General features: G+C 37.7%; 49 protein-coding genes, 2 pseudogenes and 3 CRISPR repeat arrays (2 of these 54 cut by a window edge). Of the genes and pseudogenes, 25 read left to right on the top strand and 26 right to left on the bottom strand.

Going from position 1 to position 57,671, the window contains the following annotated elements; genetic code table 11:
- Both J3U37_RS09715 and J3U37_RS09710 read left to right on the top strand, forming a co-directional pair.
- Positions 1-627, top strand: partial view of a uroporphyrinogen-III C-methyltransferase gene (locus J3U37_RS09715; RefSeq protein ID WP_267374628.1) — the final stretch only. Its footprint begins 816 nt before the window's first position; the window shows 627 of its 1,443 coding nt (coding positions 817-1,443); the start codon falls outside the window, past its left edge; the stop codon is at positions 625-627.
- A gap of 10 nt (positions 628-637) precedes the next feature.
- Positions 638-1,537, top strand: coding sequence for a heme biosynthesis HemY N-terminal domain-containing protein (locus tag J3U37_RS09710; RefSeq protein WP_267374626.1), 900 nt, complete (start codon positions 638-640; stop codon positions 1,535-1,537).
- Positions 1,538-1,591: 54 nt separating this feature from the next.
- Here the strand turns inward: J3U37_RS09710 and J3U37_RS09705 are convergent, their stop codons facing one another.
- Positions 1,592-1,915, bottom strand: coding sequence for an AzlD domain-containing protein (locus tag J3U37_RS09705; protein WP_267336318.1), 324 nt, complete (start codon positions 1,913-1,915; stop codon positions 1,592-1,594).
- Positions 1,912-2,607 carry an AzlC family ABC transporter permease gene (locus J3U37_RS09700; protein ID WP_267374624.1) on the bottom strand — a complete coding sequence of 232 codons (696 nt, stop codon included), beginning with the start codon at positions 2,605-2,607 and terminating at the stop codon, positions 1,912-1,914. Before J3U37_RS09700 ends, J3U37_RS09705 begins: the two co-directional genes overlap by 4 nt.
- 304 nt (positions 2,608-2,911) lie before the next feature.
- Here J3U37_RS09700 and gmk point away from each other — a divergent pair, with 304 nt between their 5' ends.
- A complete protein-coding gene (gmk, locus tag J3U37_RS09695; RefSeq protein ID WP_267374622.1) occupies positions 2,912-3,541 on the top strand; it encodes a guanylate kinase in 630 nt (209 codons plus the stop codon).
- A 104-nt stretch (positions 3,542-3,645) separates the two neighbouring features.
- Here the strand turns inward: gmk and gloA are convergent, their stop codons facing one another.
- Positions 3,646-4,053: a lactoylglutathione lyase gene (gene gloA / locus J3U37_RS09690; protein WP_267374620.1), complete on the bottom strand. Its 408-nt coding sequence runs from the start codon at positions 4,051-4,053 to the stop codon at positions 3,646-3,648.
- Positions 4,054-4,249: 196 nt separating this feature from the next.
- A CRISPR array of direct repeats spans positions 4,250-4,519; the repeat unit is 29 nt; unit sequence TTTCTAAACGGCTTATGCAGCCGTGAAGT.
- 266 nt (positions 4,520-4,785) lie between these two features.
- On the opposite strand from gloA, the gene J3U37_RS09685 reads away from it, so the two are divergent.
- Positions 4,786-4,926: a hypothetical protein gene (locus J3U37_RS09685; protein ID WP_267346929.1), complete on the top strand. Its 141-nt coding sequence runs from the start codon at positions 4,786-4,788 to the stop codon at positions 4,924-4,926.
- A gap of 689 nt (positions 4,927-5,615) precedes the next feature.
- The gene (locus J3U37_RS09680; protein WP_267374618.1) at positions 5,616-5,756 is read left to right on the top strand and encodes a hypothetical protein; all 141 of its coding nucleotides are present in this window, start codon (positions 5,616-5,618) and stop codon (positions 5,754-5,756) included.
- A gap of 568 nt (positions 5,757-6,324) precedes the next feature.
- Here J3U37_RS09680 and J3U37_RS09675 read toward each other — a convergent pair.
- A complete protein-coding gene (locus tag J3U37_RS09675; protein ID WP_220217562.1) occupies positions 6,325-6,807 on the bottom strand; it encodes a glycine zipper 2TM domain-containing protein in 483 nt (160 codons plus the stop codon).
- Positions 6,808-6,974: 167 nt separating this feature from the next.
- On the opposite strand from J3U37_RS09675, the gene J3U37_RS09670 reads away from it, so the two are divergent.
- From J3U37_RS09670 to pgm, 3 genes are all read left to right on the top strand, one after another.
- A complete protein-coding gene (locus tag J3U37_RS09670; protein ID WP_220217563.1) occupies positions 6,975-7,160 on the top strand; it encodes a hypothetical protein in 186 nt (61 codons plus the stop codon).
- A gap of 21 nt (positions 7,161-7,181) precedes the next feature.
- Complete coding sequence (locus J3U37_RS09665) at positions 7,182-7,685, top strand: hypothetical protein (protein WP_220217564.1); 504 nt, start codon at positions 7,182-7,184, stop codon at positions 7,683-7,685.
- 91 nt (positions 7,686-7,776) lie between these two features.
- A complete protein-coding gene (gene pgm / locus J3U37_RS09660) occupies positions 7,777-9,414 on the top strand; it encodes a phosphoglucomutase (alpha-D-glucose-1,6-bisphosphate-dependent) (protein ID WP_267374616.1) in 1,638 nt (545 codons plus the stop codon).
- Positions 9,415-9,667: 253 nt separating this feature from the next.
- On the opposite strand, the gene J3U37_RS09655 is transcribed toward pgm, so the two are convergent.
- Together J3U37_RS09655 and guaB are read right to left on the bottom strand one after the other, a co-directional pair.
- Positions 9,668-9,808 carry a hypothetical protein gene (locus J3U37_RS09655; protein ID WP_267374613.1) on the bottom strand — a complete coding sequence of 47 codons (141 nt, stop codon included), beginning with the start codon at positions 9,806-9,808 and terminating at the stop codon, positions 9,668-9,670.
- A 426-nt stretch (positions 9,809-10,234) separates the two neighbouring features.
- Positions 10,235-11,701 carry an IMP dehydrogenase gene (gene guaB, locus J3U37_RS09650; RefSeq protein WP_267374611.1) on the bottom strand — a complete coding sequence of 489 codons (1,467 nt, stop codon included), beginning with the start codon at positions 11,699-11,701 and terminating at the stop codon, positions 10,235-10,237.
- A 709-nt stretch (positions 11,702-12,410) separates the two neighbouring features.
- Here guaB and J3U37_RS09645 point away from each other — a divergent pair.
- Both J3U37_RS09645 and J3U37_RS09640 read left to right on the top strand, forming a co-directional pair.
- Positions 12,411-12,551, top strand: coding sequence for a hypothetical protein (locus J3U37_RS09645; protein ID WP_267374608.1), 141 nt, complete (start codon positions 12,411-12,413; stop codon positions 12,549-12,551).
- Positions 12,552-12,774: 223 nt separating this feature from the next.
- Positions 12,775-13,522: a CRISPR direct-repeat array (repeat unit 28 nt; unit sequence TTTCTAAACAGCTTATGCAGCCGTGAAG).
- A gap of 266 nt (positions 13,523-13,788) precedes the next feature.
- Positions 13,789-13,929, top strand: a complete 141-nt coding sequence (locus J3U37_RS09640) for a hypothetical protein (RefSeq protein ID WP_267374605.1) — start codon at positions 13,789-13,791, stop codon at positions 13,927-13,929.
- Positions 13,930-14,027: 98 nt separating this feature from the next.
- On the opposite strand, the gene gntT is transcribed toward J3U37_RS09640, so the two are convergent.
- On the bottom strand, positions 14,028-15,350 hold the full coding sequence (gntT, locus tag J3U37_RS09635) for a gluconate transporter (RefSeq protein WP_267374603.1): 1,323 nt from the start codon (positions 15,348-15,350) through the stop codon (positions 14,028-14,030).
- A 247-nt stretch (positions 15,351-15,597) separates the two neighbouring features.
- The gene (gene ubiG, locus J3U37_RS09630; RefSeq protein ID WP_267374601.1) at positions 15,598-16,302 is read right to left on the bottom strand and encodes a bifunctional 2-polyprenyl-6-hydroxyphenol methylase/3-demethylubiquinol 3-O-methyltransferase UbiG; all 705 of its coding nucleotides are present in this window, start codon (positions 16,300-16,302) and stop codon (positions 15,598-15,600) included.
- Positions 16,303-16,980: 678 nt separating this feature from the next.
- Between ubiG and J3U37_RS09625 the strand changes: the two genes are divergently transcribed.
- The 11 genes from J3U37_RS09625 (at position 16,981) to J3U37_RS09575 (ending at position 30,387) form a co-directional block, all read left to right on the top strand.
- On the top strand, positions 16,981-18,345 hold the full coding sequence (locus J3U37_RS09625) for a sodium-dependent transporter (protein ID WP_267374599.1): 1,365 nt from the start codon (positions 16,981-16,983) through the stop codon (positions 18,343-18,345).
- A 278-nt stretch (positions 18,346-18,623) separates the two neighbouring features.
- The gene (gene htpG, locus J3U37_RS09620) at positions 18,624-20,498 is read left to right on the top strand and encodes a molecular chaperone HtpG (RefSeq protein ID WP_267374597.1); all 1,875 of its coding nucleotides are present in this window, start codon (positions 18,624-18,626) and stop codon (positions 20,496-20,498) included.
- 178 nt (positions 20,499-20,676) lie between these two features.
- Entirely contained in the window at positions 20,677-21,519 is an 843-nt protein-coding gene (gene licT / locus J3U37_RS09615; protein ID WP_220217571.1) for a BglG family transcription antiterminator LicT, read from the top strand.
- 192 nt (positions 21,520-21,711) lie between these two features.
- A complete protein-coding gene (locus J3U37_RS09610) occupies positions 21,712-23,637 on the top strand; it encodes a beta-glucoside-specific PTS transporter subunit IIABC (protein WP_267374594.1) in 1,926 nt (641 codons plus the stop codon).
- 3 nt (positions 23,638-23,640) lie between these two features.
- Complete coding sequence (locus tag J3U37_RS09605) at positions 23,641-25,032, top strand: glycoside hydrolase family 1 protein (RefSeq protein ID WP_267374591.1); 1,392 nt, start codon at positions 23,641-23,643, stop codon at positions 25,030-25,032.
- A gap of 98 nt (positions 25,033-25,130) precedes the next feature.
- A complete protein-coding gene (locus J3U37_RS09600) occupies positions 25,131-25,325 on the top strand; it encodes a hypothetical protein (RefSeq protein WP_267328997.1) in 195 nt (64 codons plus the stop codon).
- Between the two features lie 189 nt (positions 25,326-25,514).
- Complete coding sequence (locus J3U37_RS09595) at positions 25,515-26,852, top strand: OprD family outer membrane porin (protein ID WP_267374588.1); 1,338 nt, start codon at positions 25,515-25,517, stop codon at positions 26,850-26,852.
- 15 nt (positions 26,853-26,867) lie between these two features.
- Entirely contained in the window at positions 26,868-27,632 is a 765-nt protein-coding gene (locus tag J3U37_RS09590) for a histidine phosphatase family protein (protein WP_220217576.1), read from the top strand.
- A 312-nt stretch (positions 27,633-27,944) separates the two neighbouring features.
- Positions 27,945-28,484: a methylated-DNA--[protein]-cysteine S-methyltransferase gene (locus tag J3U37_RS09585; protein WP_267374586.1), complete on the top strand. Its 540-nt coding sequence runs from the start codon at positions 27,945-27,947 to the stop codon at positions 28,482-28,484.
- Between the two features lie 275 nt (positions 28,485-28,759).
- Positions 28,760-29,087: a CRISPR direct-repeat array (repeat unit 28 nt; unit sequence TTTCTAAACGGCTTATGCAGCCGTGAAG).
- Positions 29,088-29,354: 267 nt separating this feature from the next.
- Complete coding sequence (locus J3U37_RS09580; RefSeq protein WP_267374584.1) at positions 29,355-29,495, top strand: hypothetical protein; 141 nt, start codon at positions 29,355-29,357, stop codon at positions 29,493-29,495.
- Positions 29,496-30,246: 751 nt separating this feature from the next.
- A complete protein-coding gene (locus tag J3U37_RS09575) occupies positions 30,247-30,387 on the top strand; it encodes a hypothetical protein (RefSeq protein WP_267346929.1) in 141 nt (46 codons plus the stop codon).
- A gap of 224 nt (positions 30,388-30,611) precedes the next feature.
- Here the strand turns inward: J3U37_RS09575 and J3U37_RS09570 are convergent, their stop codons facing one another.
- The 11 genes and pseudogenes from J3U37_RS09570 to ilvI all read right to left on the bottom strand — a co-directional run bounded on the left by J3U37_RS09570 (position 30,612) and on the right by ilvI (position 46,314).
- Positions 30,612-31,517 carry a lysine exporter LysO family protein gene (locus J3U37_RS09570; RefSeq protein ID WP_267329107.1) on the bottom strand — a complete coding sequence of 302 codons (906 nt, stop codon included), beginning with the start codon at positions 31,515-31,517 and terminating at the stop codon, positions 30,612-30,614.
- Between the two features lie 158 nt (positions 31,518-31,675).
- Entirely contained in the window at positions 31,676-32,620 is a 945-nt protein-coding gene (locus J3U37_RS09565; protein WP_267374581.1) for a VirK/YbjX family protein, read from the bottom strand.
- Between the two features lie 229 nt (positions 32,621-32,849).
- On the bottom strand, positions 32,850-34,151 hold the full coding sequence (gene eno / locus J3U37_RS09560; protein ID WP_220217580.1) for a phosphopyruvate hydratase: 1,302 nt from the start codon (positions 34,149-34,151) through the stop codon (positions 32,850-32,852).
- Between the two features lie 47 nt (positions 34,152-34,198).
- On the bottom strand, positions 34,199-35,836 hold the full coding sequence (pyrG, locus tag J3U37_RS09555) for a glutamine hydrolyzing CTP synthase (RefSeq protein ID WP_220217581.1): 1,638 nt from the start codon (positions 35,834-35,836) through the stop codon (positions 34,199-34,201).
- Between the two features lie 165 nt (positions 35,837-36,001).
- Positions 36,002-38,296: an IgaA/UmoB family intracellular growth attenuator gene (locus tag J3U37_RS09550; protein WP_267374579.1), complete on the bottom strand. Its 2,295-nt coding sequence runs from the start codon at positions 38,294-38,296 to the stop codon at positions 36,002-36,004.
- A gap of 77 nt (positions 38,297-38,373) precedes the next feature.
- Entirely contained in the window at positions 38,374-39,066 is a 693-nt protein-coding gene (locus J3U37_RS09545; RefSeq protein WP_416380005.1) for a Crp/Fnr family transcriptional regulator, read from the bottom strand.
- A gap of 354 nt (positions 39,067-39,420) precedes the next feature.
- Positions 39,421-39,555: pseudogene (gene deoD / locus J3U37_RS09540) on the bottom strand (purine-nucleoside phosphorylase); the annotation flags it as partial.
- 226 nt (positions 39,556-39,781) lie between these two features.
- Entirely contained in the window at positions 39,782-41,983 is a 2,202-nt protein-coding gene (locus tag J3U37_RS09535) for an IgaA/UmoB family intracellular growth attenuator (protein ID WP_267374574.1), read from the bottom strand.
- A 320-nt stretch (positions 41,984-42,303) separates the two neighbouring features.
- The gene (locus J3U37_RS09530; RefSeq protein ID WP_267374572.1) at positions 42,304-44,028 is read right to left on the bottom strand and encodes an IgaA/UmoB family intracellular growth attenuator; all 1,725 of its coding nucleotides are present in this window, start codon (positions 44,026-44,028) and stop codon (positions 42,304-42,306) included.
- A 70-nt stretch (positions 44,029-44,098) separates the two neighbouring features.
- Entirely contained in the window at positions 44,099-44,596 is a 498-nt protein-coding gene (gene ilvN / locus J3U37_RS09525; protein ID WP_220217587.1) for an acetolactate synthase small subunit, read from the bottom strand.
- A complete protein-coding gene (ilvI, locus tag J3U37_RS09520; RefSeq protein WP_220217588.1) occupies positions 44,596-46,314 on the bottom strand; it encodes an acetolactate synthase 3 large subunit in 1,719 nt (572 codons plus the stop codon). The genes ilvN and ilvI overlap by 1 nt, the downstream gene beginning before the upstream one ends.
- Positions 46,315-46,600: 286 nt before the next feature.
- Here ilvI and ygfZ point away from each other — a divergent pair, with 286 nt between their 5' ends.
- Complete coding sequence (gene ygfZ / locus J3U37_RS09515; protein WP_267374570.1) at positions 46,601-47,494, top strand: tRNA-modifying protein YgfZ; 894 nt, start codon at positions 46,601-46,603, stop codon at positions 47,492-47,494.
- A 137-nt stretch (positions 47,495-47,631) separates the two neighbouring features.
- Here the strand turns inward: ygfZ and J3U37_RS09510 are convergent, their stop codons facing one another.
- The 5 genes from J3U37_RS09510 to ppdD form a co-directional block, all read right to left on the bottom strand.
- The gene (locus J3U37_RS09510; protein ID WP_267374568.1) at positions 47,632-48,783 is read right to left on the bottom strand and encodes a M20 aminoacylase family protein; all 1,152 of its coding nucleotides are present in this window, start codon (positions 48,781-48,783) and stop codon (positions 47,632-47,634) included.
- Between the two features lie 136 nt (positions 48,784-48,919).
- Positions 48,920-49,699 (bottom strand): prepilin peptidase, encoded by a 780-nt coding sequence (locus J3U37_RS09505; protein ID WP_267374566.1) that lies wholly within the window; start codon positions 49,697-49,699, stop codon positions 48,920-48,922.
- Positions 49,699-50,874 carry a protein transport protein HofC gene (hofC, locus tag J3U37_RS09500; RefSeq protein WP_267374564.1) on the bottom strand — a complete coding sequence of 392 codons (1,176 nt, stop codon included), beginning with the start codon at positions 50,872-50,874 and terminating at the stop codon, positions 49,699-49,701. The genes J3U37_RS09505 and hofC overlap by 1 nt, the downstream gene beginning before the upstream one ends.
- A complete protein-coding gene (locus J3U37_RS09495) occupies positions 50,871-51,980 on the bottom strand; it encodes an ATPase, T2SS/T4P/T4SS family (RefSeq protein ID WP_267374562.1) in 1,110 nt (369 codons plus the stop codon). Before J3U37_RS09495 ends, hofC begins: the two co-directional genes overlap by 4 nt.
- A 30-nt stretch (positions 51,981-52,010) precedes the next feature.
- Entirely contained in the window at positions 52,011-52,442 is a 432-nt protein-coding gene (gene ppdD, locus J3U37_RS09490) for a prepilin peptidase-dependent pilin (RefSeq protein ID WP_267329119.1), read from the bottom strand.
- Between the two features lie 192 nt (positions 52,443-52,634).
- On the opposite strand from ppdD, the pseudogene ampD reads away from it, so the two are divergent.
- Positions 52,635-53,183, top strand: a pseudogene (gene ampD / locus J3U37_RS12195) (1,6-anhydro-N-acetylmuramyl-L-alanine amidase AmpD); the annotation flags it as partial.
- Positions 53,184-53,195: 12 nt separating this feature from the next.
- Positions 53,196-53,504: a YqcC family protein gene (locus tag J3U37_RS12190; RefSeq protein ID WP_366518729.1), complete on the top strand. Its 309-nt coding sequence runs from the start codon at positions 53,196-53,198 to the stop codon at positions 53,502-53,504.
- Positions 53,505-53,643: 139 nt separating this feature from the next.
- On the opposite strand, the gene mltG is transcribed toward J3U37_RS12190, so the two are convergent.
- Entirely contained in the window at positions 53,644-54,654 is a 1,011-nt protein-coding gene (gene mltG, locus J3U37_RS09480; protein WP_370634061.1) for an endolytic transglycosylase MltG, read from the bottom strand.
- An 8-nt stretch (positions 54,655-54,662) separates the two neighbouring features.
- Positions 54,663-55,748, bottom strand: a complete 1,086-nt coding sequence (alr, locus tag J3U37_RS09475; protein WP_267336293.1) for an alanine racemase — start codon at positions 55,746-55,748, stop codon at positions 54,663-54,665.
- Between the two features lie 281 nt (positions 55,749-56,029).
- Between alr and J3U37_RS09470 the strand changes: the two genes are divergently transcribed.
- Positions 56,030-57,671: the 5' portion of a TonB-dependent receptor gene (locus J3U37_RS09470; RefSeq protein WP_267374558.1), read on the top strand. 506 nt of this gene lie beyond the right edge of the window; only the first 1,642 of its 2,148 coding nucleotides appear in the window; the start codon lies at positions 56,030-56,032; its stop codon lies off the right edge, out of view.

Here is a 57,671-nt window from a genome sequence, read left to right as displayed (position 1 = left end):
ATTACTGATCTGCCGTTAGTGGGAAACAATACGCAGGATGATAAAGGCAAAACAGAGTCAACTCAAGAGCCGCAACAATCTGCTACTGGTGAAAATATGACAGAATTACAATCAGTTACCCAATCAGCGGATCAAACAAGCGAAGATAACCAAGTAAGCTCATCAGTAAAAGATTGGTCGAACAATTTAACCAGTAATGCCGAATCATTTATGAGTAAATTTATAACAATTGAAAAAATAGATTCAACCGAGAACAATTTTGCTACTTGTTTAGATAAAGCCGACGGCGATGAAAAAAAGATTGTAAAATGCCAAATCTTACAAACACCATTAACATTAGATCAGTCGCTTAATCTGCGTGAGAATATTCGTTTCCGATTATTAATTGCCGCCCAAGCAGTGCCAAGACATCAAGATGTTATTTATCAGCGAGCATTAAATGACACTGCGACCTGGGTCAATGCCTACTTTGACAGCAATGCATCAAGTGTTAAGGCCTTCACAGATAGCTTAACAAAATTACAAAATCAATCGATAAGTAATCAAGATGTTCCTAATCAACTGACCAGTATCAGCGAGCTGGAAAAATTAATGCAAACTCGTGTACGTGCGATGCTGAGCAAATAGGAGAATAATAATGATAAAAATATTGATTATTTTCTTAGTATTAGTCGGCGGATTTTTCCTCGGACCACTATTACAGGGACATCAAGGCTCTGCCATATTTGAAGTGGCGGGATACAAAATTAGCATGTCTTTTAATACATTTGTGATACTCGTATTATTTGCCCTGCTGATTCTCTATATATTAAATTATCTTTTTAAAAAGATCCTCAATTCAAAAACCGCATTAGGTAATTGGTTACGTTTTAAATCGCCGAAAAAATCAAGAAAGCAATTAGAACAAGCGCAGATTGCCTTACTTGAAGGGGATTATCAACAAGCCGCTAAACTCTTTACCAAAAGTGCCAAAGGCGCCAATAATAGTGCACTGTCTTATCTACTTGCAGCGCAAGCACAAATTGACAGCAATCAAATCATTTCCGCCAATCAGTTATTAGAAAAAGCCGCCAAAGTGGTTGATGATAAAGAGTTATTTGCTTTCCAATTAGTGCAAGTCAGACTACAACTTAAAAATCATGAATATGGTTCAGCCAGAGTCTTAATCGATAAACTGTTAAATGAAAAACCACGTAACAACGAAGTGTTAAGATTGGCCGATCAGCTCTATTACTCAGTTGGCGATTATCAAGCCATAATCGACTTACTACCGACTATGTATAAAACCAACGCCTATAGTGACGCTCACTTAGACCAGCTAAAACAAGCCGCTTACATTGGCCGCATTAAACAGTTGTCTAAAAATAGTGATCCACTTGCGTTAATCAAATGGTGGAAGTCACAACCAAAAGCAATCTTGAATAATGTGGCTTATCAAAAAGCGATGTCTTTCTATCTTAACGAATTAGGTCAAACAGCCGAATCAGCTAAGATGCTAAAATCGATTGAAAAGCTTGAATATAAAGAAAGAACATAAACACAAATCAGATAAACAGGGCAATAGCCCTGTTTTTTTATCTTCAATAAACGTTTAAACCATAAAATAACGAATCAGTGCCATAGCCACCACACCGCAAACCACAATGCACATTAAATTTTTAGTCACAATCGCCACAATAACTGTGGGAATTGTTGCTAAGCAGTATTCAATATTTAAATCGGGAAATTGCCCTTGTTTTGCAACAAACAGATTTTGCACAAACAGCGCTGTTAAAATACATAAAGGAACGTAGGATAAAAACCGAATAACCATATCCGGTAATTGCAATTTGCGCACCAACATAAACGGAATCACCCTCGGTAGCCAAGTAACAATGCCGCATCCTAAAATAATAAGTAAACTATAAATTGTCATGCGTTACGCTCCATTGCTATTCCCATAAAACATCCGGCAAAAGTACTGATTAAAATCGCCATTTCGGGTGACACAAAACGCATCAATAAAACTAACATCACCGCAACGGTCAACATAACAATCAGCCGATTTTTGAGGCTTTTAGTTTTATCACTGATCAACTGTAAATAGAGTAAACCAATAAACATAGCAACCAGCGCATAATCTAAACCAAATTGCATCGGATTTGGCAACCATTCACCAATTAACGCCCCAATCAGACAAGACAAAATCCAGGCAATATAAGCAGTAAGATTAAGCCCATGCATCCACGAGGCATTTATCGGCTCTTTATTACTTAATGCATTCATCGCCACTGCAAAACTCTCATCGGTCAATAACGTGCCGATTCCGATATTATTCAGTAATGAATATTGACGAAGAGCAGGCGCCGTTGCCATGCTCATTAAAAAGTGGCGAGAATTAACTAAAAAAACAGTAAAAATAATGGCAGTAATTGGCGTTGCGACCAGCATTAATCCGGCAATAATAAATTGTGCCGCGCCGGCATAAACAATTACCGCCAGTAACGTCACTTCCAGTACCGATAAATGCGACGATTTTCCGACGACACCGGCAGCAATACCAATCCCAATATAGCCTAATAGCGTTGGAATACAGGCATAAACGCCATCTTTAAATGACAATGACATAATTCTCCCTCAAATATAACATTGTTATTGTAATTGATTGTTCTTGTGATTATTGTTTTTATAATTACAGGTTTTGTAATTATTGATTTTCCATTCTGAGATTTAAACCGGGTCACTTTTTGTCAAGAAGTTTCAGAAATACCCTACGTTAAAGTAAAATTTCAGTCACCTATCAATACGATAAACAGCGATGCTTAACTATAATATGACACAATCTATGATTAAACTTTGCTATAATAGCGTTTAATCTGTCTCAATGACAATCTAAATAACTGATTATCAAAATTAAAAGTGGCAAACACCTATGTATATTGGAACCCTATTTATAATCTCTGCGCCAAGTGGTGCAGGTAAATCGAGTTTAATTCGTGCTTATTTAGCGCAAAAAAATCACTATCCGGCCAAAGTCTCTATTTCACACACCACCCGTGATCCTAGGCCTGGTGAAACGCATGGTGAACATTACTATTTTGTCGATCCTAAACATTTTCAGTCACTGATTAACGAAAATGCTTTTGTCGAATATGCCAAGGTATTTGATCACTATTACGGTACATCTAAAGCGGAAATAGAACAAAGTTTACTACAAGGCGTTAACGTTTTTTTAGATATCGATTGGCAAGGCGCTCAACAAGTCAGAGAGCAGCTACCCCAAGCAAAAAGTATCTTTATTTTGCCCCCTTCACTTAAAGAGCTTAAAAATCGCTTAATCAAACGGGGACAAGACGACGCCAGTGTCATCGATAAAAGAATGGCAAAAGCCCAAGCTGAGATATCTCACTATAATGAATATGATTATGTCATTATCAATGATGATTTTGATGTATCACTGCAAGCATTAAATGCCATTATTTCAGCATCCAGCTTAGAACAATCAAAGCAAGCTATCGTTCATAAAACATTGTTATCTGACCTGTTAGCTGAGCAAAAATAAGTAACTACTAGTCAGTCTCGTGCCGATTGCACTGCTTACACATTGTTAGATCAAATAAAAAGGGAATATCGCCGAACTTCGGCGATATCTCATCAGATAGGATTTTAGTGACCAAGCGCTTTATCGGCCTGATCATTTTGGATTAACTCTAATTTGTAACCGTCCGGGTCTTCAACAAAAGCGATAATGGTACTACCACCTTTGACTGGTCCCGCTTCACGGATTACCTTACCGCCGGCTTGCTTAACCTCTTCACACATTTTTGCCACATCATCAACGCCAATTGCGATATGCCCAAAAGCGGTACCGTGGTCATATTTATCTGTTCCCCAGTTATAGGTTAATTCAATCACCGAACTAGTTGATTCATCACCATAACCTAAAAAAGCTAACGAGTATTGATACTGGGTATTTTCGCTCGTTCTTAACACCCGCATTCCCATTACACGAGTATAAAAATCAATTGAACGTTGTAAATCCCCTACTCGAATCATTGTATGTAATATACGCATTGCTTAATGTTCCTTGTTTGCTTATTTTACTTTTTTATTGAGTTTATACTTAAGCTTATAGGCAGGCAAATTTTTTTCAGAAAATTGCCTTTAAATTAAGCCTAACTGAGTGAATATTGAAGGTGTTTCAATGCCAGAGTAAAACGGCTTATGCAGCTTTAAAGAGCTTGAACGGTCAAATGAGCAGTTGGCATAGTTTCTAAACAGCTTATGCAGCCGTGAAGCCGAATCTCTTCAAGCACATCGTAGGACAAATTTTCTAAACGGCTTATGCAGCCGTGAAGTTTTAATGAGGAAACAATATTGACTTATCAGCTTTCTAAACGGCTTATGCAGCCGTGAAGTGCCGAAAAGTCTCGTCGTACGGGGCTTACGTGTTTCTAAACGGCTTATGCAGCCGTGAAGTATGTTTTCGACCGGCAAATTGAGGTATAGACTTTCTAAACGGCTTATGCAGCCGTGAAGTAGAATCTTATATACTATAAACATCGTTTATAAAAACACAAAGGACAATTTTAGGTTTAAAAACCCTTTTTTCTACCACTTTTACAATATATTGATTTTTAATGGTTTTATTTTTAGCTAAAAAAAAGGGTTTAAAAAGTTAGTATTTTAAACTCCACTACTTTTTTTAAACGGCTTACTATTACCTTTCGCAAAAACAAACAAGTGCACCAGATCGCACCTTCACAAAGCGCCGACAACTGAGCGAGGTTAGTACGCCAAACAAGGATGTTTGGCGAGGCGCTGCTTTGTCCGGAACAAATCAGCGCCGGTGCGTTAAGACCGAACGAAGGCGGAGGGCAGTCGAAGACCGCTTTGGGTGGTGCTGCGAGGGGGTTATTAGGGGGATTTCGCACTAAATCCCCCTAATTCGGACGCAGACATCGAAATGAAAATATCGACTAATTACCAGCGTCCGAAACCTACAGACTAAAAACCCGCAACTTTTAGAAAAATAAAAACTTTGTCAAAAACTTTCAGAAAATATAGGTGTTTAAGCAAAAACACAAAGCATTGATAAGAACTTTCAGAAAACACCGATGTTTTCGTATAAAAACAAAAAGTTTTAGATATTTCAAAAATATCCTAAACCCCTTATTAAGCCTTAAAGTGCTCTATCTTACGGCAGAAACATACGACTTTTTTTCTAAACAGCTTATGCAGCCGTGAAGTAGATGTGAAGATCTTCGCCCCGATGTTAATTTTTCTAAACGGCTTATGCAGCCGTGAAGAATTATCACTGACAATAAAAATTAAAAATACTTTTCTAAACGGCTTATGCAGCCGTGAAGTAGAATCCCACATACTATAAACACCGTTTATAAAAACACAAAGGGCAATTTTAGGTTTAAAAACCCTTTTTTTTAACGCTTTTTCAATATATTGATTTTTAATGGTTTTATTTTTAGCTTAAAAAAAGGGTTAAAAAATTTTTATTTTAAACTCCACTACTATTTCTAAACGACTTACCATTAACTTTCTGAAAAAACAAACAAGTGCCCCAGACCGCACCTTCACAAAGCGCCGACAACTGAGCGAGGTTAGCACGCCAAACAAGGATGTTTGGCGAGGCGCTGCTTTGTCCGGAACAAATCAGCGCCGATCCGTTAAGACCGAACGAAGGCGGAGGGCAGTCGAAGACCGCTTTGGGTGGTGCTGCGAGGGGGTTATTAGGGGGATTTCGCACAAAATCCCCCTAATTCGGACGCTGACACAGTATTGAAAATATCAACCAATTAACAGCGTCCGAAACCTACGGATTAAAAACCTGCAACTCTCAATTAAAGTATAAAACCTTGTAAAGAAGTTTCAGAAAATATAGGTGTTTAAGCAAAAACACAAAGCATTGACGAGAACTTTCAGAAAACACCCATGTTTTCGTATAAAAACAAAAGTTTTAGATATTTCAAAAATATCCTAAACCCCTTATGCAGCCATAAAAGGCTCTATCTTACGACAGATACATACAATTTTTTTCTAAGCGGCTTATGCAGCCGTGAAGGAATATTTTACAGCTGATTGAGCCAGCTTTAGTTTTCTAAACGGCTTATGTAGCTGTAAAGAAAACAGAATTAAATTGATTAAATTTAGGGCTTTTCTAAAAAGCTTATGCTGCTGTAAAGGATAATTCCACTCCAGCGCATCAACGGATAGTGTCTAAACGGCTTTGTAAGCCTTGCGGTGATTATATAGGATAGCGTGTGACTGAGAAGCTTTCGCTCGAGGATAAAAGAGCGAAAGCTATTTTACATGATGTTTAAAAATAGATTAATCGTAACGCGGAGAGGCGCTAATACGTTTACCGTTAGTAACTAAACGGACAGGTTGCCCGACGTAGAAATTTTTAACCGAGCCTTTTTGTATAATAACAATATTGGAATCACTATTTTTAGGTCTAATCTCTAATTCAACTGCATTTGCTTGATTTGCTTTATTTTCAATGGCATTACCCACTACCGCACCGCCGATAGCACCGGTTGCTGTTGCTAAAACACGACCTGTACCACCACCAACAGTATTACCTAAAACACCACCAAGCACAGCACCACCAAGCGCACCGATTACATTTTGATTGTTACCGTTTGAATTTGCTTGAATTTTAACCGCTCTTACCGAAACAACTGTACCATAACTGACATGTTGAACTTGTTTGGCTTGATCTGCTGTGTAAACATCGCCAGAATAGATATCACTATTGCTACATCCTGTAATTATTGTAGCTAAAATAGTTAGCGCGATGATCTTTTTCATATTGAATTCCTCATATAGATTGAGATTATTTTTTTATAACATCATAAGGATAATATTGTTTTATCAAAACAACAACATGATTTTCATTATTTTAGCATTCGACAATACAATTTATGGCTAACTTGAGTTATACTCGTTTAATAGTTTATCTACCATACAATAAGTATATGAAACGGTTATTTTTTCAAATAGTATTATCGGTTATGATAACCGCCTGTCACGAAGTTAATGAAAAGCAGACAAATAAAGAGGCAACAATTGCTGAGCCACCCAGCTCAGATTGTTTAAATGATAAACCAGCAAACCATTTAGATCTGAACAACCTTCCAGTAGAAAGTTGTCCGGTTAACTAATTTAATAGGCATATGTAACTAATGAAGACTATCGAAATCGACGAAGAACTATACCAATTTATTGCAGGTCAAACTAAACATATTGGCGAAGATGCATCGAGTATTTTACGGCGTTTATTGAATATCAATCAAACCTCACCGGCTAAACAAAATCAACTATCGAATTCAGATAATCACTATCCTATATTCAATAATTTATTGACTAGTGAAACGTTTACCAACGAAAAATCAATTATTAGTCGCTTTTTATTATTATTAGGTGCGCTTTATAACTACAATCCCGCGCTCTTTGCGATTGCGGCAACCTCTTTACACGGCAGCAAAAGACAATATTTGGCTAAAGACAAAGAGTCATTAGAAACATCGGGAAAAAACACCAAACCACGAGAAATCGTCGGTACTCCTTATTGGGTTATCAGTAATACCAATACGGCTAGAAAAATTTATATTATTGAATCAATCATGAGTGATATGGGCATATCAGAAAACATGATTAATCAAGTTATTAATGTTTTTTTACCCTAAAATGAAAGGCTAAAAGCACTCTATCGAGTCGTTCACTGTTTGACAGGTTTAGCAAAATATAAAAATACTATATATGAAAAAGGAGTATAAAATGGCAAAGCAAAGCCGCGCGGGATTACTAGCTGAAGCTTCTGACCTTATTAATGTTGAAACTTTAAAAAATAACTATTATCAGATCAAACCAGATACGGATGATGCTAGCCAATTAGTTATTTTTGGAACATCTGGTCATCGTGGTAGTTCTAATAAAGGGACGTTTAACGAAGCCCACATTTTAGCCGTTGCCCAAGCGATAGCCGAATATCGCAAAGCCAATAATATCACGGGGCCTTGCTTTATTGGTCAAGATAGCCATGCTTTGTCTGAACTTGCTTTAAAAAGTGTACTTGAAGTATTTGTTGCCAACGAACAAACAGTGGTTATGGCTCGTGATTGGGGTTATACGCCAACGCCGGTTATTTCACACGCAATTTTAACTTACAATCAAGGCCGAACAGCGAAACTTGCTGACGGTATTGTCATTACGCCTTCCCACAATCCACCGGAAGACGGCGGAATAAAATATAATCCAACCAATGGTGGACCAGCCGATACCGATATCACCAAACAGATCGAAAATCGAGCGAATGAATTACTCAAAAGCCAATTAAACAGCGTTAAACGTGTCAGCTTAGAAAAGGCGCTGAATTCAGATTATATTCACACCAAAGAGTACGAGACCGATTATATTAATGATCTGGAAAATATTGTTGATATGTCATTAATTCAATCCTCTTCGCTACGTATTGGTGTTGACCCGCTAGGTGGCGCAAGCGTCACTTATTGGCCACGCATTGCTGAAAAATATGGCATCAATCTGGATATCGTTAATGATAAAGTCGATCCAACCTTTAGCTTTATGCATCTTGATCATGACGAAGTCATCAGAATGGATTGTTCAAGCCGTTGGGCAATGGCTGGCTTACTGAAGTTAAAAGATCAATTTGACCTCGCCTTTGGTAATGATACCGATTCCGATCGCCATGGCATTGTTACGCCAAAAGGCTTGATGAATCCAAATGCCTACCTTTCAGCGTGTGTGAATTATCTATTTCAAAACCGTCCGCAATGGCATAAAGATATCGCTATCGGTAAAACCTTAGTCACCAGCTCAATGATTGATCGGGTGGCAAATAGCTTACATAAAACCTATTTAGAGTATCCGGTTGGTTTTAAATGGTATGCTGACGGACTGTATAACGGTCAGTTAGGCTTCGCCGGTGAAGAGAGTGCGGGCGCATCATTTTTACGCACTAACGGTAAAGTTTGGGCGACCGATAAAGACGGTATTATTTTATGCTTACTAGCAGCAGAAATGACAGCTAAAACCGGTAAAAATCCACAAGAACAATACCAAACTCTGGAAGATAAATTTGGTGTCTCTTATTACGGTCGAATTCAAGCTCCGGCAACCTTTAGCGAAAAACAAAAGTTATCTAAACTTGATGCAAGCCAATTAACCACCGATACCTTAGCGGGTGAAAAAATCACGCAATGTTTAACAACTGCGCCAGCTAACAATGCACCGATTGGCGGACTGAAAGTGATGACAGAAAACGGCTGGTTTGCCGCTCGCCCGTCTGGCACCGAAGATGCTTATAAAATTTATGCTGAAAGCTTTATCAGTAATGAGCACTTAGCAACGTTGCAGGAAGAAGCACAGGAAATTGTCGCTAAAGCGATCAAGTAGCACCGCCTAAAGCGGTCTTAGCGACCTCCCTCCGCCTTCGTTCGGTTTTAACGCACCGGCGCTGTTTTGTTCATGACAAAGCAGCGCCTTGCTAAACATCCTTGTTTTGGTTGTGTTTTTTACTTAAACACCTATGTTTTCTGAAACTTTTTGACAAGGATTTTTACTTTCTTCGAAAGTTGCAGGTTTTTAGTCCGCAGGTTTCGGACGCTATTAATTTGTCGATATTTTCATTACGGCGTCTGCGTCCGAATTAGGGGGATTTTGTGCGAAATCCCCCTAATAACCCCCTCGCAGCACCGCCCAAAGCGGTCTTCGACTGCCCTCCGCCTTCGTTCGGTTTTGACGCACCGGCGCTGATTTGTTCCTGACAAAGCAGCGCCTCGCCAAACATCCCTGTTTGGCGTGCTAACCTCTCTCAGTTGTCGGTGCTTTGTGAAGGTGCAATCTGGTGCACTTGTATGCTTTTGGGTTATATAACGATTTGGGTTTGTAGATTGTTTAAAAATTCTTAACCTTTTGTTTTTATACTGAAAAGTAGGTATTTCCTGAAACTTTTTGTCAATGCTTTGTGTTTTTGCTTAAACACCTATATTTTCTGAAAGTTTTTGACAAGGATTTTCGTTAATACCAACTTGACTATTATTCTTCTGTTTGGGGAGTTTTGGGTAAGTTAGGTGTTTTAGTATTTTGGGAATGCTGTTGGGATTTATTTAACAAGATTAAAAACTGATTTTTTATTAAAACGTGGGTATTTTCTAAAACTTCTTAACAAAAGCAAATCCATTTGGATTTGCTTTTGTGGTTTATAGTGTGCTTATTAAGCACCAGCACGGTAATTAGGTGGCTCTTTGGTGATGAGAACATCATGTACATGGCTCTCTTTCATACCAGCACCTGTGATGCGATAGAATTTTGATTGAGTGCGTAGGGCTTCTATCGTTGCACAACCGGTTAAGCCCATGCAAGAACGTAATCCGCCCATTTGTTGATGTATGATCTCTTTTAACATGCCTTTATAAGCAATGCGCCCTTCTATCCCTTCTGGTACTAATTTATCGGCTGCATTGTCGGATTGGAAATAGCGGTCAGATGAGCCTTTTGCCATTGCGCCAAGTGATCCCATACCCCGATAAGATTTATAAGCACGACCTTGAAATAGTTCGATCTCGCCCGGTGCTTCTTCAGTGCCGGCAAACATTGAGCCAACCATAACGCACGATGCGCCGGCGGCAATGGCTTTTGCAATATCACCGGAAAAACGGATACCGCCATCGGCAATCACAGGAATATTATATTTTTGAGCCATTTCGACCGCATCCATAATGGCACTTATTTGAGGCACCCCAACACCTGTGACGATACGGGTAGTACAAATTGAACCGGGACCAATACCCACTTTAACCGCACTTACGCCAGCTTCAATTAATGCTTTAGCCCCTTCAGCAGTTGCTACATTGCCCCCGATAATTTGTAAATCAGGGTAAGCTTGTCGAGTTTGACGGATACGCTCTAAGACCCCTTCTGAATGCCCGTGTGAGGAATCAATCAACAACACATCAACCCCTGCTTCAACTAATGCCGCAATTCGCTCTTCATTACCGGCACCAGCACCAACCGCAGCGCCAACACGTAAACGACCTTTTTCGTCTTTACAAGCATTTGGTTTTTGTTCAGCTTTATTATAGTCTTTAACTGTGATCATACCTTTTAAATGGAATTTATCATCCACCACCAGTACTTTTTCAACCCGATGTTCATGCATTTTTTTAAGCACGATTTCACGTTTTTCACCCTCTTTAACCGTAACTAAACGCTCTTTTGGCGTCATAACTGCGGTTACTGGTAAAGAAAGATCGGTAGCAAATCGCACATCACGAGCAGTAATAATCCCGACTAACTCTTGCGACTGCGTAATCACCGGAAAACCGGCAAAGCCATACTCTTTTGCCAGATCGATAACTTGCTTAATGGTTGCAGTTGGAAGAACTGAGACCGGATCTTGCACAATCCCGCTTTCATGTTTTTTAACTCGCCTAACATGATTAGCTTGCGCCTCGATCGGCATATTTTTATGAATAAAACCAATACCACCCTCTTGCGCTAAAGCAATGGCTAAATCAGATTCAGTAACCGTATCCATCGCTGCTGACAGCATCGGAATATTTAATCTAATGGTTTGGGTAAGCTCAGTACTGATATCAGCAGTATTGGGCAAAACAGTTGAATGAGCAGGAACTAATAAAACATCATCGAACGTGAGGGCTTCTTTTACTATACGAGACATGACAATATTCACCATTGAGTTGAATTGTTGATAAAATATTGCCGAAGCATTCTACCTATCTTTCCATTAAAAGACTAGCAAAATTTAGTAATAATGATTGACTCATCACCATTCAACTGAATAAAGCAACTATTTATCGAAAAACAGAACAAATAATCGCTATTAAAAAGACGCATCACCACATCGATAAAAAACCAATAAGGCATTGAGTAAACAAGATCTTTAAGTATAAAATCTCGTCAAGAAGCTTAAGAAAATATAGGAGTATAAGTAGAAAACATAAACCCTTGTCAAAAAGTTTCAGAAAATACCAATGTTTAAGTATAAAAACAAAAGTTTTAGATATTTCAAAAATATCCTAGCCCCCTTATGCAGCCATAAAGGGCTTTAGCGTACTGCAGACTCATACGACTTTTTTCTAAACGGCTTATGCAGCTGTAAAGTAGAATCTCACATACTATAAACATCGTTGATAAAAACACAAAGAGCAATTTTAGATTTAAAAACCCTTTTTTTTAACGCTTTTGTAATATATTGATTTTTAATGGTTTTATTTTTAGTTAAAAAAAGGGGTTATAAACTTTGTATTTTGAACTCCACTACTTTTTTTAAACGGTTTACCATTAACTTTCACAAAAGCAAACAAGTGCACCAGATTGCACCTTCACAAAGCGCCGACAACTGAGAGAGGTTAGCACGCCAAACAGGGATGTTTGGCGAGGCGCTGCTTTGTCCGGAACAAATCAGCGCCGGTGCGTTAAGACCGAACGAAGGCGGAGGGCAGTCGAAGACCGCTTTGGGTGGTGCTGCGAGGGGGTCATTAGGGGGATTTCGCACCAAATCCCCCTAATTCGGACGCTGACACCGAAATGAAAATATCGGCTAATAAATAGCGTCCGAAACCTGCAAACCAAAAAGCTACAACTTTCGATAAAAGAAAAAAATTATCAAGAACTTTCAGAAAATACCCACGTTTCAGTATAAAAGCAAAAAGTTTTAGATATTTCAAAAATATCCTAACCCCCTTGTGTAGCCGTAAAGATGCTAGATAAAGCTTTTGGTAAGGGTTCTGATTTTTAAACGGCTTATGCAGCTTTCAAGGTAATAATCTATTAACACTCAAAATAGCATACTTTCTAAACAGCTTATGCAGCTGTAAAGTCACTTACAGCAGAATAGAATGTTACTCCGTTTTTCTAAACAGCTTATGCAGCTGTAAAGATTATTTAAGTCCATTTATGGATGCATGGGAATTTCTAAACAGCTTATGCAGCTGTAAAGAGATATGACACTCCGTTGATGCTGACAAAGTCTTTCTAAACAGCTTATGCAGCCGTGAAGGGTGTCGAGGGGTTACAACCCAACGAGACATGTTTCTAAACAGCTTATGCAGCCGTGAAGTACCTGATTTTTTTATTCGCTTATCCAGATCATTTCTAAACAGCTTATGCAGCCGTGAAGTGCTAGGCAAAGCGGCAGATATCAAGGTCAAATTTCTAAACAGCTTATGCAGCCGTGAAGGTAGAATTGCTGTTATTTTTACAACTCCATCATTTCTAAACAGCTTATGCAGCCGTGAAGTATTAGCCATCAATTCGTCAACAACAGCATTGTTTCTAAACAGCTTATGCAGCCGTGAAGTGGGCTATAAAAAGACTGTTGTTAAAGCCGAATTTCTAAACAGCTTATGCAGCCGTGAAGACTTTATGTTAAGTGGTATTGTTTTTATTCCTTTTCTAAACAGCTTATGCAGCCGTGAAGCAGGTTGGGCAGAAGCGTCAGTTAGAAAATTATTTCTAAACAGCTTATGCAGCCGTGAAGTAGAATCTCACATACTATAAACATCGTTGATAAAAACATAAAGAGCAATTTTAGATTTAAAAACCCTTTTTTCTAACGCTTTTGCAATATATTGATTTTTAATGGCTTTATTTTTAGCTAAAAAAAAGGGTTTATAAAGTTTGTATTTTGAACTCCACTACTTTTTTAAACGGCTTACCATTACCTTTCTCAAAAGCAAACAAGTGCACCAGATTGCACCTTCACAAAGCGCCGACAACTGAGCGAGGTTAGCACGCCAAACAGGGATGTTTGGCGAGGCGCTGCTTTGTCTGGAACAAATCAGCGCCGGTGCGTTAAGACCGAACGAAGGCGGAGGACAGTCGAAGACCGCTTTGGGTGGTGCTGCGAGGGGGTCATTAGGGGGATTTCGCACCAAATCCCCCTAATTCGGACGCTGACATCGTATTAAAATTATCGACTAATCAACAGCGTCCGAAACTTGCAGACTAGAAAACTGCATTGCTCAGGATGTTAATTCAAATTATTAAATAAGCATCTCAATAATTAAACACCCAACTAATCCGCAAACCGAAATCACCGTTTCTAATAAAGACCATGACTTCATCGTTTCGGTAATGCTTAAATTAAAATACTCTTTAAACAGCCAAAAACCCGGATCATTAACATGTGAAAACACCACACTACCGGCGCCGGTGGCTATTACCATAAGTTCAGGGCTGACGCCACTAGTCGCAATTAACGGAAACACAATCCCGCCAGCAGTTAACGCTGCAACCGTTGCCGATCCCAACGCTAAACGCAGTAATGCCGCAATTAACCATGCCATAATTAACGGTGAAACAGTCGATGAGTGCATCATTTGCTCGATATAAACTTTGACACCACTATCGACCAATACTTGTTTAAAAGCACCGCCACCGCCAATAATTAACAGCATCATGGCGATAATTTTAATCGAATCGACAATTGTTGTATTGATCTCAGCCATGGAGCGTCCACGCAAAAGACCAAATGTGAATACCGCAACTAACACCGATATCAGCGTGGCAATCACCGGATCACCAAAAAACTCAACATAAGGTAAAATGACGTTTCCTTTAGCAAGCGTCATTTCACAAACTGCCCGGATCGACATTAATATCACCGGAATTAATGCCGTAAACACGCTGACACTAAAACTAGGCATTTGTTCGTCGGTAAATTGACGAGAATTGTATAACCCTTCTTCAATAGGATGATTAATGGCTCGAATAAACGGCAATTTTGCCAACATCGGGCCGGCTAAGATAACCGTTGGAATACCAATAATTGTGCCATAAAGTAAGGTGCGCCCCATGTCGGCTTTGAAGATTTCAGCGATCGCCGTTGGCCCCGGATGTGGCGGTAAAAATCCATGGGTGACCGATAACGCAGCCGCCATTGGAATACCAATATAAAGCGGTGAAATGCGCAGCGTAGCGGCAATGGTTAACACTAAAGGTAATAATAAGACAAAACCGACTTCGTAAAAAAGCGCAAAGCCCACGATAAAGCCAGTAAGGGTGACCGCCCATTGAATCTTTTTGTCACCAAAGGTTGCAATAAGCGTGGTTGCGATTCGTTGTGCACCACCACAATCGGCCAAAAGTTTACCGAGCATGGCGCCAAATCCCATAATCAACGCCAGGCTACCTAACGTTCCCCCTACGCCATTTTTTATGGATTTGACCACTTCCATTACCGGCATCCCTTCGAGCACACCAACACTCAGTGCAACCAAAATTAATGCAATAAAACCATTAAGGCGAAGTGGGAGCATTAAAATAAGTAATAGTGCCACTCCAATGGCAATAATAATTAACGGCATATTTTATTCCTCTAAAATAACAATGCTATGTTTTAGGTAACAGCGTGATGATTAAGATAGCGTTTAGTTAACCAATATTTAACCGTTTAATTAACCTTTTGCATATCATTAATGCGTTTTTAACTTGCGCTATTGTGATTGAACAGTTAAAAAACGCATGTTATCGGTAACTTTGGCGATTATAGAGGAAATTAAGAAAAATTTTAGAAAAAAACATTAAAATGAGAATTAGATCACACTTTTAACATTATTCTGATTTTTGCGCCATTAAGATGTAATTTACATCAACATTCGATCCCAACTTAAATTGGTTGCTCAGTAAATGGTACTCCATACCAATGATATCTTTAACCGTTAATCCCGCCTGCTCTACCCAAAGCATTAATTCAGACGGACGAATAAATCGATTAAAATCATGGGTACCTTTCGGCACTAATCGGGCTAAATATTCAGCACCATAAATCATCAGCAATTTAGCTTTATTGTTACGATTAATGGTGGATAAAAAGAGTTTGCCATGCGGTTTAAGTAATTTGGCGCAGGCATCGATAATTGATGCAGGATCGGGCACATGTTCAAGCATCTCCATACAAGTGATAATGTCATAGCTTGCGCTGTAGTGCTCAGCATGCGCTTCAACCGTCTGTTTTAAATAATCAATAGTTAATCCATTTTGCTCAGCATGCACTTTGGCAACATTTAAAGACTCATCAGCCAGATCGATAGCGGTGACCTGTGCGCCCAACTTAGCTAGGCTTTCCGACAAGATGCCACCACCACACCCCACATCTAATACCTTTTTACCATTGAGCGACTGGCATTGTTGCAGTAAATAATCAACACGTAATGGATTAATGATATGCAAAGGTTTACATTGCCCATTTGGATCCCACCATTGCGCGGCTAATTGTGAAAATTTATTGATTTCGTTTATATCGATATTTTGTGACATGTTTGGCGTTAATAAAGTTTGAAAACTGGATTTTACTATATGCTAACTACGATTGATTATCAATAAAATCGCAAACATTGACATCGTTTTATCGACAAAAAAATCTTCTTAATCTTATAGGTTAAATGGTGTACAATTTAGCATTAAAAAATAAACAATAATTGATAAAGCGGGTATCAATAAAAGGAATTGGAAGAATGTTTATCACGCTAAAATCCGATCGACGTATGTTAATGAAAATAGCGAAAATACCATTTTTAGGGGACGCTGTTTTGATGTCAATTGCGACATTTCCATTCTTTGTTTTAATGGTAGTCAATGCATTTTTAGCGCTCGGCTATGAAAATCTTGAAAAGAGTAAAATGTACGTGGTATTCGGTATTTATAACATCATTTTGACTTTCTTTTTTAAAATCAGAATCAGCATTTTCTTTTGCCCATGCTGGTTCTTTTTTACCTTTTACGGTTTATTAAATATTCTCAAAACGCTCCAATAGACCATCTGCTACATTTTAATATTGAGTTACATTTCAGCTAAATTTTTAAACAACTAAAATTCATCGCTATAATGATTTCTTGTGAATAGCCTAATTTCATGGCATGATTAAAAGTTTTTAATTAATACATAATTTAACTAAACGCAAATTAAACTATTTAATAAGAATCAAAGGAAAATTCATGAGTACAGGTACTATGAAGAAAAGTCACTCACAGTGGAGCTCACGCATGGGATTCATGCTTGCAGCGGCAGGCTCTGCGGTGGGGTTAGGTAATATTTGGAAATTTCCCTATATGGCAGGTCAAATGGGTGGTTCAGCTTTTGTACTCACCTATTTACTTTTCATGTTTATTATTGGCATGCCTATTTTAGTGTTAGAATGGCTCATCGGTCGTCGAGGGCAAAAAAACCCAATCCATACTATGGAAGATGTTGCGGTTTCTGAAGGTCATTCAAAATCTTGGCGTTGGGTTGGTATAATTGGCGTTCTCGGTTCATTTTTAATTTTATCATTCTACAGTGTAATTGGTGGTTGGGCGACTGACTATATTGTGTTAGCAGCAAAAGGCACTTTTGAAGGCGTCAATGGCAAAACAACAGCGCTGATATTCGATAACTTCAAAGCTGATGTCGGTAGCCTTTTAACATGGCATACAGTATTTATGTTTGCGACCGCCTTTATCGTCGCCTTAGGCGTTGGTGCCGGCTTAGAACGTGGCTGTAAACTAATGATGCCAGGCTTAGGTATTTTACTGTTAGTACTCGTGGGTTATGCTATCTATGCTAGTGGTCATGCATTTTATAAAGCGTGTGACTTCCTGTTTACCCCTAACTGGTCGGCCTTAAACGGCACCGCAATTTTAGCGGCCTTAGGCCATGCATTTTTCAGCTTATCACTAGGTATGGGCATTATGATGGCGTATGGTTCTTATCTTGGTAAAGATGTCGATTTATTATCAACAGCCCGAACAGTGGTGATACTCGATGTCGTTGTTGCGGTATTATCCGGAATAGCCATCTTCCCATTGGTTTTTGCCAACGGTTTAGAGCCTGCCGCTGGTCCAGGTCTTATCTTCGTTACACTACCGATCGCCTTTGGTAATATGATTGGCGGCACCGTTTTAGGTATTTTATTCTTTATCTTTTTAACCTTTGCGGCGTTAACCTCTTCGATTTCACTACTTGAACCAACGGTCGAATTATTGGAAGAAAAAACCCATATGGGACGCAAAACGGCAACCATTGTCATCAGTATCCTGATTTGGGCGCTGGGTATTGCTTGTATCCTATCATTTAATAAATGGGCTGATGTGAAATTCTTTGATAAAAACATTTTTGATTCACTTGATTACCTCACCAGTAAAATCATGTTACCTATTACCGGTTTAGGTACGGTGATTTTTGGTGCTTATATGATGAAACAAAAACGCATTCAAGAAGAGTTAAACTTAACTAATTTCTGGTTTAAAATTTGGCGAGTGTTAACCTCAATTGTTATCCCTATCGCAATTGTTGCTATTCTTGTTTTTGGATTACAACATTAATCAGATCTGAACACAATATTAAAAGCCTTGTACTTTACAAGGCTTTTTTTATACCGGCGGTTTAACAAAAAAACATCAACCAGTTAACAATATTGATTTACCGCTATTGAAAACATTCATTTTATTCCCATATAACAATACAACAATAAATCAAATCATTATATCAATGTTAATCATTTAACATAGCTTACGGCGAGTAAGATTGTCTTTTTGTTGTCACAATCTATTTTCGCCTAATTGTTATTTGAGACTATTAATTTTAATTGAGGTACTAGTTAATGAGTAAGCAAGGAACAGAAACACGAGGCTTTCAATCCGAAGTTAAACAGATTCTCCATTTAATGATTCACTCTTTATATTCCAATAAAGAGATTTTTTTAAGAGAATTAATATCTAATGCATCGGATGCGGCTGACAAACTACGTTTTAAAGCGCTGGAAAACCCAAACCTTTATGCCGGTGATGCTGATCTCGGTGTTCGAATTTGGACAAATCAAGAGGCCGGCACCTTAACCATTTCTGACAATGGTATCGGGATGACCCGTGATGAAGTCATCGAAAATCTAGGCACCATTGCCAAATCAGGCACCAAAGCATTTTTAGAATCTATCGGCAGTGATCAAGCCAAAGACAGCCAATTAATCGGTCAATTTGGGGTTGGCTTTTACTCCGCCTTTATTGTGGCTGATAAAGTGACTGTAAAAACCCGCGCTGCAACCGCACAAGCTGATGAAGCAGTGATGTGGGAGTCTACCGGTGAAGGCGAATATACCCTATCTGATACCACTAAAGACACTCGTGGTACAGAGATCACCTTACATTTAAAAGCTGATGAAAAAGAGTTTTTAGAAGATTGGCGTTTACGCTCAATTATCAGTAAATATTCTGATCACATCTCATTATCTGTCGAAGTTCAAACGACCGATGAAGAGAGCAAAGAAGTAAAATGGGAAAAAGTCAATAAAGCGCAAGCGCTTTGGACACGTAGCAAATCAGAAATTACCGATGATGAATATAAAGAGTTTTATAAACACTTGTCACACGATTTTGCCGATCCACTAAGTTGGAGCCACAACCGTGTAGAAGGTAAACAAGAATATACCAGCTTACTTTATATACCGGCAAATGCACCATGGGACATGTGGAATCGAGATAATAAACACGGATTAAAACTTTATGTGCAACGTGTTTTCATTATGGATGATGCTGAACAATTTATGCCTAATTACTTACGTTTTGTGAAAGGCTTAATTGATTCAAATGATCTACCATTAAACGTATCACGTGAAATATTGCAAGATAACAAAGTTACGCAAAGTTTACGTAATGCCTGTACCAAACGTGTATTACAAATGCTAGAAAAATTAGCTAAAGACGACCAGGAACAGTATCAAAAATTCTGGGGTGAATTTGGCTTAGTGTTAAAAGAAGGTACCGGTGAAGACTTCACCAACCGTGAAGCAATTGCTAAATTATTACGTTTTGCCTCAACCCATAACGACAGCGATGCGCAAACAGTCAGTTTAGAGAACTACATCAGCCGCATGCAAGACGGTCAAGACAAGATTTACTATATTACCGCTGACAGCTACGGCGCAGCAAAAAATAGTCCTCATCTTGAATTATTCAACAAAAAAGGCATTGAAGTATTACTGCTTTCTGATCGTGTTGATGAGTGGATGATGAGTCATTTAACTGAATTTGACGGAAAACAATTCCAATCAATCAGTAAATCAGACGAATCTATCGAAAAACTTGCTGATCAAAATAGTGAAGATCAAAAAGAAGTTGAAAAAGAGTTAGCGCCATTTATCGAACGGGTTAAAAACGTTTTAGGTAATAAAGTTAAAGAGGTGAAATTAACCCACCGCTTAACCAATACCCCAGCCATTGTGACCACAAGTGCTGATGAAATGTCGACTCAAATGGCAAAATTACTTGCCTCAGCCGGCCAAAAAGCACCTGAGATCAACTACACGTTTGAAATTAATCCTGATCATAAATTGGTGAAACGAATTGCCGACACGCAAGATGAAACAGCGTTTAATGATTGGATCGAACTATTGTTAGATCAAGCACTACTGGCCGAAAAAGGTTCACTAAATGATCCAAGTAAATTTATTCAAACGATGAATAAACTCCTTGCGCAATAATCTTTGCAAATATCAGCCCGATACCGTTAACGGTATCGGGTTTTTTGTTAGCTTTTTTTTGAAATAAGCAACAAAATTTCACTAAAAATATGACACCTATCACATTTTTTCAATTTTTTACTTCCTATTTTTTGCTCACTATACATAATACCGATATAGAAAAAACAAGCAGCAGTGTATGAAAGTTCATAAAATTCTTAATAATAATGTCGTTGTTACGTTAGATGCGAAGGGTAATGAACTCATCGTTACCGGTCGTGGCGTGGGTTTTAAAAAGCGAGAAGGCGACTTAATTGATAGTGATTTGATTGAAAAACAGTTCTCATTAACCAATAACGAAACCCTCCCCCGATTTGCTGAATTACTTTCTGAAATTCCCATTGAAATATTAACAACAACTGAAGTGATTATTAATCATGCAAAGCAGTTATTAGAAGGCAAACTGCAAGATAGTATCTATATTTCACTCACCGATCATATCCATTTTGCCATAGAACGACATAAACAAGGGTTTGATATCCCAAATAGTTTTTTATGGGAAACCAAAAAACTCTATCCCAAAGAGTTTCAAATCGGTTTATATGCATTATCAGTGATAAAACAACGATTAAATGTCGATTTACCGGAAGACGAAGCCGGCTTTATCACCTTTCATATTATCAATGCGCAGCTCAATGACACCATGCCCAACATTGTTAAAATGACCAAAATCATGCGTGAAATTTTAAACATTGTAAAATATCACTTTCAGTTTGAGTATGATGAAGATTGTCTGTCCTATCAGCGGTTTATCACTCATTTGAAATTCTTTTCACATCGCATACTGAGCCAAACCGAACACCCCGAACAAGACGCCTCGCTATATGAATTAATTCGAAAAAAATATGAACAAGCTTACCAATGCACTAAACAAATTGATCTGCATTTAATCCAACACTATTCACATCCCCTTAGCGATGACGAAAGTTTATATCTAACCATTCATATCGAAAGACTGCGCAACGAATTAAAAAAAACATAATGTGATATAAATCACAATTTCCAAAACACAATATCGGAATTAATACCTAGGTCGCAAAATTTATGTTAGCCTAAATACATCAGTTTTTGGATTGTTATTGCAAAATAGAATGATTCTACTTTGCAAGCAAAACCTAGCTTCCTTGAATAAAAGGGAGCTAGGTTTTTTTTTGCATAAAAATAAGGATAAGGTATGAAAAACAGAGCACTTGCCGAATCAATCATTAACCAAATCGGTGGCAAAGACAATATTATCAGTCTGGTACACTGCGCTACCCGGCTAAGATTTGTCTTAAAAGATGAAAGCCTGGCCGATGCTGATACATTAAAAAAACAAAACGGCATTATAACGGTTGTTCAAAGTGGCGGACAATTTCAAGTTGTGATTGGCAATAACGTTGCAGATGTATTTAATGACATTATGCAACTGACCAACTTAAACGACAAAAATAATGAGCAAGCTTCCTCAAAACAAAAAACAGGACTATTTTCTAAACTAATCGATTTAGTATCGGGGATCTTTATTCCGGTGCTGGTAGTATTAGTTGCCGGCGGGATATTAAAAGGTCTATTATCGGTTTTGCTTATCAGCAATATCGTGCAGGAAAATACCTCAACGTATCAATTTTTATTTGCAATAAGTGACGCCCCTTTATATTACCTACCGATTATTTTAGGATTTTCGGCGGTGAAAAAATTTGGTGGTAACCCTTACGTGGGTATGGCAATTGGTGGCGCACTTATCCACCCAACCATAGCCAGCATGATGCCGGCAGGGGAATTTTCCCTTAGTACCGAATTATTTTCAATTCCAATTGAACTTATTCCGTATGCCTCATCAGTCTTTCCAATTATTTTAGCGGCATGGTTCTATTCGCTATTAGAGCGCATTTTTAACAAAATCATGCATGACTCGTTTAAAAAATTTATTGCGCCACTACTGGGTATTATCATCACTGTGCCATTAACCTTTGCAGTCATTGGACCTTTGGTGACTTACGTCAGTAATCTTATTGCCGACGGCATTATCTTTGTTTATGGACTGAACTCGATTATAGCCTCAATGATTTTAGCCGCCATTTGGCAAGTCATGGTGATTTTTGGTATTCATTGGGGACTGGTTCCGTTTGCCTTAAATAACCTTGCGGTTTATCAAGAAGATTTTATGTTACCAATCTTATTCCCAGCAGTATTTGCCCAAGTCGGTGCTGTGTTAGCGGTGATGTTACGTGCCAAAGACAAACAATTTAAAGCATTAGCCAGCTCTTCGGTCTTATCGGGCATCTTTGGTGTGACTGAGCCGGCTATTTACGGGGTTAACCTGCCGTTAAAAAGACCATTTATCATCGGTTGTTTATGCGCAGTTGTCGGTGGCGGCATTGTCGGTTACTACCACAGTGTGATTTACTCCTTTAGTTTTATTAATATCTTTTCATTCTTACAACTGATCCCTAAAACTGGCATTAATGAGCAATTTTATGCCGTGGTCATTGGTTGTGTGCTGTCATTTACTTTAGCCTTAATTGTGACCTATCTATCTGGTATTCCTAAAGATAAATCGATCTTACAAGATGCAAATAGTGAGAATGAAAACACAGATAATGCGCACGCTAATAACACCAGTCAACACAGCCATGCACAAGCGAGCGCCAATGCAACCACCATTTTTAGCCCGTTAACCGGCAACATTTTGCCTTTAAGCGAAGTGAACGATCCAACCTTTGCCGGCGAATTAATGGGTAAAGGTATCGCAATAGAGCCAACAGTTGGACAAGCGCTTGCCCCGGACGATGGTGAAGTCGTTTCGCTATTTAGAACTAAACACGCTATAGGTTTACAAACCCAAAATGGCGCTGAAATATTGATTCATATTGGTATTGATACCGTTAAATTAGACGGTCAACATTTTCAATCGCATGTCCAAGCAGGTGATAAAGTCAAAAAAGGTGATCTATTAGTCAGCTTCGATATTGAGGCCATAAAAAAAGCCGGATTTGCCATGACTACACCAATCATTATTACCAACACAGATAATTATCAAGATATCTTTTGCATGACAGAGCAAAGCAACATTGAAAGTGGTGACGCATTACTAGCATTAATCGCAAATAAGGAGTAAAACATGTCAACAACGTTTCCTAACGATTTTCTTTGGGGGGGCGCAATTGCCGCCAATCAAGTGGAAGGTGCTTATCGTCAAGACGGTAAAGGTCTATCAACGTCCGACTGTACACCAAACGGCTTATTTGGCGAAATAATCGATCGCAATCAGCATCAGATCAACAGCATAAAAGATACAGCGATTGATTTTTATCATCGCTATCCGGAAGATATAGCGCTATTTGCTGAAATGGGCTTTAGCTGCTTACGAGTATCTATTGCATGGACGAGAATATTCCCTAACGGTGATGAACAACAGCCAAATGAACAAGGTTTAGCTTTTTATGACAAATTATTTGACGAAATGGCTAAACATAACATCCAACCATTAGTCACACTATCGCATTATGAAATGCCTTATCACTTAGTCACACAATATGGTGGTTGGGGTAATCGGCAAGTGATTGAATTTTTCACCCATTATGCCAAAGTTGTATTTGAACGCTATAAAGAGAAAGTCAAATACTGGTTAACCTTCAACGAAATCAACATGTCATTGCACGAACCGTTTACCGGCGTGGGCTTAGATCGTAACAGCAGTAAACAGCAAATCTATCAAGCCATTCATCATCAACTGGTGGCCAGTGGACAGGCGGTAAAATTGTGTCATCAAATCATACCGGATGCCAAAATCGGTAACATGTTATTAGGCGCTGTCGCCTACCCTCTTACCCCGAAACCTGAAGATGTATGGGCAGCTCATCAAGAAAACCACGGCTGGCTATTTTTTGGTGATGTTCAAGTCCGTGGTTACTATCCAACCTACATGCATCGTTACTTTAAACAAAACAGTATTGAGTTAACCATTACTGAGCAAGATGCTCAAGATCTCAAAAACACTGTCGATTTTGTCTCATTTAGCTATTACATGAGTTGCTGTGCAACGGCTGATCCGTCGCTTAAAACCAAAGGTAATATTTTAGATATGGTACCGAATCCTTATCTAAAAGCATCTGAATGGGGTTGGCAGATCGATCCTGTCGGCATTCGCTATCTATTAAATATGCTCTATGAACGTTATCAAAAACCGCTCTTTATTGTGGAAAACGGATTAGGCGCAAAAGACAAATTAGAAACCGACGGCACTATAAACGATGATTATCGTATTAACTATATGAACGATCATTTAGTTCAAATCCGTGAAGCTATTGAAGACGGTGTCGAGGTCATGGGTTACACCAGTTGGGGACCTATTGATCTAATTAGTGCATCTAAAGCCGAAGTGACAAAACGTTACGGCTTTATTTATGTGGATCTTAACCAAGACGGCACCGGATCTTTAAAACGATATAAGAAAAGAAGTTTTTACTGGTACAAATCGGTCATTGCATCAAAAGGAGCGGTACTAAAATAAAACTAGCCCGATAGCCTAAGTTATGGGCTATCGGCTTACCAATCTTTTTCGCATCAAGCGCAAAGGATCGAAAAATTAAACCGGATGAATAAATTGTTATGGAACAACAAACCGAAAGCCGATCGATAGCTGCTTTAAATAACGCCAAAAGGCGAAATACCAGCGACTTGCAGATTATCAGAAGCTTGAAAGTACAGACAAAGATTAGGAAGTCGCATCATCCGGTTATTTACCAGCAATGGGCAAATGCAGCAAGTTTAGCGCCGATGATCTCACTCGATCATAGCGACTAAAAAACGTTGCATTAAACACTCGTTAACATGAGGCAAGAACAGACAAAAAACAGGTAAACACATCGCACGAATCAATTTTATCTTGAATGATGACTGCACTTAGCAGATAACACCTTAATCCTAACTTAAGGAGTTAGCCCTCTCACAAGTTGGCATTTAGGTTTATTTTAGGAAACAAGGACAAAGGATATGACGACAAAACTGAAATACCTACCACTGGCACTTCTAAGCCTACTGAGTTGTTCAGTACTGGCCAATGACGTAAGTTCATCAGCCGGTATGTTCGATAATCACTTTTTTAACGATAGCAAGCTCGATTTTTCCACCCGTAATCATTGGAAATACTTAAAAGAGAACGCATCCCAACCCAAAGAAGTTCACAGCGCTTGGGGGCAAGCATTTACCCTCAATTATAAATCGGGATACCTATTTGATACCCTAGGTTTTGATGTCACTTATGACAATGTGATAAAACTTGGCGCAAGTGACTACTTTGCCACCCGTAATTTACTGTATAACGACGGCAAAGGCTACAGTAAACATAACGCCCACGGATTTAATAAATTCACCCAGCGCTATATCAAAATCAAACTGGGAAATGACAACATCAAATTCAACGGTAAAGTTGGCTGGCAAAGTTTAAAAGATCTGGGCATTATCAGCTCATCCCAACATTTAACTCGTAACAGCTACCTCGGTTACAGTGGGATTTTTAACGTTGACAAGCTCGCTTTCTCATTTGCTCGGATTAACAGTGCCTTTCCCCGTGAATCAGCCCAAAAACTGCATTTTATGAGTAATGATCGCAAAAGTGTCATCGACCATATCTCAACGGCTGAAATCGCTTATCAAGATAGCACCACAAAAATCGACTACTCATATGGTGTCGCTAAAGACTATTTAAGACGTCATGCTATTGAGCTAACTTACAAGCCAACCAACAAATTAACCTTAGGCTCGCAGTTATACGGTAGTTATGCTTTAAAAAATTATGATGCCATGTCAAAAAGCAAAAAAGAGTTTGAAGATCACGCATGGCACTATGCCGCCGATGCCCAATGGAAAGAAGATGCTTGGAGCGTCAAACTTGGTCTGGCTTATACCGATGCCAACAAACATAATGCAATTGGCTTTTACGGTCGACATCTAGGCAAAAATACCCGTGGACGCTTTAACGGGCTTGCCGCCGCCGGCGCTGATTATATGCGAGATGGCGAACTGGTATTATCAGCGGTATTAGGTTACGACTTTGTGCAAGATAATACTACCGGTTTGTATATGAACTACGGCAGATTTAACTATAAACACCAAACCCTAAAAAACGGTGAAATTAACGTCTTTAATATCTTTAAACCGACCAGCGGCACTTTCAAAAACTTATCAATTTTAGCTAAAGCAGGTTATGGCTGGTCATACAAAACAATCAGCAGTTCTGATGTCACCCCAAAACTCAGAGACGGCAAAGCACAACGCTCACCAACGCTATCGGCTGAAACCGTGATTGATTATCGATTTAATTTATTTTAAGAAAAGGATGAAAGTATGAAAAAAATTATCAAACTTATCAGTATTGTCGTTGTGGCAGCCTCTTTAGCATCGCAAGCCTTTGCGCAAGAGGTCAACTTATATTTTACTCGTCATGGTAAAACAATGTTTAACAACGTACATCGTGCTCAAGGTTGGTCTGACACACCATTAACCAAACCGGGGATCGAAGTAGCACAGCAACTTGGACGCGGATTAGGCGATATGAAATTTATTGCAGTTTACTCAAGCGATCTAGGACGAGCAAGACAAACTGCCCGCATCATATTAGAAACCAAAGGCGATCCGATAAACATAAACGAAATGGAAGCACTACGAGAAACCTGTTTTGGTGACTTCGAAGGCGATCTCGATCCCAATATGTGGACGCCCGCTGCTCAGCATTTAGGCTACGAATCGGATAAAGCGTTAATGGAAGATTTTGGTAAAGGAAAAATCACCTTAAACAAAATGATGGATGCCATTGCAGCAGTTGAAAAATCCGGCGAAGCGGAAAATTACAATAAAGTCAAAACACGTATGCAAACCGCATTAAAAGCTATTGCAAAACAAGCACAAGCGCAAGGCGGTGGTAACGTATTAGTTGTGACTCATGGCATGGCGATCATGGCAATGGTCGAAGAGATGCAAGACCAACCGATTACCGCCGGATTAGGTAACGCCAGTGTGACTAAAATTCGCTACACCGACGACGGTAAATTTATCGTAGAAAGTTTAGGCGACATGAGCTACGTAGAAAAAGGCAAAACCTTAAGCAAGTAAAAAGTACAATAACCAATGGCTCACACCAGTGAGTCATTGACTTATCAGCCAAAACCGCCGAACTATCACCACCAATAAAATCGCAGACCGCATACTTTTCTTATTGCACTCATATTATGCTGGATAATAATAGCGTTTATTGATTATTGTTCTGCTGGCAGTTATAGCGATAGCGTTAATCAAATAATCAAAATAAAAAGATATCAAACACCAATAATCTTCTTTCATAAAAAATAAAAAACAAACCACCTTAATCTTAAGATCAGGCTATAATAGCTTGCCAACAGCTAATCTAGATAACAAGGAAAGATCATGTACTACTCGACCAACTACACCTCACCAATGGGCAACATCACCCTAGCTAGTCATCAAAATAAATTAGTTGGTGTATGGATTGAAGGACAAAAATATTTTGGCGATATGGCAGTAAAAAAGTGGCAAGAACAAGCAAATTTAGCGATCTTTAATCAAACCAAACATTGGTTAGATGACTATTTTGCCGGCAAAAACCCCGCTATCAACCAATTACCACTAGCCCCAAAAGGCACCCCGTTTCGCTATTTAGTTTGGGATATCTTATGTAAAATCCCTTATGGACAACTTATCACCTATGGCGACATAGCCAAACAAATCGCATCAGCGCTAAATAAACAACAGATGTCCAGCCAAGCGGTTGGTGGCGCAGTCGGACACAACCCAATCTCAATCATCATCCCCTGCCACCGAGTGATAGGAACAAACGGCAACCTAACCGGCTATGCAGGCGGCATCGATAAAAAAATAAAATTACTGCAAATTGAAGGCGTAGACACCAGCAACCTAACCCTACCCCGACAACCAAACACCCCATAAAAATAAAACCACACAAACTAACCGGCACAACACCAAAACCAAAACTTTATCGCAAAGCCACAACCAGCGATAAAGTTAACCAACCCAAAATCACCAAAACAACCACGATACCAAAAAACCGCAACTTTCAATTAAAGTATAAAACCTTGTCAAAAACTTTCAGAAAACACCCACGTTTCAGTATAAAAACAAAAGTTTTAAATATTTCAAAAATATTCTAACCCCCCTTATGCAGCCATGAAGTTTGTTCGCATGCGTACATTTTTTATTTTTGGTTTCTAAACAGCTTATGCAGCCGTGAAGTTGGACTTGATGCGCTGTCAGATGCGGTGGTTTTTCTAAACGGCTTATGCAGCCGTGAAGGCAGCATTTGCTGAAGAAGTTGCCGAGTCAACTTTCTAAACGGCTTATGCAGCCATGAAGATCAATTCAATCCATGTATCTTGTAATCTGCTTTTCTAAACGGCTTATGCAGCCGTGAAGCACTATTTGAAACACCGTTAATTGTGATTGTTTTTCTAAACGGCTTATGCAGCCGTGAAGATAAAAACCTGTAAAAAAAGCCCTCGTATGAGTTTCTAAACGGCTTATGCAGCCGTGAAGTAGAATCTCACATACTATAAACATCGTTTATAAAAACATAAAGGTCAATTTTAGGCTTAAAAACCCTTTTTTCTAACGATTTTGCAATATATTGATTTTTAATGGTTTTATTTTTAGTTAAAAAAAAGGGTTTATAAAGTTAGTACTTTAAACTCCACTACTATTTTTAAACCGCTTACCATTACCTTCCACAAAAACAAACAAATGCACCAACCCGCACCTTCACAAAGCGCCGACAACTGAGCGAGGTTAGCACGCCAAACAAGGATGTTTGGCGAGGCGCTGCTTTGTCCGGAACAAATCAGCGCCGGTGCGTTAAAACCGAACGAAGGCGGAGGGCAGTCGAAGACCGCTTTGGGTGGTGCTGCGAGGGGGTTATTAGGGGGATTTCGCACAAAATCCCCCTAATTCGGACGCTGACATCGTATTGAAATTATCGACTAATCAACAGCGTCCGAAACCTACAAACCAAAAACCCGAAACTTTCAATTAAAGTATAAAACCTTGTAAAGAAGTTTCAGAAAATATAGGTGTTTAAGCAAAAAACACAAACCGTTGACAAGAACTTTCAGAAAACACCCACGTTTCAGTATAAAAACAAAAGTTTTAGATATTTCAAAAATATTCTAAACCCCCTTATGCAGCCGTGGAGAAATACTGCCGTTTCAGTCCTTTAAATTCGGGTTTCTAAACGACTTATGCAGCCGTGAAGGCGTTATGCGTAGTGAGACAGGAGCAGCAAAATTTCTAAACGGCTTATGCAGCCGTGAAGTATTGGGATTTTATTGTAACTTGCTTACCGTCTTTCTAAACGGCTTATGCAGCCGTGAAGCCTTTTTTTGTATCTTAGTTTTGTCATTCGGATTTCTAAACGGCTTATGCAGCCGTGAAGTAGAATCTTATATACTATAAACATCGTTTATAAAAACACAAAGAGCAATTTTAAGTTTAAAAACCCTTTTTTCTAACACTTTTGCAATATATTGATTTTTAATGTTTTTATTTTTAGCTAAAAAAAAGGGTTTAAAAAGTTTGTATTTTGAACTCCATTACTTTTTTCAAACGGCTTACCATGACCTTCCACAAAAACAAACAAGTGCACCAACCCGCACCTTCACAAAGCGCCGACAACTGAGCGAGGTTAGCACGCCAAACAAGGATGTTTGGCGAGGCGCTGCTTTGTCCGGAACAAATCAGCGCCGGTGCGTTAAGGCCGAACGAAGGCGGAGGGCAGTCGAAGACCGCTTTGGGTGGTGCTGCGAGGGGGTTATTAGGGGGATTTCGCACTAAATCCCCCTAATTCGGACGCAGACATCGAAATGAAAATATCGACTAATTACCAGCGTCCGAAACCTACAGACTAAAAACCCGCAACTTTTAGAAAAATAAAAACTTTGTCAAAAACTTTCAGAAAATATAGGTGTTTAAGCAAAAACACAAACCACTGTCAAGAACCTTCAGAAAACACCCACGTTTCAGTATAAAACCACCGTTTTAAAAACCGTAATTTTAAAAACCTCAACTTTAAAACCCATAATTAAACAAAGTCATAAAAATCGGCATCAACAACGTCAGTAAAAAACCTTGTACAATCGCCGGAGGCACAATGGTTATCCCTGCCCCTTTTTGCAAAATGGGCAAAGTAAAATCCATTGAGGTGGCGCCACACAACCCAAGTGCGGTCAATTTATAGCGTCCGATTAAGGTTGGAATAACAATAATGGCACAAAGTTCACGTAAAATATCGTTTAAGAAAGTGGCACTGCCGATAATTGGACCTTGTGCTTTAGTCATCAAAATAACAGACAAGGAATACCAACCAAATCCGGACGACATCCCCAATCCAACTGGCAGTGGTAGATGTAAAATTAATGCCGCAATAATTCCACCTAAAAAGGTACTAATAATAACAATTAAGGTTGTTGCAATACCCACCTTGTTAAGCAAAATTTGCTTGAGTGAAATATTGTTACTGCGCAATGAAATACCAATCAGCAACAACAGAAACACTAACACAACTTGAATAATGTTTTCACTGTATTGCCATATAAATAATGGAAAAAGACCGACAATAAAACCCAAGATTAAAGCAATACAGACCCGTAGCGACTCCAATATCATTTTAAAACGAGAATCATAGCTTTGCTTAGTGTGCGAAGTTCTCCAAGGCAGGAAGAGATCGAATAACATTAAGAAAATAAAATTACTACCGAATGTGCAGACAAAAATAATGGCAGTATAAAATAAGATATGTTGTAAATTCGTGGTTAGATCATCTAACTGAGCCAGCTCAGAACCCATAATAAAGAGAATAAAATAGACCATCCAACTAAGGATTTGGTTAATTTTGGCTAGCCATTTTTCTTGTTTGAATTTAATCAAATAACCAATACACAATGGCACCAATGCAATTAAAATACCAAAATACATATTTTATTCCCTACTCTTATTTTTTATATTATTATCCTGTTAATTCAGCGCTTCAAGCAAATCCAATAATCTCGAATTTGCTTGCCGCTTTCATTGCGGTAGTTAACCGGCAATATGCAACAAAAAATGGCACGCTTAATGCCAAGATGAGTTGACTGTTAGTTTAAAGAGGCTAACTGCGCTTGTATCGCCAATTTTAATTGATCCAATAATGCATAACGATTGCGATACTCTGAACGTTTTTTACTGGCTATCTCTTCAATCGATTTACGATTGATTTCGTTCGGTAAGATAAATAATTCACGTTCATCTTGTTTACCGTCAATGGTTAACCAAAAATCATCATAATCCGATAAAATTCGCTCTTGTCGGCTATTGTAACGCCAGTTGTTATACACATGAGTTTTGTTACCAACAGCAACTATTTGCGGTAGCTGAAAATAATTGGCAATAATTAAAGCCGCTTCAACCGCAACCCGTTTAGGAAACAGACCGTAACACTGTTTTGTCGCCTTTTGCACCCGTATGCGAGCCTCTTGATGACCGGTACCTTGTAAACCAGCAATAAATAACGTTGGCTTTTGTTGATACTGGATAATCGAAAAAGTTAAGGTGGCTAAATCGATGCCGTCTTGATCATAAAAATAAAGGCTGATCTCCCCTTCTCGAGCAAATTTATTACGAGCTTGTATGGCGATCTGAATATTTGCATCATTTTTGACTGTGACATCAGCCAACACAAATGGCGAATTAGGATCGTAAAATGCTTTGGTCATCTTATCGCTATGCTTAGCTAAAAAATCATAATGATAAACTAACGCATCAAATCGTTCTTGCTGGGATAAGCAAGATGATAAATAAGGTCTTTGCAATTTACACGGTAAATTAGTTTGGCAAGAAAAATAGTCGCCAAGCCGTGGATACTGCCTTAGCTTATCCAGCCATTTAAGGGTAATTGGGCTTAAGAACAAAGTTCTTAAGAAAAATTTATAACGATAAGTCCGATTACGCCATAATTCATTTAACGGTAGTTTACCGCTGCAAAGCCAGTTAAAAAGTTGCCATTTGCTTTTAGGCTGGGACATATTCGTAATATTATTCATAAGCAGAAAATTTAAATCGAGTTAGTTAATTGATTAAAAAATTTATATGTGGCTAAATTATAAAATATCAATAGATATCAATGATTAGTCATAAATACAAAGCATTAAGAGTACAACACAACCTAGCGCAACGCAACCTTTGTCATTTATGTATTTGGAAACAAAATAAAAAACGGTGAACTTGTCACCGTTTCTTATCAAGACAATAAATTAAGTTGTTAAAAACTTATTATTGACCTTTAACTTCTTTAAGTCCGTTGAATGGAGCTTTAGCGCCTAAAGCTTCTTCAATACGGATTAATTGGTTATATTTAGCAACACGGTCAGAACGGCTCATAGAACCAGTTTTGATTTGACCCGCAGCTAAACCAACAGCTAAATCAGCAATTGTTGAATCTTCAGTTTCACCACTGCGGTGTGAAATTACTGCTGTATAACCAGCATCTTTAGCCATTTTAACCGCTGCAATAGATTCAGTTAATGTACCGATTTGGTTAACTTTAACTAAGATAGAGTTAGCAATACCTTTTTCAATACCTTGTTTGAAGATTTTGGTATTAGTCACAAATAGATCATCGCCAACTAATTGGATTTTGTGACCTAATGCTTTAGTTTGGTATGCCCAACCTTCCCAATCGCTTTCATCTAAACCGTCTTCGATTGAAACAATCGGATATTGTTCAGTTAAACCTTCTAAATAGTGAGTAAATTCTTGAGCAGTGAACTCTTTATTTCCTTCACCTTTTAATACATATTTACCGGTTTCTTTGTTATAGAATTCAGATGCAGCACAGTCCATCGCTAAAGTAATGTCTTTACCTAGTACATAACCTGCTTTTTCAACCGCTTCTTTGATACAAGCTAATGCTTCAGCATTTGAACCTAAGTTAGGAGCAAAACCACCTTCGTCACCAACTGCGGTATTCATGCCTTTAGCGTGTAACACTTTAGCTAAGTTATGGAATACTTCAGAACCCATACGGATCGCTTCACGTACTGTTTTAGCACCGACTGGTTGAATCATAAATTCTTGTAGATCGATGTTGTTATCAGCATGCTCACCACCATTGATGATGTTCATCATTGGTAAAGGCATAGAGTATTGACCTGAAGTTCCGTTAAGATCAGCGATATGTTGATAAAGTGGCACACCTTTCGCCGCAGCAGCAGCTTTAGCCGTTGCTAAAGAAACAGCAAGAATTGAGTTTGCACCTAAGTTAGATTTAAAATCAGTACCGTCTAAATCAATCATGATTTGGTCGATAGCTGCTTGATCTAACGCATCTTTACCTACAACTGCTTTAGCAATTGGGCCATTTACGTTTTCAACCGCTTTTAATACACCTTTACCTAAAAAGCGAGATTTGTCACCATCACGAAGTTCTAACGCTTCACGTGAACCTGTTGACGCACCTGATGGAACGATTGCTAGACCAACAAAACCACCTTCTAAATGAACTTCGGCTTCAACAGTTGGGTTACCACGAGAGTCGATGACTTCACGACCATGTACTTTAACGATTTTTGCCATGTTATTTTCCTCTATATGACAGATATATTACTAAATTTAATCCAAAACTATTTTTGTTGCTGCTCTTGATAAATTTTGGCAGCTTTCACGAAACTACTAAACAGTGGATGACCGTCACGTGGTGTTGAGGTAAATTCCGGGTGGAACTGACATGCAACAAACCATGGGTGATCAGGAATTTCAATAATTTCGACTAATTTTTTATCGGTTGAAAGACCGGTGACTTTTAATCCTGCTTTTACAACTTCCGGTAATAAATTATTGTTCACTTCATAACGATGACGGTGACGTTCGGTGATAGATTCCTTCTGATACATCTCAGATACCAACGAATTTGGCTCAAGATGACAGATTTGTGAACCTAAACGCATGGTGCCGCCTAAATCACTGTTTTCATTACGTTGCACAACATTACCCGACTCATCGCTCCATTCGGTAATAAGCGCAATAACCGGACTTGCACAATCTTTGACAAATTCAGTTGAATTCGCATCTTTAATACCTGCAACATTACGTGCATACTCAATTAAAGCAACTTGTAATCCAAGGCAGATACCTAAATAAGGGATCTTATTTTCACGGGCATAACGTGCTGCCATGATTTTGCCTTCCACGCCACGATAACCAAATCCACCCGGTATTAATATTGCGTCTAAATCTTTTAATATATCAGTACCACGTGATTCAAGATCTTCTGAATCAATATAGCGAATATGAACAGTTAACCGATTTTTTAAACCGCCATGTTTTAATGCTTCGTTTACCGATTTATACGCATCAGGTAATTCAATGTATTTACCTACCATACCAATTGTAACTTCACCGACAGGATTAGCTTCTTCATAGATGACTTGTTCCCATTCAGATAGATCGGCTTCCTTACATTCAAGATGGAAACGATTGCACACGTAGGTATCTAAATTTTGTGATTTCAATAATGCTGGGATTTTATAAATCGAATCAACATCTTTAAGAGAAATCACTGCACGTTCAGGAACATTACAAAATAGTGCAATTTTAGCTCTTTCGTTAGCAGGAATTGCGCGATCTGAACGACAAATTAGTACATCAGGTTGAATACCAATTGATAATAACTCTTTTACTGAGTGCTGTGTTGGTTTGGTTTTAACTTCACCTGACGATGCAAGATAAGGCACTAATGTTAAGTGCATAAATAAGGTATGTTCACGACCAACATCAACCGCCAATTGGCGAATTGCTTCTAAGAATGGTAGTGATTCAATATCACCAACGGTGCCACCGACTTCAACAATGGCAACATCAAAACCTTTTGCGCCTTCAATTACCCGTGATTTTATTTCATTAGTGATATGAGGAATAACTTGAACCGTAGCCCCTAAATAATCACCACGGCGCTCTTTACGTAATACATCAGAATAAATACGTCCAGTTGTAAAATTATTTTTACGCGTCATTTTTGTGCGTATAAAACGCTCATAATGCCCCAAATCAAGATCGGTTTCAGCACCGTCTTCTGTCACAAAAACTTCACCATGTTGAATCGGGCTCATTGTGCCGGGATCAACATTAATATAGGGATCAAGTTTTAGCATGGTGACTTTTAAATTGCGGGCTTCTAAAATTGCAGCTAACGATGCTGCGGCAATGCCTTTACCTAAGGAAGAAACGACACCGCCTGTAACAAAAATATAATTCGTGACCATTAATACCAGACCATTATTAATTTAATAGAATAATATTGCAGAAATTTAAACCATAAAAACTTATGCAATATATGATGAATCAGACGGGAAGTTAGTATAACAGAATATGCCTTCCCTCACAATTGAATAATTAGGTTTAATTGTTTAGTTACTCACTTTGTCTATTTATTCAAGATTAACGATAGTACCTAATCTATTTTCATAATATTTTTTAATTTCATCAATTCGACGTTGGTTAACTTTAGTGTTTTTAACTAGTTTAACGCCATTAATCACTGCGGTTAATATCATGACAATAAACACGATAACATTAATATTAATTAAAGAAAAAAATGATATTGTTTGATTTTCATCCAAATTATAGCGATGATTTGCATTAACTTTTAAAGCAGAAATCGTTTTAGAATTTTGATCTTTACCATAACGAATATCACTTACTACACCAACAATATTAACATTAGGCGAGATAGTGTTATTTAAGATATCAAAATAATAATTCACCGTTTTATATTCATACAATTTCATCGAATTGTATGGTGATTCTATGTCAATTTTGATTAATGGTCTCATGTCAATATAGCTTTGATTGGTTAAAGTAATTTCTATTCCAGACTGATATGGAGAAACAATTGTTTTTATCTCTTTTTGCAATGCGGGATTAAATGAATCTAATGTACTTGAAAGTTCCAATATTTCCATAGATTCAGCGATGATATCTAGATCAGGATTTTTTTTAGATCGCTCAAGCAATTTATCCCATCCAACACGCCTAAAGATATCACCCGTATAAAATAAATCAGTAATTCGGTATTTAACTTGATCACATTGTTCAACAGGTAAAATATTACAGCTATTGTCGATATCAATTACCATTTGACCAAGACTTTTTATTTTAGAAAAAGGGTTTTTGGTAAAAGCCTCATAACCTAACTCATAGTTAGCTCTCGCAACAGCTACTTGTTGCAATTTTTCAAAATGTTTAAATTCTTCATCATGTTTATATTGAATAAAATCGGGCGAAAATATATGTTTTAATGAGGTTTCGATGCTCATAACATCCCTTTCTTTCACCACTATTGGTTGGCTATTGATAAAGAAGTTATGGCATTGAAAATCTTCAGTTAAATCATTAACATCGCACGATGTGTTTTTAATCGAGATATTCACAATATCACCATGCTTGATATCACTATTATGTAAAGTAGTGAGATCGTTAATTTGTAGATTTTTAGATTGTTGCGAGTAATATCGATAAGCAAAATATCCATTATTAATTGGATCAGTATAATATAAGAGTGTAAAAGATAAGATGATCCCAACCCCCAATAAAATTTTATTTTGCCCAACTGATTTAGGCTGTCCAAATTGCTCTACTTCGTCATGAATAGATAACGTGTGACCATAGCGAAGTAATTTTTTACCATCCTCACTAATCACCATTTCGGTAGCAGAATCTGAACTTTTAGGGATAAAATTTGACCAATACTTAGGGTATTTTAATACCGTGTTTTCGCCTACCTCCACTATATTAGAATATTTATCATGAATTGTAGCTTCAATGACTTTCACTTGCTGTGGGGTTGATTCAAATTTAGGTTTACGCCATGCCAAAAAGGCAACGCCACCAAGAAACATTAAAATTAAAAAAGATATATTATCATCACGACTATGCCATGATAATGTCAATAAAAAGGTGGCTAATAATAAACATATCGAAATGGATAAACAATTGCTCAAGTTACTTCGAATGGTGGCTTCGAATGCTGTTTCTTCTCGTTGGTAGAGGTTATTATTAATTGATACGCCTGAATTTACCTTATCGCGGTCGATGCTTTTCAAATCATCTTCTTGATCAATTTGCGTATAATCGCGCTCATCATCATCATAAAGAGTGAGTGACTCAATATCAAAAGCATCTCTATTATCGTTGCGTTTTTCATAAAACTTGTCAATGTAAGTGTTGTCTTTTAAATCCCCAAAATCTTCAAATTCAAATTCCTCGTTTGGATCATAGTTTTCCTGTGCGGTCTTGATATCGTGATCATTAATGTTAACGACAATCGCATACTGTTTGGTAAATACGACATCAATGGTATTGAATTGATCAATATGCTTATGCATATTATATGGAAAAAATATCTCTATATCGCCTATTTCATAATAATAGTTTATTTCTTCAGTATTGTAGTTAAGACTATGACGACTACAAATCCCTTGTAGTTGCGATACTTTGTTATCAACTAATGAGGATTGAAATTTATAGGGATAAACCGCCCATTTACTGGTTAAAAACGGTTGTAATAGTGCTAGCTCTTCATCGGTGAGATCTCGTATTGGTTCACGTAGACTTAAGTAGTCGTCTAAATTATCCTTTTTTATACTGCGCTCACCTTTAAAAAGAATCCAGCTAGTTAATCCAAAAATTAAAAGACCTATTTTAACAAGTGTAAACCATTCCATAGTAATTCCTTAATCCAATTATTCCTTTATTGAAAAATGCGTTTTTAAAACAACTTTATTGTTAATCAATTCCTACTCTATTTAGCGAATTTTCCTTTAAATTCGATAAAATCTTTTAAATTATCGATATCCTTAATTGCCAATTTACCAGCAACTTTATGGATGATATCTAAATTAATCAATTCATTAACCGCTCGACGATAGACACGATCGGTAGTGCCAAAACGTTCTGCTTCCAAGTAGTTTTTTTGAAAATGATTAACGGGTTGAATATTTAGATGATGCTGATACATATCAAAAGCAATGTTATAACAGATTGAATATAAATTTCTTTTTAAGAAGATATCTAATGTTTCTTGATAATCAAAAGCAATAGCACTCGCAAAAAACAGTGCTAATTGAGGGTATTTGAGTAATGATTGATATAATTTATTAATGCTGACGATAGCGACAGTAAGTGCTTCTTCGGCAATGATATCAAATTGACATAAATAGTCGGTAAAAAACTCCATTTCACCGAAAATATGCTCATCACAATCTACTGTACCAAGATGAAATCGACGCCCATTATTGGCTTGATAACGTATCGAAATCGTACCATTATAAACAACAACTAAATTATCGACTTTACATCCTTGATGAAAAAGAGTGGTTTTTTCATCAACGATTTTCTTTTCTACAATGCATTGTTCTATAATTGATTCGAATAACTTATTGTTTTCCTGCCAATAACGGCTAAATCGACCTTTATTTAATGATTTTAATTGCATATCAACGAAGTTTTTAACCACAAACTATATACCACATCAGAATCGATAACGTATTGATACTTAATTATCTATCGCGTTACCTTATTCTGAAGAGGCGTCATTATAGTCAACCATTGTCATAAAAGCGATAACCTAAGTTAATTTCATTCATTATTTTTTGGGGCTTTTTTCTTTAAGAACATCGATATAGCCAGCATAACGATAATAACGGCATAATATATTGGTATGGTTTTCATAATAATATAAATACCTAAATAGTTATACAATATTGAGCTAATAGCCGGGCTAAACATCGCCCCGGCACTGCCAGTGATTAAAATAAATGAAACATTTTTGCTTGATGCTTTTTTTACAAAGGTTACGTACATTACAAACCTCTTTGGCATCGGTTAAATAATTTTCGGCAATAAATTTTGCTCTTAAAGGATCACCTGGCATGATAACGGTTTGTGCAAAGTCGTTGGGGTTAGCATTGATATGTGCGGTCATAATATTTCCTGAATAATGAGTGAGTTGCCTCAATTATAATAAGGATATTTTTCATTTGACTAGGACATAAGTCCGTAGCCAATGTTCGATGCCACATTTTTAGAAATTAATTTGGAAAATGACTATCGATAAAAAAAGGCGCTTAATGCGCCTTTAGCTTTGATTTTCTTTAAATTTTATCGACTTTAAATTCACTCGCCGTTAACGTTGAGCAGTTAAATTAAGCCTAAAAAATTCTATCTTTATAATATTGAGTAATTTGATTTAACCGTTTCCGATTAAATATCACTTTTTTAATTAGTAAGATGCCATTGAGTACAAACACAAATATCAAAATCGCAAACATAAAAATATTGACAATAACTGGCGAAGTTAACGAATAGATTTTTTGCTGTTCTGCTCGATAATATTCTTTAGAGTTAATTTTGAGCGCTGAAATGGTGTTATCTTGTCGATAGCTAATATCGTCGATCATTCCAATCAAATTAATATTACCTTCATCATTATTAGTTAGAAGATTGTAATAATAATTTCGAGATTCGTTTAAATCGTTATCCGTTTGTAGATGATCAATATTATATGATTGAGGTATTTCAATATAGCTAACATTGGCTAAGTTAATCTCAACATCGGACTGATCAAGTTGATAACGTAAAACCGTTCTTTTGATTTTAAACATTAACTCTTCTTTCAATCTGTGAAGATCATTGATAAATGAATCGAACCTCTTTTCTTCTAAAATAAGCGAATACGTTGGATCTGATTTAGCCTCTTTAACAATATCATCCCAATATTCTTCTTCATAATCTCTTGTATCATGTAGATTGAGTAAGCTCATTTTAATAAATTTACATTCGTAATCAAAAATATTACAAACATCATTAATATCAATTATCATCGGTCCAATATCTTTTAATTTGACAAAAGGATTAATTTCATAGCGATCAAAAGAGAACATATTGCTTTGTTTATTAAGTTCATCAACCAATTCCTTTTGGTATTTTTCAAAAAGCAACATCTCATCATCACGCACAGTTTTAACCGAATCTTTATTAAATACTCTTTTAATAATTTGCGCATTGAGCATAATTTTATTATCTTTAGCATCGAATGGTTTGGTATTGATAAAAAAGTGATTACATTTATTCTCTTGATTTATATTCTCAACATCACATGATGTGCCTTTGATAGTCATATTGATCAAATCACCACGTTTGATATCACTTTGATTTAAGCTAGTTAAATCGTTAATCTGCCAATTTTTTAATTGGTTATTGTAATAGCGATATGCCGAAATAGTATTGTTAATAGGCTCTGAAAAGCAAATAAGCGCAAGCGATAAAATCCCCGCGATAATAACTAAAAGTATATTTCGTTCGACGATTTTAGGTGGTCCAAATTCTTCTACTTCGCGATTAATTGACAACGTATGGCCATAACGAAGCAATTTTTTACTCTCTTCTACCATTTCCATCTCGATCGGCGTTGGAGTAGAACTCGGTAAAAATTTTGACCAATATTTAGGATAACTTAAATTAGTTGTTTCACTTACAACCACAGTATTATTTATAGTATCTTTATCAAATATATTGGCTTTAATAATGTTGACCTGCTTCAAATTTGTTAAACGTTTAGGTTTAACGAACAAACAGACAACCGCTAGTATAAGGCTTATAATAATAATTGCGCTTAAACCATAGCTAAGCTCCATCTGATTTGCCCATAAGACAATAAACAAAAGAGTGGCAACGACTAGGGAGATAGCAGTTAGAATACCATTGTTATGTTGATTACGGGTAAGCGCCTCTAAAGGTGTTTCATCTCTTGTGGACAAGGTTTCGTATTCAATTTTTTCTTCTTCATCTTCTTCAATATTGTAATTAATAGCATGATCATCTTTATCATCGATTAACTCATCGTCAGCGTAAAAAGATTCAGGCATCTCGATCGTTTTTATACCACTGGTAAAATTTGGATCATAATTATTGAACGCAAATTCAAGATCACAAGTATTAATATTGACTACTATGGCGTAATTCTTAGTCAAAACCACATCGACTTTATTGAACTTTTTAATAAACATAGACATTTGATAGGGAAAGAAAACCTCAATATTGTCGATTTCATAATAATAGTCGTTAACTTTTCCATTATATAACAATCCATGGTGGGTACAGCTACCTTCAATCTGTGATACTTTATAATCAATTAATGGTTTGAGTTTATAAGGTCGAACAGCTTTTTTTTTCGTTAAATAAGGTTCTAAGAGTGTTAACTCTTCTTGCGTTAGCTCTCGCGATGACTCTCGAGTTTGAATAAATCTTTTTAATCTTTGCTTATTATTACTGCGATCACTTCGATAAGATAGCCAAACACAAGTCCCAAATAACAATATCCCAATCTGTAAAATTATGTACAGTTCAAACATATTCCTTTATTTCCTTTATTTCCTTTTCATTTATTACTAAAAACAACTAAAAACAATTTGAAACTGATAAATAGATTATTTTATTTTCTCTCTTCAGTTTATGAAAACTTTATTGAATCGCTTTAATACTCAGACAAAAGGCGCTTAATGCGCCTTTAGCTTAGATTACCTTTAAATTTTCGGCTTTTAACGTTGAGTGTTTAAATTAAGCCTAAAAAGTTCTATCTTTATCATATTGAATAATTCGATTCAACCGACTAATTCAATCTTTAATCTGCCAATTTTTTTATTAAATAATATCAATAATGGTAACAACCAACCTAATGTATACGATACGTATTGTAATTTTTAATTTTAACGTTACGAATTAAATTCAAAATTGGTTTCAACAAGAACATCATACCATTAATAATGGTCGCTGAAGCTAAAAGCAAAAATAACAGCAGGTTTACACAAATTGGCAATAGATTTTCGCTGATATCTTTTTGGTATAACTCTAGCGTATTTATGGTTAATGTTGAAATGGTATGATTAGGATCATGATCAACATTTGAAACGAATCCCGACATCGTGACCACGATATGATCTATATGAAAGTTTTTGTCAGATTGTGGATCAACACTTTCACCCGATTGAGAACTTGTCTTATCTTTTAAACCAGCTAGAAGAAAATATCTTGTGGAACTGGCTAAATGAAAAGAGCTATCGGTAGATGCACTGTGAATTAATGATTTAATACATTTATCGTCCTGATTTTTAACAGGTACTTCACATGTCAATGACACATCTAAAAAATCTAATTTCACTACATCACCCGGCTTAATGTCACTGGTGACTAATTTTGAGGGATCATCAAAAAACCAACGTTTAGAATCGTGATTGTATTGATGATAAACAAATGAGAAATTGTCACTCACATCTGCTTGATAATTAACACCATAAACATAAAACGCGCCAACTAAAAAAAGCCATAAATTTCGTCCCCAAAATTTTGGTGGCCCGAATTGTTCAACCTCTTTACTAACTGACAAGTCGTAGCCATAACGAACAATTTTTTTACTGTCAACATCAACATCTAAATCAACATCAAAAGTGCTACTTTCAGGGATAAATGATTGCCAATTTTTGGGATACTTTAATTTCAAACCATGACCAATGATAATCTCATTGGATTTAACAATTTTTCTCGTTATTCTTCCTTTTACTTGATTAATAAATCTCACTTTAGCTTTATATTTTGGTTTTCGAAAATAAAAGTAAGTAGCAGCCAGAAAATTCACTCCAAACCAAAACAGATCGTTTAACTCTTTTGTATTCCAAAAACGATTAAAATAGCTTACGACAAAAAAACAAAAAAATGCCGTGAGTATCCCTCGATTTAATTTATTTCGGGAAGCTGATTCTTGCGATGTTTCTTTTCGAACTGATAAAATTTCGTAACCCAATTTTTCACTCAGTTTATCGTGTGGACTTACTTTATGAATAGCATCGTCATCGACGTTTTCACCTTGTGAGAATTTTGAAACGCCGCTTTGCCAATATGCCGAACTTTGTTTATCTTTTTTTTCATCTGCCAAATAGGTCGCATATAATGCTGAACCAATTTTGTGATCATTTAACTTAACCGCAATAGCAAAATTTTGCGTAAGCGCAATTTCAACTTCGTTATAATCACTGAGGTAACGATCCATGTTGAAAGGAAATACAATATCAATATTATGGATTTTATAGGAACACGTGTTTTCGGAAGGCAAAAATTCAGTTTGTTTGACACAACTACCGGAGATTGACATCACTTCTCGGGAAACTAAAGATGACTTTTTTTTCCCTGAAGATTGGTCACAAGCCATCGATAAATAAGTTTCTACACCTTTTCTTTCCTCTTCAGTTAACATTCTAAAAGCTTTGAGGTCTGTAACCGAACTACCTGCTATTAGCTTATTTTTATATTTATTATTTCTAAACTTTTTTATTGGATAAAAAATAATAGAACGAATCAATGTAATAAATAAGTGGATTATGGTGAAAAAAGCAAAAAACGGCATGAAACTTATTCCTTATAAATCTTGTTTTATTATAATGTAAAAAGTTAACTGTTAATTTTTTACTACAAAATTAATGATTGACGGTTTTTTCACTCCGGGATAGACCGATAATTCCGGAACGCACAATTTCAACAATATTACACGTTTCACGAATTGAGGCTAAAAACGAGTCTAATTTTTCGCTCGTTCCCGATAACTGTACAATGTAATGGGTCGCAGTCACATCAACTATCGAGCCGCGAAAAATATCAGCACAGCGCTTAACTTCATCACGAGCATCGGAACCTTTCGCCGCCACTTTAACCAGCATGATTTCACGTTCAACGTGAGGACCTTCGGTTAAATCATTCACCCGATAAACATTGACCAGTTTATGCAGTTGTTTTTGGATCTGCTCAATGACATGCTCATCCCCGGTTGTTTGAATGGTCATGCGGTGCATGGTTGGATCTTCGGTTGGCGCTGTGGTAATCGTTTCAATATTAAATCCACGTTGAGAAAATAAACCAATAATTCGTGACAAAGCGCCCGGCTCATTTTCAGTTAGAATTGATAAAATATAACGCATTATGTTCTCTCCGTTTTACTAAGCCACATTTCGTTCATTGCACCGCCACGAATCTGCATTGGGTAAACATGCTCGGTGGCATCAGTCATCACATCGACAAATACCAGACGATCCTTAATTGACAACGCTTTTTTAAGTTTAGATTCAAGTTCTTCTCGTTTAGTGATACTGATACCGACATGGCCGTAAGCTTCGGCAATTTTGGCAAAATCCGGCAGTGATTCCATATAGGAACTTGAATGTCGACCGGCATAAATCATATCTTGCCACTGTTTCACCATTCCTAAAAAGCGGTTATTGAGATTTAATACCAGCACTGGTAAGCCATATTGTAAAGCCGTTGAAAGCTCTTGTATGTTCATTTGAATACTGCCATCGCCGGTGACACAAACCACATGTTTTTTCGGGAAAGCCAATTTAACCCCTAACGCTGCCGGCAAGCCAAAGCCCATGGTACCAAGTCCGCCAGAAGTGATAAAATGACGAGGTTTATCAAACGGATAATAAAGCGCAGTAAACATCTGATGCTGTCCCACATCGGTAGTAATATAAGCATCACCCTTAGTTAACTTATACAGTACTTCAATAGCCTCTTGTGGTTTAATGCTTTCACCTTCATGGCTATAGGCTAAACAGTGACGAGCACGCCAATGATCAATTTGTTTCCACCAATCGACTAATGCATCAAGATCTCGCTCAGCCTTGATTTCATCTATTTGTGATAACATCGTTTCAACAACGACTTTGGCATCGCCCACCACCGGAATAGCAGCCGGAACGGTTTTTGAAATCGAAGTTGGGTCGATATCAATATGAATAATCTTCGCTTTTGGACAATATTTTTCCACATTATTGGTGGTTCTATCATCAAAGCGTGCACCAACAGCAAAAATGACATCCGCATTATGCATCGACATATTGGCTTCATAAACCCCATGCATGCCAATCATGCCTAAATACTTTTTATCCGTGCCGGGAAAAGCGCTAATTCCCATTAATGTTGAAGCTACCGGCAGATTTAATTTATCCGCTAAAGTTTTAATCGCCTCACTTGCGCCGGCGCTAATAACCCCACCACCAATAAAAAGGACTGGCTTTTTAGCCGCCATTAACGTGGTTAATGCTTTTTTGATCTGCCCTTTATGGCCTTGAATGGTCGGATTATAAGACCGCATTGAAACCGATTTAGGATAATGATAGTTATACTTATTCGCCGGATTAACGACATCTTTTGGTAAGTCAATCACAACCGGGCCTGGTCGACCAGTCGAGGCGATATAAAATGCCTTTTTGATCGTTTCGGGAATATCCTGACTATCTTTAATTAAAAAACTATGTTTCACAATTGGGCGTGAAATCCCCACCATATCACACTCTTGAAAGGCATCATTACCGATTAAATTACTTGCCACTTGCCCCGACAAAATAACCAGTGGTACCGAATCCATATAAGCGGTTGCAATACCAGTAATGGTATTGGTCGCACCGGGTCCGGATGTCACCAAAACCACCCCAACATCTCCTGTCGCCCTTGCATAACCATCAGCCATATGGACAGCCGCTTGCTCATGACGAACTAAAATATGTTCAATTCCACCTAACGTATGAATGGCATCATAGATATCAAGAACGCTACCACCGGGATAACCAAATATCTGTTTCACACCTTGATCAATCAATGATTGAATGACCATTTCCGCACCTGACAGCTTTGCCATAAGTTATTGCCTCCAGTATTACATATTTGTCATTTTTTATTCATTGTGCATTAACTTTTATACAAAATCAATAAAGTCAATAAGCTAAGATGATTCTCTGACTTTAATCCGAATAAAAAATTCATTTTTGTGAGATATCTTCCATAAAAATCATTAATTCTTTGAAAAGTGCAATATTAGCCATTGATGTTATTGTTATCTTGTTATTTTTTATATACACTTTTCCAAAAGTTAATGATTCTAGCCAATATGGTTTTAGAATTATCCATTTCCCAAAGGTACTATCATGAGCAATATTTTTAGTAAACTAACCTCCCTTGCTGATTGGCAACTAGTCAAAATTTCCGGTGAAGATAATCACTCATATTTGCAAGGACAAGTCACCATCGATATCAATAAATTGACTGAACAACGTGCGCTTTTCGGTGCGCATTGTGATGCCAAAGGTAAAATGTGGAGTAATTTATTAATTTTCCAACGTGGGCAAGATATTTACTACATTGTCCGCAAAAGCGTTGTTGAGCGACAAATCGCTGAATTAAAAAAATATGCAGTCTTTGCCAATCTTACTATTGAAATCGTTAACGATCTCAATATCGTCGGTATACCGCCAGAAGCGATTTCCGGACAACCGGCTTTAGAATCGATAATTTCACCACTGGCAGTTAACAACTGCGTGACTGTCGATAACATCACTTATATCAAATTACCGTTACCGCAAATGCGCTTTATTATGGTTACACCAAATGCCCTTCCTGATGATTTGCAACCATGTGATGATTGGGTGAAACTTGATTTAGAAGCAGGCTATGCCATTATCGATGCGCCGAATATAGAGAGCTTATTACCGCAAGCATGTAATTTACAACATGTCGATGCCATTAGCTTTGATAAAGGTTGTTATTGTGGGCAAGAAATGGTCGCCAGAGCAGAGTATCGTGGTGCGAATAATCGAGGGCTCTATCTGTTATCGGGAAAAAGCGCAACATTACCAAAAATTGGCGATAAGCTTGAGTATGAGATTGACGGTAACTGGCGAGAAAGCGGTCAAGTGTTGGCGGCGGTAAAACTCAACCAAGACAACGCTATTTATGTACAAATTGTTCTCACTAATGGGATCGATATTAATACCCAATTTAGAGTCAAAGACCAACCAGATAGTCAACTTATTTTCAATTAAACTTAAAAAACACAATTAACCGTTAGTTAGTTACTAGCGGTTAATTGCTATCACGTATTTAAATTAAAACGCAAGATTACCATACCATTTTTTTAAAATGCTGGAATGATCTTCCGATCTATTCCAACATGTGTATTTTATTGTCCCAATTCTTGATTCACAATCTCAACAAAATATTGGGCGCCGGTTGTTAACACTTCATCATTAAAATTGTATGCCGGATTATGTAAATTAGCCCCTTTGCCGGCACCGAGCCAAACATAAACACCCGGTATTTTTTGTAACATAAAGGCAAAATCTTCTGATCCCATAGACGGCTGAGGATCAACCACAATATTATCTTGCTTAACCACTTTTTTAGCCGCTTCAATAGCAATATCCGCTTGCGTTGGATAATTGATCGTGGCCGGATAACGGCGTTGATAATCCACTTCTGCTTTAGCGTCAAATGTTGCAGCAATACCACTGGCGATCTGCTTAATGCGATTTTCGGCAAGATCTTGCACTTGCGCACTAAACGAACGTACGGTACCCCGTATTACCGCTTGTTGCGGTAAAACATTCCAAGTATCGCCACTATGAATCTGCGTCACACTAATGACTAATGAGCTGATCGGATCAAGATTTCGACTAACAATACTTTGTAAAGCGTTGACAATTTGGGTAGCAGTTAAAATGGTATCTTTGCCTAAATGAGGAGCGGCTGCATGGGCGCCTTGTCCGGTCACTTTAATTTCAAAGACATCGTAAGATGCCATCATTGGTCCATGGTTGATATAAAAATGGTTTAAATTCATATTCGGCTGGTTATGTATCCCATAAACAGCTTCAATAGGCAATTTGTCAAACAATCCGTTTTCAACCATTACTCGGGCGCCACCTTCGTTTTCTTCAGCGGGTTGAAAAATGACCACAACCGTACCGGTAAAATCCCGATGCTCACTCAGGTATTTGGCAACACCCAATAAAGTTGCAGTGTGTCCGTCATGACCGCAGGCATGCATTTTGCCGCGGATTGTTGAGCAATATTCGATGTTATTTTCTTCAACAATATCCAACGCATCAATATCGGCACGCAATGCAATATAGCGCCCCGGCTTTTTACCATGAATAAGACCAACTACTCCGGTTGGGGCAAAATCAGTAAATAACTCGGTAATACCAAAAGATTGAAGTTTTTCAATAATAAATTGAGTTGTATTTTTTTCTTCAAAGGCGGTTTCGGGATGCGCATGGATGTGATGACGCCAAGCGATCATATCTTGTTTCAACTCAGGGATAGTACTCATGGTTAATTCCTTCATTTATTATTATGTTAGTGTCAGTAAATAGGGGTTTACTATACTGCTATTTTTACTTTGATAAAAATAACTCTTTTTAATATCGTTATCGATTTTAGTTATATCACAAGATTAATTTAAGGTTTTATACTAAAACGTAGGGTATTTCTGAAAGTTCTTGACAAAAATAGCTTAAGCAATAACCCGAAAGCGATAAGAAAGGTGCAAAAGGAATTAACCGCACTTGATGTTTTGCCAGCAGATATCGCAAACAAAGATAATAGATAATACCAAGTAGGCAAGCAATTACCACTAACCAAGGCAGAAGATAATACGGTAACCAAGCGCCAAATGCAGCCAGTAATTTAATATCCCCACCGCCCAAACCTGCTTTTTTAAAAATGCAGAAGAATAACGTTGCCGGAATTTTTAGTAAACTATAACCGAGTAAAATCCCCAAAAAGGCATCGTTAAGGTTAACACTGGTCAGCTCAAAATAGCTTGCAATTAATCCCAACCACATCAACGGTTGAGTAAAAAAATCGGGAAGCAGATAATACTTAAAATCAATCAATGCAAGCAGAATAAAAAAACCACTCAGCATCATCATTAGCAAACTGTGGCTGTTTAATCCTCGATCGATATAAATTAAGGTAAACAAAGTAGCAAGCAATAACTCTAATACCGGATAATGTAGCGAAATTTTACTGTGGCAATAGTAGCAACGACCTTTTAATATCAACCAAGAAATCACCGGAATTAACTGCCACAGTGCCAGTGTACTACCGCAATTTAAGCACTTTGACCGTTTTACACTTATTGCCTGCAAATATTCTATATGGCTCAATGAAGGTGAAAACCGGCGATAAGCAACATTAATAAAGCTACCTACGGATAATCCTAAACAGATAATGAACACTAACATCAATGTATCACATCGCCGAGTTGAAATATTGGCAAATAGATAGCCATAATCAAACTGCCGACTATCAACGATAACAACAGCATTAATAACGGTTCTAAGGTCGAAGATAAATTATCGGTTAACCTTTGATGTTGTTGCTGAAAATAGTAGGCTAAATTATCTAACATCAGATCCAGCGTTCCCGACTCTTCTCCGGCATGAACTAATTGCCGGCAAATATTGGGGTAACCGGCTTGCTGACGCAAGGCATAACTGAACGACTGCCCCTGCTTGATTTGCTCGATAATCAGATTAATACTGTCTTGATAAAAAGCGTTACATGCTGTATTAGTAGCTGAATTTAAACCGGTTAATAAAGGAATGCCGGCTTGTTGGGTAATAGCAAGCGTTTGGAATATTTGGGTTAAATGGCTACTGGTAATTAGCTGGCCAATTAACGGCAAACGCAATATCCACCTATCGATTTCAGCTTGAAAACGAGCTTTCACATAGTGTTGATAAGTGAGATAACTTAATAGCAGAATAAAACCCAGTATGATCCAGTTTCTTTCCAGAGAAGCTGATAGTTCAATCATGCATTGGGTAAAATAAGGGAGCTGGGCATCAAAACTTTGGTATATCTCATTAAATTTAGGTAAAACAACAAGTAGCATCACCAATGCCACAACAAGCGATACCACTAAAAGAAAGAGCGGATAACGCACCGCCTTTTTAATTCGTTTGTGGAGTTCAATCGATCTTTCAAGTTGTAGGGATAACTGTTCAAAACTGGTATCGAGCTGACCAGTTAGCTCGCCAGTGGCAATGATTTGGCAATAAAGCGAAGGGAAAACCAAATGATGATTGGCTAGCGCTTGCGATAATGATTCACCTTGTGTAATTTGGCTTTTCACATCGTTAAGCAAATATTGCCAATGCGCTTTGGTCTGATCTTCAATCAGCAGTTCGAGCGCATCAATCAGTGATAAACCGGCTTTTAATAGCGTGGCTATCTGTTTTGTTACCAGCAATAATTCGTTGCGACTAAAACTTTTGCTGCTGATAAATCGCCCTGCTTTAAATTTTATTGCTACCTTGCCTTGTGTTAACAACTGTTTTTGAGCTTCTTGCCTTGAACGGGCAATAATGTTGTTTTGCTCAAAGTTGAGATCATACCAATAATAGAGCCGTTTCACTCGCTATCCCCTAACACCCGATCTATTTCAGCAAGACTTGTGATGCCATTTTTTACCAGCTCTTCACCCGCTTTTTTCAAGCTAGTCATATTGGTTGGCGTGATTGTTTGCTTCGCTAAAATTTGCTGTTGAATTTCCGGCGTGATAACTAATAATTCGTACAAACCAATTCGCCCCGAATACCCGCCAACACAATGTTGGCAACCAATGGCTAAATAATGTGGTACGAACTCATTGCCTAATAATATGTATTCACTGGCTGCGGTTTTGCATTCAATACAAAGTTTACGCACTAACCGTTGGGCAATCACCAGTTTTAAACTTGATGCAAGCAGATAATTTTCAATGCCCATTTGATTAAGGCGAGTGATAGCTTCAATGCTTGAATTGGTGTGTAAGGTTGATAGAACTAAATGCCCTGTTTGTGATGCTTGAACGGCAATTTCAGCGGTTTGCTGGTCACGAATTTCACCAATCATCATCACGTCAGGGTCTTGTCTGAGCAAAGCACGTAAAATAACTGAAAAAGTTAACCCTGCTTTTGGATTGATTGCGGTTTGATTAATGCCGTCGAGTGGAATTTCGATCGGATCTTCGACACTGCAAATATTACAATCTTCTTTATTCAGTCGTTTTAGTGCACTGTATAAGGTGACCGTTTTACCGCTACCTGTTGGGCCGGTGACCAAAATCAAGCCTTGCGGATAACTTAGAATTTTTTCGAAAGTTATTAGATCCTGCGCTGACAATCCCAAATCATAAATGCTTAAGTCTAACTGCTCGTTATCCATAACCCGCAATACGATTTTTTCACCATTGATTACCGGTAAAGTGGCAATTCGCATGGCAAAATGGTCAATCACCAATTGACCGTCCTGCGGCAATCGCTGTTCGGCTATATTTAAATTGGACATAATTTTGAGTCTTGCCGTTATCTGCTTAGCTAAAGACAAAGGTGCACTTGCCTTGTTTTGTAAAACGCCGTCAATACGCATTCGGATACGGTAATAGGTTTGATAAGGTTCAAAGTGAATATCTGAAGCTCGCTTTTCAAGCGCTGATAATAATATGTCGTTAATACGTTCAACCAATTTATCTTCTTGCATAATCGCTCTCTAATGTTGGCTTTATCATAATCAAAATTTAAAAATATCTTCACAAGCGGAAGTTAAACCGGCATCCGGCGGCGTTGTTATGCAAGTTCGGCTCCAATCCAAATGACCATGGGTGGTATTGATTGTCGGCGTTAGCGTAGTGGTTAAGCCAGCTAAAGCGTTTGATCCCACTAAAGTGATAACCCCATTACTTACCGTAATAGAAGCAACATAGTTACTCGATTTGGTCACCGCAATACCATTACTGCCATTGTTACATCCTTTTAATGCCCCTTTTTCAATGGCACAAATTTCAACGGCTGACTTATAGGCGCTCATCGATTGAAGCATGTCAGTTAAAGCCGCTTTTTTGACATAACCTTGATAAGCTGGTAGACCGATTGCGGTTAAAATAGCGATCACCACAATAGCAATCATAAGTTCAAATAAGGTAAATCCCGATTGATTAGACATTTTGTTACACTCCTTGATAGAAATGATTTGCGTGATGTCTTTATAGCGAAACAAAAAAATGAAATAATAAGCCAATTAGTATTTTGGGATTTGAAATACAATCGTCACGTTAATTATTTCGGTCATATCAAAATCGTTGTGCAATAGTTCACAAACTTCATTCGCATTACCTAAACAATTGTTGGAGTTAATATGCCCTTAAACATCATTAATGGTTGGTTACAAGGTGTTAAGCAAGTTTTATCGCCTTTTTATAATGATCGCCCGGAGAATAAACCTATTTCATTATTGGTCATTCACAATATTAGTTTGCCGCCAAATCAGTATGGTGGTCCTTATGTGGAACAATTATTTACCGGTAAACTTGATCCGAATGCTGATCCCTATTTTGCTAAAATTTATCAATTACAAGTTTCTGCACATCTTTTTATTCGTCGTAATGGTGAAATTATCCAGTTTGTCCCGTTTAATAAACGTGCCTGGCATGCCGGACAATCACAGTTTGAAGGGCAAGAAAATTGTAATGATTTCTCAATTGGCATTGAATTAGAAGGCTGCGACAGTGAAAATTTCACCCCAGTGCAATATGAGCAGTTAGCTGCGGTAACCTTGATTCTTCAACAAACTTATGCCATTAAAAATATTACCGGGCATAGCGACATCGCCCCGACGCGTAAAACCGATCCGGGTCCTTGTTTTGACTGGCAATATTACCGGGATTTATTAAGCCAGCAATCGCAGACACAGTCGTTAATTAAGCAACTGGAATTGATAAAACAGGCACTGCAAGACACTCAATTATGGCAATCAGCGCCACCGCATCCCGATGCTTTTTTAAGTCAAGAACCGTTTGCGCTCGACACCATGCAAGCGCATGAGTGGCTACAATGGATTTTTATTCCTCGAATTTATGCCCTTATTGATGCTAATGCCGCTATCCCACAATTTGCCCTTCATCCCTATTTTGAAGAGGCATTTAAACAGCAGGAACAAGACCTAACACAGCTATTAGAGCTGATTAAGCAGCTTGATCAATTATCTGCAATAAAAGATTCTGAGTAAAAGACTTTGTGTAAAAGATTCTGTGAAAATGTTCTAAGAAAAAGTTCTGCGAAAAGATTTGATATAAAAAACCCCCAAGTAATTGGTTGTCCAACTATTGGGGGTCACTTCATCTGCACGGTTTTTTCAATCTGTGATGTTACCGATTTAACTGTCGATACTGATTAACGGCTTGTTGATGACTGTTGTAGTTGCTTGAAAAGGTATGACCGCCTGTTCCATTAGCAACAAAAAACAGATAGTTAGTTTTAGCCGGATGCGCAGCCGCTTCCAACGAGGCAAGGCTAGGCATTGCAATTGGTGTTGGTGGTAATCCTTCAATCACATAAGTATTATAAGGATTTTCAGTATCATTTAAATCTACTCGACGAATGGTGCCGGTATATTTGTCACCTAAACCATAAATAATGGTCGGATCGGTTTGTAATTTCATTTTGGCTTTCAAGCGATTAACAAAAACTGATGCCACATTAGCTCGCTCCGAACTTAGTCCGGTCTCTTTTTCAATAATTGAAGCAATAATCAACAGCTCATAAGACGACTTGTAAGGAAGATCGCTATCTCGATTTTCCCAGACTTTTTGTAAATTATTTTTCATGGTCATATGGGCACGTTTTAATAGATTAATATCGACCGTGTTAGCTGTATAAAGATAAGTATCTGGCGATAACCAACCTTCGATCGATCCTTCAATCCCTAATAATTTGGCGATCTCTTCATCGGTTTTGCCGTCAAGTGTCTGTTCAATATAAGGTGAATTTTTAATCACGTTAAGCCAATCTTTCGCTCGTTTTCCTTCGACAAATTGGATCGAAAAATTACTCTCTTTGCCCGAAACCAATAACGCTAAAAACTCCTCAACCGTCATATGCGGATGCAGTTGATAGGTGCCGGCTTTAATCGATCTTAACGAAGGATTGAGTTTAGATAGATAAGGCAATAAATGTGATTGCTCAAGTAAATTACTCTCTTTAACTTGCTGAGCTAACTGATGTGATGTTGTGCCTTTTTTTAGCACAAAGACTTTATTATCATCAGTGACATTTAGATATTGTTTGGAAAACTGATGCAAAAAGTAGTAGCCAATACCAATTGAACCACCCACAATTAATATCAAAGTAAGTAAAGTACATAAAACGATTTTCTTAATCATAACTCTCAATCTACATAGTGAATTTTAGCCCGTGACGTCAGGCGCGTTAATAATTCATAAGCACTAATACCTGTGTGCTTAGCAATGTGTTCAACCGGTAGCTGATGCCCCCAGAAGATAACTTCATCGCCAGGTTTTTCATGGCAATGAAGTCCTAAATCAACCACAATCATATCCATTGAGACCCGCCCAACAATCGGCACTTGACGACCATTGATCATCACCGGCGTATTTGGACTAATACCCCGAGGATAACCGTCGCCATATCCCATTGCCACCACACCTAAGGTGGTATCGTTTGGACTGACCCAAGTTTGACCATATCCCACAGCTTCGCCTTTTTTATGCTTTCTAACAGCTATCAACTCTGATTTAAGTGTCATCACCGGTTTAAGCGCTGAAATCGCCTCATCAAACGGTGATACACCATATAAAGCAATGCCAACCCGAATAACATCACGATGCGACTTAGGCCAAGCAAGAATGCCACCGGATGCCGCAATAGATTGTTTATTGATAGCTGGGTGATGATTCATGGATAAAATAAATTGATCTAACAACGCAGTTTGTTTAGCCGTTTGCTGTGAGGTTAAATCATCGGCCGAACTAAAATGGCTGATAATATTGATAGAAGGTCGCACTACCCGGCAATTTGCTAGCTTAATAAATTGTTGCTCAGCCTCATCGGGGTGAAAACCTAAGCGATGCATACCGGTATCTAATTTAAACCAGGCGGTAATTTGATTTTCAACATCAATCGCATTTAATGCATCAATTTGCCAGCTTGCGTGAATAACCGGTTGTAAATTAAAATCGATTAAATCATTAACATCATCATGCGGGAAAAAACCTTCTAATAAAACAATTGGGGTATTAATGCCCTCTTGCCGTAATAATAACGCTTCACCCACCCGTGCTACACCAAAGTAATCGACTTTATCTTGTAATAACTTCGCCACCCCTAACATACCATGTCCATAAGCATTGGCTTTGACAATTGCCATTAAGGCGCTATTAGGTGATTTATTTCTAAAATAGTCAATATTATGTAAAAGTGATTTGCGATTAACTTCAACTACTGCCACAGACATTGTATTTAACCTAACTTATATATCAAATGGCTATTGTAAGTTTTGTTATGGATAATCACAAATATTTATTTTAATAAATTGGTCAATTCACGCTGTTTTATTAATCGATAACAACGGCCATTTTCCTTTATAGAGCAGTATTTGTGAGCAAAATTGAGGCAAAGAGTGTGATCAATATCGATTAATTTGCATAATGCTATTTACAGCTTAAATGATAATGGTTATCATTCAATCTTTATTCAAAACCTATAAAAAAAGAGAAGAATAGGATTAAGTTAATAATGGATTTAAACATTACCAAAACTCATATCGCAACAGCGATTTGCATTTCATTAACCAATTTGCTTTTCATTGATCAAACTTTTGCCGATACCAAAAAATCCACCCCGCAAGATACCATTGTAGTGACCGCTGATCGAAACGAAAAAACCGTCTGGGATAGTTCGGTTTCGGTGACGGCAGTTAATCGAGATGAAATTGAAAATCAAAATGGCGATTCAGTTGTTGAAGCATTACGCGATATTCCCGGCGTTGAAATTATGGATAATGCCTTAGCCGGCCGAAAACAAATTATGATACGGGGTGAAGCGCCGTCACGTATTTTGATGTTAATTGACGGGCAAGAAGTCACCTATCATCGTTCCGGGCATGGCTCAAGCGCCGGAGTATTAATTGATATGGAATCGGTGGAACGCATCGAAGTGATTAAAGGTCCTCACTCTGTGCTTTATGGCTCGCAAGCGATTGGTGGCGTAGTTAATTTTATTACGCGTAAAGGTAGCCAAGACGGTTCGCCGTTAAGCGGTGACGCTAAAGTGATCTACAATGGCGCAACCGACGGCTTTACCGAAATGGGCACTATTAATGGTTCAATCGACAATATTTTTGATTATCGCATCAGTGGTAGCAATGCGAAAAACAATGACCGTAAAGCGTATCAAGGCAAACTTCACAACACCGACTTTGGTAATAATAGTTTAAGTTCATGGTTTGGTTTCAATCTTGATCAACATAAATTGGGGCTATCTTTAGATCGTTACCAATTAGATACCAAAACCTACTATGATAAGTCAAAAAATAATCCTGCTATTAAAGAGTTCTCGGTTGAAATTCCTAAATTACAACGTGAAAAAATCGGACTGTTTTATGACTATCAAGCTGACGGCACTTTTCTTAAAAAACTGCATTATGATGCCTATGCGCAAAAACTAAATCGACAATTTCGTAACCATATTAACGTAGCGCCGAATGCCAGAATAAACGTTGATACCCGCACGGCAACCGATGATGAACAAAAAACTTATGGTATGACGTTTCAAGCTGACTTTGTGCCGGCTAAAAACATGAATTTGATTGCCGGGCTTCAATATCAGCAAGATAATGTCGATCAAAATTCGCATAATGTCGTTGTGTCAAAAATGCCGGTACCAATTAAAAGCTATACTCAAAATAAATTCTCCTCGAACAAATGGCAACAATCGAGCATTGCTTTATTTGGGCAAAATGATTGGGATATCACCGAGGATATTTCATGGAATTTAGGTGTACGCCAATATTGGGTGACTTCGAAACTAAAAAAAGGATCGTCAATTATTGATAAAACGCCAGTAGTTGGATCGGCAACGTCAACGGTTAAAACCGACGGCAAAAAAAGCGATCATGATAACAATTTTGTTGTATCAACCGGGCTGACTTATTCCGGTATCCGTGATACTCAGTTAAGAGCATCGTTTGCCCAAGGATATGTCTATCCTACCCTTTCGCACCTGTATGCAGTCACCACGGCATCTGACCAAACGCTTTATGGCAATTCCAAATTAAAAGCGGAAAAATCGAATAATTACGAAATTGGCTTGCGTTATAACAATAACAAAATTTTAGCCGATGCGGCTATTTACTATTCTGCAGCGAAAAACTATATCA

This window comes from Gilliamella sp. B3172 (assembly GCF_026536465.1).
In the GTDB taxonomy this organism is placed as follows: Bacteria; Pseudomonadota; Gammaproteobacteria; order Enterobacterales; family Orbaceae; genus Gilliamella.
Note: the sequence above shows the minus strand (reverse complement) of the source record. Positions and strands in the feature narration are given on the sequence as shown.

Coding starts and splice junctions, on each gene's coding strand:
- J3U37_RS09675 (WP_220217562.1), bottom strand. CDS start 6,807: ATGAAAAAGATCATCGCGCTAACTATTTTAGCTACAATAATTACAGGA.
- J3U37_RS09530 (WP_267374572.1), bottom strand. CDS start 44,028: ATGCCGTTTTTTGCTTTTTTCACCATAATCCACTTATTTATTACATTG.
- J3U37_RS09665 (WP_220217564.1), top strand. CDS start 7,182: ATGAAGACTATCGAAATCGACGAAGAACTATACCAATTTATTGCAGGT.
- J3U37_RS09670 (WP_220217563.1), top strand. CDS start 6,975: ATGAAACGGTTATTTTTTCAAATAGTATTATCGGTTATGATAACCGCC.
- J3U37_RS09710 (WP_267374626.1), top strand. CDS start 638: ATGATAAAAATATTGATTATTTTCTTAGTATTAGTCGGCGGATTTTTC.
- ilvI (WP_220217588.1), bottom strand. CDS start 46,314: ATGGCAAAGCTGTCAGGTGCGGAAATGGTCATTCAATCATTGATTGAT.
- J3U37_RS09655 (WP_267374613.1), bottom strand. CDS start 9,808: ATGTTTGGCGAGGCGCTGCTTTGTCAGGAACAAATCAGCGCCGGTGCG.
- J3U37_RS09590 (WP_220217576.1), top strand. CDS start 26,868: ATGAAAAAAATTATCAAACTTATCAGTATTGTCGTTGTGGCAGCCTCT.
- pyrG (WP_220217581.1), bottom strand. CDS start 35,836: ATGGTCACGAATTATATTTTTGTTACAGGCGGTGTCGTTTCTTCCTTA.
- J3U37_RS09565 (WP_267374581.1), bottom strand. CDS start 32,620: ATGAATAATATTACGAATATGTCCCAGCCTAAAAGCAAATGGCAACTT.
- ygfZ (WP_267374570.1), top strand. CDS start 46,601: ATGAGCAATATTTTTAGTAAACTAACCTCCCTTGCTGATTGGCAACTA.
- J3U37_RS09550 (WP_267374579.1), bottom strand. CDS start 38,296: ATGGAATGGTTTACACTTGTTAAAATAGGTCTTTTAATTTTTGGATTA.
- J3U37_RS09585 (WP_267374586.1), top strand. CDS start 27,945: ATGTACTACTCGACCAACTACACCTCACCAATGGGCAACATCACCCTA.
- J3U37_RS09625 (WP_267374599.1), top strand. CDS start 16,981: ATGAGTACAGGTACTATGAAGAAAAGTCACTCACAGTGGAGCTCACGC.
- J3U37_RS09600 (WP_267328997.1), top strand. CDS start 25,131: ATGGAACAACAAACCGAAAGCCGATCGATAGCTGCTTTAAATAACGCC.
- J3U37_RS09605 (WP_267374591.1), top strand. CDS start 23,641: ATGTCAACAACGTTTCCTAACGATTTTCTTTGGGGGGGCGCAATTGCC.
- J3U37_RS09545 (WP_416380005.1), bottom strand. CDS start 39,066: ATGCAATTAAAATCATTAAATAAAGGTCGATTTAGCCGTTATTGGCAG.
- htpG (WP_267374597.1), top strand. CDS start 18,624: ATGAGTAAGCAAGGAACAGAAACACGAGGCTTTCAATCCGAAGTTAAA.
- J3U37_RS09535 (WP_267374574.1), bottom strand. CDS start 41,983: ATGTTTGAACTGTACATAATTTTACAGATTGGGATATTGTTATTTGGG.
- gntT (WP_267374603.1), bottom strand. CDS start 15,350: ATGCCGTTAATTATTATTGCCATTGGAGTGGCACTATTACTTATTTTA.
- eno (WP_220217580.1), bottom strand. CDS start 34,151: ATGGCAAAAATCGTTAAAGTACATGGTCGTGAAGTCATCGACTCTCGT.
- J3U37_RS09595 (WP_267374588.1), top strand. CDS start 25,515: ATGACGACAAAACTGAAATACCTACCACTGGCACTTCTAAGCCTACTG.
- pgm (WP_267374616.1), top strand. CDS start 7,777: ATGGCAAAGCAAAGCCGCGCGGGATTACTAGCTGAAGCTTCTGACCTT.
- J3U37_RS09645 (WP_267374608.1), top strand. CDS start 12,411: ATGTTTGGCGAGGCGCTGCTTTGTCCGGAACAAATCAGCGCCGGTGCG.
- J3U37_RS09680 (WP_267374618.1), top strand. CDS start 5,616: ATGTTTGGCGAGGCGCTGCTTTGTCCGGAACAAATCAGCGCCGATCCG.
- J3U37_RS09580 (WP_267374584.1), top strand. CDS start 29,355: ATGTTTGGCGAGGCGCTGCTTTGTCCGGAACAAATCAGCGCCGGTGCG.
- J3U37_RS09510 (WP_267374568.1), bottom strand. CDS start 48,783: ATGAGTACTATCCCTGAGTTGAAACAAGATATGATCGCTTGGCGTCAT.
- J3U37_RS09575 (WP_267346929.1), top strand. CDS start 30,247: ATGTTTGGCGAGGCGCTGCTTTGTCCGGAACAAATCAGCGCCGGTGCG.
- licT (WP_220217571.1), top strand. CDS start 20,677: ATGAAAGTTCATAAAATTCTTAATAATAATGTCGTTGTTACGTTAGAT.
- J3U37_RS09495 (WP_267374562.1), bottom strand. CDS start 51,980: ATGCAAGAAGATAAATTGGTTGAACGTATTAACGACATATTATTATCA.
- alr (WP_267336293.1), bottom strand. CDS start 55,748: ATGTCTGTGGCAGTAGTTGAAGTTAATCGCAAATCACTTTTACATAAT.
- J3U37_RS09685 (WP_267346929.1), top strand. CDS start 4,786: ATGTTTGGCGAGGCGCTGCTTTGTCCGGAACAAATCAGCGCCGGTGCG.
- gloA (WP_267374620.1), bottom strand. CDS start 4,053: ATGCGTATATTACATACAATGATTCGAGTAGGGGATTTACAACGTTCA.
- J3U37_RS09610 (WP_267374594.1), top strand. CDS start 21,712: ATGAAAAACAGAGCACTTGCCGAATCAATCATTAACCAAATCGGTGGC.
- ubiG (WP_267374601.1), bottom strand. CDS start 16,302: ATGTCACAAAATATCGATATAAACGAAATCAATAAATTTTCACAATTA.
- gmk (WP_267374622.1), top strand. CDS start 2,912: ATGTATATTGGAACCCTATTTATAATCTCTGCGCCAAGTGGTGCAGGT.
- J3U37_RS09705 (WP_267336318.1), bottom strand. CDS start 1,915: ATGACAATTTATAGTTTACTTATTATTTTAGGATGCGGCATTGTTACT.
- J3U37_RS09570 (WP_267329107.1), bottom strand. CDS start 31,517: ATGTATTTTGGTATTTTAATTGCATTGGTGCCATTGTGTATTGGTTAT.
- J3U37_RS09700 (WP_267374624.1), bottom strand. CDS start 2,607: ATGTCATTGTCATTTAAAGATGGCGTTTATGCCTGTATTCCAACGCTA.
- guaB (WP_267374611.1), bottom strand. CDS start 11,701: ATGTCTCGTATAGTAAAAGAAGCCCTCACGTTCGATGATGTTTTATTA.
- J3U37_RS09640 (WP_267374605.1), top strand. CDS start 13,789: ATGTTTGGCGAGGCGCTGCTTTGTCTGGAACAAATCAGCGCCGGTGCG.
- ilvN (WP_220217587.1), bottom strand. CDS start 44,596: ATGCGTTATATTTTATCAATTCTAACTGAAAATGAGCCGGGCGCTTTG.
- ppdD (WP_267329119.1), bottom strand. CDS start 52,442: ATGTCTAATCAATCGGGATTTACCTTATTTGAACTTATGATTGCTATT.
- J3U37_RS09505 (WP_267374566.1), bottom strand. CDS start 49,699: ATGTTAGTGTTCATTATCTGTTTAGGATTATCCGTAGGTAGCTTTATT.